Here is a 57671-nt window from a genome sequence, read left to right as displayed (position 1 = left end):
GACGTTGGAGGTGATGGTCAGCACCGACTGGGTGGGGATGGCGTCCCGGTAGAAGGGCTGGGCCTTGATCTTGGACATGATCGTGTGCACCACGGTGGCGGCGATGTCATCGGCGCGGTCATCGTCGTTGCCGTAGATGGGGAACTCGCCCTCGGTGACGTAGTCCACCACCAGGCCGGTCTCGTCGCGCACGGGCGTGACCTTGGCGTACTTGATGGCGCTCAGGGAGTCGGCCACGATCGAGAGCCCCGCGATGCCGCAGCCCATGGTGCGGATGATCTCGGAGTCGTGCAGGGCCATCTCGATGGACTCGTAGGCGTAGCGGTCGTGGCAGTAGTGGATGATGTTGAGGGCCTCGACGTAGGTGGCCACCACCCAGTCGAGCATCTTCTCGTACTTGTCCCAGACCTCGTCGAAGTCCAGCGGGGCGTCGCCCTCGATGCCGGGCAGCCCGGTGACGACCTGCTTGCCGGTCATCTCGTCGCGCCCGCCGTTGATGGCGTAGAGCAGCGCCTTGGCGGAGTTGACGCGGGCGCCGAAGAACTGCATCTGCTTGCCCACCTTCATGGGGGACACGCAGCAGGCGATCGCGGCGTCGTCGCCCCAGTGCTCGCGGATCTGCTCATCGGCCTCGTACTGGATGGAGGAGGTGGTGATGGAGATCAGGGCGCAGAACTCCTTGTAGCCCTGCGGGAGCCGCTCGTCCCAGAAGATGGTGATGTTGGGCTCCGGGGCGGGGCCCAGGTTGCGCAGGGTCTGCAGCAGGCGGAAGGAGGTCTTGGTGACCTGCGAGCGGCCGTCCTCGGAGAATCCCGCATCGGACCAGGTGGCCCAGTAGGGGTCTCCGGAGAAGATCTGGTCGTAGTCGATGGTGCGCAGGAAGCGGGTGATGCGCAGCTTGATGACCATGTGGTCGATGAGCTCCTGGGCGCGCGTCTCATCAATGAGGCCGGCCGCCAGGTCCCGCTCGAAGTAGATGTCCAGGAAGGCCGACAGGCGCCCAATGCTCATGGCGGCGCCGTCCTGGGACTTCACCGAGGCCAGGTAGGCGAAGTAGGTCCACTGGACGGCCTCGTGGGCAGTGCGGGCGGGACCGGAGATGTCGTAGCCGTAGGAGGCGGCCATGACCTTGAGCTTCTTGAGCGCCTTGATCTGCTCGGAGTGCTCCTCGCGGTAGCGGGCCCAGTGCTCGGAGAAGGGCTTGTCGGCCACCTCGTCCTTGGCGATCTGCTTGAGCTCGATGAGCCTGTCCACGCCGTAGAGGGCCACCCGGCGGTAGTCCCCGATGATGCGGCCGCGGCCGTAGGCGTCGGGCAGGCCGGTGATGATGTGGGAGGAGCGGGCCGCACGGATGCGCGGGGTGTAGATGTCGAAGACGGCGTCGTTGTGGGTCTTGCGGTACTGGGTGAAGATCTTCTTGACCTCGGGGTCGACCTCCTTGCCGGCCTCCTTGATGGCGGTCTCCACCATGCGCCAGCCGCCGTTGGGCATCATGGCGCGCTTGAGCGGCGCATCGGTCTGCAGTCCCACGATGACATCGTCGTCCTGGCTGATGTAACCGGGCTTGAAGGCGTCGATATCGGCCGGGGTGTGGGTGTCGACATCGAGGATGCGAACCTTGCGCTCCTCGGCCAGGTAGTCCTTCTCCAGGGTGTCCCACAGCCGCAGGGTCTTGTCCGTGGCCCCGGCGAGGAAGGAGGCATCGCCGTCGTAGGGGCGGTAGTTGCGCTGAATGAAGTCGCGGACGTCGGTGCCCTGCGCCCAGGGACCGGTGACGAAGCCCTCCCAGGCATCTTCTCTGCTGGTGGTCGTGGCAGTTGCAGTGACCTCGGTGGTCATCCTTGGCCCTCCTAGCGTCGGCGGCCCCACGCCGCCCGGTTGCGATCGCCCTTGTGAGGCGAGGCGGCGCCCTGACACGCCGTCGAGACCAGCCTATGCCCAGTGCCCCGGCGTATGGGCCAGGGGTCCCGGACATGCCGGTGTCGTCACTCACAAGGGGCCCACCCATCCACAGCATTGGGGACGTTGGTCCCGACACGTGATCTCCGGTGAGACCCGTGGAAAACTGCTCCTGCCCAGATGGGGCCGACTTGCTCGGGGTGCGCCGGGCCGATCCGGCCATGGGACGGCCGTCCCACCCGGCCGGGCCTGTCGCCGGGATGCGACAGGTGCCGCCACCGCCCCCATCCCCGCCATCATGCCCAAAAGTCCCACTCCACCCCGCGGTGGATCCCGGCGGCGGATCCGATCGGATCCATAGGTGCGCACGACGCACGAGGCGCCGGCCCTGGCGCGGCGCCCGCAGCCGTTCCACCGCCTCTACTGCCGGCGGCGGGCGGCCTCCAGGGCGCTGCGGGCGGCGCGGACGATCCCCGGAGCATCCATGCCGAAGTCGGCCAGCAGCTGCTCGCGCGAGGCGGTCTCCAGGAAGGCCCGGGGCACCCCCAGGCGCCGCACCACCGGAACGGCCGTGGCGGCGGGGTGCTCCCCCTGCTCGTCCCGGGAGTCCTCCAGGGCGTCGCGCAGCTGGGAGCCGATCCCGCCGTCGACCAGGCCGTCCTCGATGACGACCACGGCGCCGGCCGCGGCGGCGGCCCGGGTGAGTGCTGCGGGGATGGGGATGACCCAGTGGGGGTGGAGGACCATGACGCCGGTGCCCTGGCGGCTCAGCTCCCCGGCGGCCTCCAGGGCCGCCCCGGTCATGGGGCCGACGGCGACGATGACCAGCTCCGCCGTCCCCTGCGGCTCCTCCCACAGGACGTCGACGCGCTCGAAGGGGTCGGGGTCGCCCGCGGGGCCCTCCGCGGCCGGCAGGACCCTCAGGGCCTCCACCGGCTCGGGCAGCGCCCCCTTGGGGTAGCGCACCACCGTGGGGCGGTCCTCGACCCCCACGGCCACCTGGAGGGCCCGGCGCAGCGTGGCCTCGTCGCGGGGGGCGGCCAGGCGCAGGCCCGGCACATGGGCCAGGACCGCCATGTCCCACATGCCGTTGTGGCTGGCGCCGTCGGTGCCGGTCAGGCCCGCGCGGTCCAGGACGATCGTGACCCCGGCGCGGTGGAGGGCCACATCCATGAGCACCTGGTCGAAGGCCCGGTTGAGGAAGGTGGCGTAGAGGGCGACCACCGGGTGCAGGCCCGCGAAGGCCATGCCGGCCGAGGCGGTCAGGGCGTGCTGCTCGGCGATGCCCACATCCACGACCCGCTCGGGCATGGCCTCGGCCAGGGGCTGGAGGCCCACGGGGGCCTGCATGGCGGCGGTGATGGCCACGATGCGCTCATCGGCGCGGGCCAGGGAGACGATCTCCTCGGCGAAGACCGAGGTCCACCCGAAGCGCTCGGCGACCACCGGCAGGCCGGTCTCGGGGTGGATGCGGCCCACGGCGTGGAAGCGGTCGCCGTTGTGCTCCTCGGCGGGCGTGTAGCCGCGGCCCTTGGCGGTGATGACGTGGACGATGACCGGCTGGGAGTACTCCCGGGCCCGGGTCAGGGCGAATTCCAGGGCGGTGATGTCGTGCCCGTCGACCGGGCCGGTGTACTTGATGCCCAGGTCCTCGAAGAAGGCCGAGGGCACCAGGACGTCCTTGAGCCCCCGCTTGAGCCCGTGCAGGGCGTCGAAGGCGGCGCGGCCGGGGGCGCCCTGGGCCAGGAGGGTGCGCTTGACCCCGGAGAGCATCCGCTCATAGCCGGGGTTGGTGCGCAGGGCGTCGAGGTGGTGGGCCAGTCCCCCGATGGTGGGGGCGTAGGAGCGCCCGTTGTCGTTGACCACGATGACCAGGCGCTTGTCCTCGCTCACGGCGATGTTGTCCAGGGCCTCCCAGGCCATGCCCCCGGTCATGGCGCCGTCGCCGATGACGGCCACCACGTGGCGGTCGCCGTGGCCCAGCAGGGCATTGGCCCGGGCGATGCCATCGGCCCAGGACAGGGCCGTGGAGGCGTGGGAGTTCTCCACCACGTCGTGCACGGACTCGCTGCGGGCGGGGTAGCCCGACAGCCCGCCGCGCTCGCGCAGGCGGCTGAAGTCCTGGCGGCCGGTGAGCATCTTGTGGACGTAGGCCTGGTGCCCGGTGTCGAAGACGATGGTGTCGCGCGGGGACTCGAAGGTCCGGTGCAGGGCGAGGGTGAGCTCGACCACGCCGAGGTTGGGGCCCAGGTGGCCGCCGGTGCGCGACACGCAGTGGACGAGGTAGTGGCGGATCTGCTCCGCCAGGGCCACCAGCTCCTCGCTGGTCAGTCGCTTGAGGTCCGCCGGGCTGCGCACTGAGCCCAGGAGGTCTGATGAGGATGCAGGGCGGCGTCCGGCGCGCCGGCCGGGGTGTGGGGCTGGTGGCACCGGGGTCCTCTTCTATCTCTCGGCATCTCTCGGCATGGTCCAGATCGCCCAGCAGGGCGGGCTATACGGCCCGGCCGCCGGGGATGGCCCTTCTGCTCCACAGCATAAGGGCAGGACCGGATGTCGAGTGGGTGTCACATTGCTCACGGCAAGGACGTTAGGGTGTGCCTTGGTCGGGACGGACCGGTCCCACCGCCCCACCAGCCCGCCGTCCCGGCGCGCCGGCCGGCCCGCTCCTGGGATCCTGGGAGCGGTCCCCGCCGGGATCCGCGCCTCCCAGGAGGAACCATGAGCACCACCGCCCCCTTCGGCACCTGGCCCTCGCCCATCACTCCGGGGACGATCACCACCAGGACGGTGCGCCTGTCCCAGGTGCGGGTCGACGGCCCGGACACCTACTGGGTGGAGCAGCGCGCCTCCCAGGCCGGCCGCAATGTCCTGCTGCGCCGCGACGGCGACGGGCAGATCGGCGAGGTCCTGCCCCTGACCCCGGCTGATGAGCTGGTCGATGCGCGCACCCGCGTCCACGAGTACGGGGGCCGGGCCTACGCGGTGGACGGGGGGATCATCGTGGTCTCCCATGCCGGGGACGGGCGCCTGTACCGCTACGACGTCGCCCATCGCATGCGCGGCCTGGTGCCGCTGACGATCTACGGGGACGTGCGCCACGGGGACCTGGAGATCGATACGGCCCGGGGCCTGGTCTACGCCGTGCGCGAGGACCACCGGGGCCCGGGCGAGCCCGTCAACTCCCTGGTGGCCATCCCCCTGGACGGCTCGGGGGCGCGCGACGACGAGGCCGTGCGCACCGTCGTCAGCGGCACCGACTTCGTCACCTCCCCCACGATCTCCCCCGATGGCGAGCACCTGGCCTGGATCACCTGGGACCACCCGGGCATGCCCTGGGACAACGCCGCCCTGCACGTGGGCGACCTGCTGCCCGACGGAACCATCGGCGAGCAGGTGGTGCTCGACGGCGGGTCGGGCCACTCGGTGGCCGAGCCGCGCTGGACCGAGGAGTGCGAGCTCGTCCACGGCTCGAACTCCTCGGGGTTCTGGAACCTCTACCGCACCGAGGGCTTCCCGCGCCGCGGCACCAACCGGGAGGGGTGGGCCGCGCAGCTGCGCACCCGCGCCCTGCACCCGGCCCAGGCCACCTTCACCTGCCCGGCCTGGCAGCTGGGGCCGCACTCCTTCGACGTCCTGGACGGCGAGCACCTCATCGCCTCCTGGGCCCGCAACGCGATCTGGCACCTGGGCACCATCAGGCTATCCAACGGCGAGCTGGAGGAGTGGAACGTGGGCTGGCAGCCCATCGGCAATGTGGCCTGCTCGGCGGGCCGGGTGGTCATGCTGGCCTCCAATGAGCTGGCCATGCCCTGCATCGTGGAGGTCAGGAACGGCCAGGTCCAGGTGCTGCGCGGCTCGGGCGAGTTCGAGCCCGAGGCCATCGGCGTGTCCTTCCCCGACCCGGTCTCGTGGACGAGCACCGACGGCGCCACCGCCCACGGCTTCTACTACCCGCCGACCTCGGCCCACCACACCGGGCCCGAGGGCGAGCTGCCCCCACTGATCGTCAATGTCCACGGCGGCCCCACGGCCACCGCGGCACCCGGCTACGACCTGCGCATCCAGTACTGGACCAGCCGCGGCTTCGCCTACCTGGACGTCAACTACCGCGGCTCGATGGGCTACGGCACCGGCTACCGCAGGGCCCTGGAGGGCAACTGGGGCATCCACGACGTCGAGGACTGCATCAGCGGGGCGCGCTTCCTGGCCGAGCGCGGGCTGGTCGATCCGCGGCGCATGGCCATCCGCGGGTCCTCGGCCGGCGGCTTCACGGTGCTGTCGGCCATCACCCGCACCGAGGTCTTCTCCGCGGCGGCCTCCTGCTTCGGCATCGCGGACCTGACCCGACTGCGGGCCACCACCCACAAGTTCGAGTCGCACTACATCGGCCAGCTCATCGGCACCCAGGACCCCCAGGACCCGGTGCTCATCGAGCGCAGCCCCATCACGCACGTGGACTCCATCACCACGCCCCTGCTGCTGGTCCAGGGCTCGGAGGACCCCATCGTCCCGGCCGAGCAGGCCACCCTCATGTACGAGGCCATCCGGGCCAAGGGCGCGCCGGTGGCCCTGGAGGTCTTCCACGGCGAGGGCCACGGCTTCCGCATGGCGGCCAACATCCGCCGGCACTACGAGGCCGAGCTCAGCTTCTACCGCCAGGTCTGGGGCCTGGCCACTCCCCCGCAGGACGAGGGCGCCTCGCTGACCGTGGAGAACCTGGCGGTGGACAGCCCGAGCCTCACTGAGGGCGCCGGCGGCCCGGCCTGAGTGACGCCGCCTGAGCGGTGCGCGGATCACCGGTGGCAAAGGCCTCCCGCGCCGGCCGCTCGGGCGCGCTCAGATCCGGGCGCCGTCGGCCACGCGGCCCGGCGACCCGGCCTCGGCGACCGCCGCCTGCCCGGTGGCCACCACGCCCTCGCCGAAGGTCCAGTCCCCCGCGACGCTGAAGGAGACGGCCTCCCGCAGCGAGGGGGCGCCGTGGGGGAAGCGGGCCTCGAAGTCCTTGATCGTCTTGTAGAAGCGGCTGTCCAGGCTCACCGTGCAGGCGGGCCGGGCCACCTGGGTCAGCAGCCCGGCGTCGTCGAGCTCGTAGGCATCCGAGCGCAGCAGCAGCAGGTCGTTGGTGGTCTTGACCGGCAGGAAGCGGCTGCGCGGCACCTCGATGGCCGTGGCGCCCTCGAAGGCCTCGACGGCGGCACCCATAGCCGTTTCGATCTGCACCACCGGCGTGGAGTCCGGATCGGCGGGATCGACGGTCTTGGTGTTCTTGATCAGGGGCAGGCCCAGGATTCCTCGGCGCTCAACGAGGGTCTCGCGCAGGACCCGGAGGTCGAACCACAGGTTGTTGGTGTGGAAGAAGGGGTGGCGGAACTGGTCGGTGAAGTAGTGCATCTCCTCGGCGGGCGTCTGGGCGGTGTCGCGCAGGATGATCCGGCCATCGCGGGTGCGCACGGCCAGGTGGCCGCCCTTGACATCCGCGGGCGTGCGCCGGCACATCTCGGCGGCGTACGGGGCCCCCGAGGCCGCGAACCAGCCGGCGATCCTGGCCGAGGGGGCCGCACCGAGGTTGTCGGAGTTGGAGGTCATCGCATAGCGGTAGCCCTGCTCGATCAGCGCATCGAGCACCCCCGAGGCCATGAGCGCGGTGTAGATGTCCCCGTGGCCCGGCGGGCACCACTCCAGCTCGGGATCCGCCGGCCACTCCACCGGGCTGAGGTCGTCCTGGCGCAGCTTGGGCTCCTGGTTCTGCAGGAAGTCCAGGGGCAGGCCCGGGACCGCCAGGTCCGGGTAGGCGGCCAGCGCCTCCAGGGTGTCGCGCCGGGTGCGGAAGGAGTTCATGAAGATCAGCGGCAGGCTCACCCCGTGGGCCTCGCGCGCGGCGCGCACCTGTGCGACCAGGAGGTCCAGGAAGCTCCGACCCTCGCGCACCGGCAGGAGCGACTTGGCCCGGTCCATCCCCATCGAGGTGCCCAGGCCGCCGTTGAGCTTGATCAGGACGGTGCGCCCCAGGGCCTCGCGCGCCGCGTCCTGGTCGACCTGGACATCCTCGATGGAGTCGATGGAGGTCAGCGGCTCGATGGTGTCCTCGGGGATGAGGCCTGTGGCCCCCTCCTCCAGCGCACGGTAGTAGTGGCTGAAGACATCGATCGCCTCGGCGGCGACACCCGCCTCACGCATCTTCGCCTGGGCCCGGGACAGTCCGTTCTCGCTCATGGCATGAGGGTATCCGACGACACCCCCGCATGTCCTATCCTGTTCGACTTCGTTCGTTTTTGAGTACTATGATGCATGTCACTTATTGGAACGGTTTCCTGAGTCTTTGTAGCCGTTGCGGCCTCAACGGTCATGGTTGATGATAGTTGCTGTTCCCACGTTGCCCGCCTTTCTGGGAGTCCCACATGCCCGCCCCATACGGCCCCGGTGACCGCTCATCGGAGATCATCGCCCGGCTCGACCTCATGGAGCGCAAGCTCGACTGGATCGCCCGCCGGGTGGCCCAGCGCCCCGCACCCTCCACCCCGCCTGCGTCCACCGCTCCGGCCGCCACGATCCCGTCGCCCGCCTCCCAGGATCCATCCGCCCAGGACTCAGCCGCCAAGGGCCTCGCCGCGCAGGAGGACGCCGCCCAGGGCTGGGCCGCGCCGTCCGAGCCAGAGCAGGTCAAGGGCCCGGAGCCCGAGCAGTCCGAGGGCGAACCGGGCGCGGCGCCCGAGGTCCCACCGGACTCGCCACCCGCGGTGCCCCAGCCGCCGGGGCTGCGGGACCAGGGCGCTCAGGCCCCCGCCGCACAGGGCCCCAGGCCCTACGGGTACATCACGGTGCCGCCGGCAGCCGCCGGGCCCACGCCACCACTCCAGCCCACGCCGCCGGCCCGGCCCGCGGCCAGCGCACCGCTCCTGCCCGCGGCCATGCGCAGCGAGGGCAATCTCGGCCGCTACCTGCTCTCCGCGGCGGCGGCGCTGCTGGTGGTGCTGGCGGCGGTCAGCCTCATCGCCCTGGTGTGGGACTCGATCCCCGATGGGGTCAAGGTCGGCGCCCTGGGGCTGCTCGGCCTGTCCCTGGTGGCCGGGGGCACCCGGCTGGCCGGCTCCCGCCCGCACCTGCGCGTGGCCGCCGCGACGATGACCGGCACCGGCGGCGCCCTGGGCTTCGTGTCCATCATCGGCGCGGCCCTCCTGGCCGTCCTGCCCATGGGCGCGGCCTTCACGCTCATGGCCGCCTGGGGCGCGGCCCTGCTCATCCTCTCGCGCCTGACCGGCCAGGTCTTCACCGCGGTGGTCTCGACCATCGGGGCCCTGGTGACCATCGGCTTCGCCTCCTGGCGGACCTGGTGGGCTCCCGAGCCCCACCTGGGCACCTGGGCCCTGGCCTGCTGCTACGCCGTCGTCCTGGCAGCGATCACCTCGATCCTGGCGCGGCGCGGGCGCCCCATGCGCCCGGCCGCCTGGTACCCCGTGACCTCCCTGGTCGTCCTGGGCGCGACCCTGCTCATGACCCCGGCCGCCGTCCTGGTGGAGGCCTCCTCCCTGGGGGCGATCGCGCTCACGGTCCTGACCGGCGCCGCCCTGCTCCTCCAGCAGCTCGACTCCAGCCGGCTGCTGTGGAGCGCCGGGTACCGCGGCGCAGCGGGCGCCGACTGGGCCGTCGCGGGGATCGTCCTGGGCTTCAGCCTCCTGCGTCTGGTCCACCTCCTCAGCGCCACGCCCCAGGCCGAGTTGCTCACCGCCCTGACCAGTGGCCTCGCCCTGTGCCTGCTGGCAGCGGTCTCCACGCTCATGCTCGACCCGGGGCCCGCGGGCTGGCGCCGCCCATGCGCCCCGGTGCACCTGGTCACGACCCTTCTCCTGGGCATCCTCGCCGCATTTGCGACGCCCGCCCTGGCGCTGCCGGTGGTCCTGGTGGTCGCGCTGGCCTGCGTGCCGGTGCTGCGCGAGCGCTTCACCTCACCGCTCTTGGCGCTCAGCGCACTGGCGGGCCTGCCGCTCCTGCTGACCACGCGCCGCCCCCTGGAGGTCGTGGGCCTCATCGCCGCGCTCGTGGCCATCCATACCCTGACCGCGGTCCTTGAGAGCGCCCCGGGGTGGGAGCATACCCCGCAGGCGCCCGGCACGGCCCCCACCATCCCACCGCCGCTGCGGATCAGCGTGTGGATCATGGCCGCCTCTGCGGCACTCGTCCTGCCCTCGCTGGTCGGCCGCCTCCTGCCCCAGAGCACGGATTCGGTCCTGCCCACGCTGATCTTCGGCGTCATGCTGGCGGCCCTGCTGTGGCTGGGGCTGGCCCATCCGCAGGCCACGGTGCACCGCCTGCTCGCACTGCGCCTGGCGGGGCAGTTCCCCCAGGCCCTTCCCGCCGCGCCCACGCAGGCCCCGCCCCACGCCTGGCTGGGCTGGGTGCTGGGAGCCCTGGGCGTCCTGACCATGCTGTCGGCCGCGACGGTGCTCGTGGACTCCCTGCTCTGGCGGATGCCGCTCATCGCGGTGGCGGCCGCTCTGGCGGTCCTGGCCAACCGCTTCGTGTGGGCCTGGTTCGGCGCCACGGACGCCACCCTGGCCAGTGCCCTGCTCAGCTCCCTGACCCTGTGGAGCTCGGCGCTCATCCTCAGCGGCAGCAGCGTGGAATCGGTGCTCATGACCATCCTCATCCTGCTGACCGGGGCCGTGTGCATCATCCTGGGCTTCCGGCTGCGCGCCACGGTGCTGCGCCACTACGGCCTGGGCCTGGTCCTCATCGCGGTGCTCAAGCTCGCCGCCGTGGACCTGGGCTCGCACAACTCGATCATGCGGGTCCTGGCCCTGGCGGTGGCGGGCCTGGTCTGCTTCGCGCTATCCCTGGCCTACAACCGGGCGGCCGCCGAGGAGCAGGCCTCCCAGCGCCCCTCCAGCTCCCCGGACCCCTCCAGCCCGCAGTGATCGCGGGCCCTGCCGGCACGGGCCTCCCTCAGCCCCGGCTGAGGATCGGGGCCAGGAAGCGGCCCGTGTAGGACTCGGCCACGGAGGCGATCCTCTCCGGGGTGCCGGCGGCCACCACGGTGCCCCCGCCCCTGCCCCCCTCGGGGCCCATGTCGATGACCCAGTCGGAGTTGGCGATGACATCGAGGTTGTGCTCGATGACCACCACGGAGTTGCCCTTGTCCACCAGGCCCTGGAGCACACCGAGCAGCTTGCGGATGTCCTCGAAGTGCAGTCCCGTCGTCGGCTCGTCCAGGACGTAGATGGTCCGGCCGGTGGCCCGGCGCTGGAGCTCGGTGGCGAGCTTGACGCGCTGGGCCTCTCCGCCGGACAGCGTGGTGGCCGACTGCCCCAGGCGGACGTAGCCCAGGCCCACCTCCACCAGGGTGCCCAGGTGGCGTGAGATGACCGAGGAGGCGGAGAAGAACTCGGCGGCCTGGTGGATGGTCATGTCCAGCACGTCGGCCACAGTCCTGTCCTTGTAGCGGATCTCCAGGGTCTCCCGGTTGTAGCGGGCACCGTGGCAGGTCTCGCAGGGCACGTAGACATCGGGCAGGAAGTTCATCTCGATCTTCAGCGTGCCATCGCCCTTGCAGGCCTCGCAGCGCCCGCCCTTGACGTTGAAGGAGAAGCGCCCGGGGCCGTAGCCGCGCACCTTGGACTCGGGCACGGCGGCGAAGATCTTGCGCACGTGGTCCCACACCCCGGTGTAGGTGGCCGGGTTGGAGCGGGGGGTGCGCCCGATGGGCGACTGGTCGACGTGGACGACCTTGTCGAGGTTCTCCACCCCGCGCACGGTCCGGTGCCGCCCGGGGACGCCGCGGGAGCGGTTGAGCCGGTTGGCCAGGACCTGGTAGAGGATCGAGTTGACCAGGGAGGACTTGCCCGAGCCCGACACCCCGGTGACGGTGGTGAAGACTCCCAGCGGGAAGGAGACGGTGACGTCCTTGAGGTTGTTCTCCCGCGCGCCGACGACGGTGACCTCCCGCCCCTTCTCGCGCTTGCGGCGCGTGGCGGGCACCTCGATGCGCCGGCGCCCGGCCAGGTAGTCGCCCGTCATGGAGTCGGGGGCCTGGAGCAGGCCCTCCAGGGTGCCGGAGTGGACGACCCGTCCGCCCAGCTCGCCGGCGCCCGGCCCGATGTCGACGATCCAGTCCGAGGCGCGGATGGTGTCCTCGTCGTGCTCGACGACGATGAGGGTGTTGCCCAGGTCCCGCAGGCGGGCCAGGGTGGCGATGAGGCGCTCGTTGTCCCGCTGGTGCAGGCCGATACTGGGCTCGTCGAGCACGTAGAGCACGCCCACCAGGCCCGAGCCGATCTGGGTGGCCAGGCGGATGCGCTGGGCCTCCCCGCCCGAGAGGGTGGCGGCGCCGCGGGCCAGGCTGAGGTAGTCCAGGCCGACGTCGACCAGGAATCCCAGGCGCGCGCCGATCTCGGCCAGCACGCTGCCGGCGATCTGGCGGGCCTGGCCGCTCAGACTCAGCCCGGCCAGGAAGTCGCGGGCCTCGCTGATGGGCATCTCGCACAGCTCGGCAATGGAGCGCTCCCCCACCCGCACGGCCAGCACCTCGGGCTTGAGCCGGGAACCCTGGCAGGCGGGGCAGGGGACCTGGCGCATGTAGCCCTGGTAGCGCTCCCGGGACCACTCCGACTCGGTCTCGTCATGCTTGCGCATGACGTAGTCCAGGACGCCCTCGAATCCCGAGGAGTAGACGCGCTCGCGCCCCCAGCGGTTGCGGTACTTGACCTTGACCTCGTAGTCCTTGCCCCGCAGGATCGCCTCCTTGGCGCGGGCGGGCAGGGCCCGCCAGGGGGTGTCGACGTCGAAGGACAGCTCCTCGCCCAGGGCGGCGAGCTGGCGGGTGAAGTACTTCTGGTGCCCGGACCACGGGGCGATGGCGCCCTGGGCCAGGGTCAGCTCCTCATCGGGGACGACGAGCTCGGGATCGACCTCCAGGCGGGTGCCGATGCCCGTGCACACCGGGCAGGCCCCGTAGGGGGCGTTGAAGGAGAAGGTGCGCGGCTCGATCTCGTCGAGCTGAAGGGGGTGCTCATTGGGGCAGGCGCGCTTCTCGGAGTAGCGGTGCTCGCGGGAGGGGTCGTCCTGGGGCAGGTCGACCTGCTCGATGATGACCAGCCCCTCGGCCAGGGCCAGGGCGGTCTCCACCGAGTCGGTCAGTCGCTGGCGCATGCCCTCGCGCACGACGAGGCGGTCGACGATGACCTCGATGTCGTGCTTGAGGCGCTTGTTGAGCGTGATCTGCTCATCCAGGCGGCGCGCCTGGCCGTCGACCCGCACCCGGTTGAAGCCGCGCCCCCGCAGCTCATCGAAGAGCTCGAGGTACTCCCCCTTGCGCCCGCGCACCACCGGGGCCAGCACCTGGAAGCGGGTCCCCTCGGGCATGGCCCGCACCTGGTCGACGATCTGCTGGGGGGTCTGGGAGGAGATGACGGCGTCGCAGGTGGGGCAGTGCTGGATACCCGCCCGGGCGTAGAGCAGGCGCAGGTAGTCGTAGACCTCGGTGACGGTGCCCACCGTGGAGCGAGGGTTGCGCGAGGTGGACTTCTGATCGATGGACACCGCGGGGCTCAGCCCCTCGATGAGCTCGACGTCGGGCTTGTCCATCTGCCCCAGGAACTGGCGGGCGTAGGAGGACAGTGACTCCACGTAGCGGCGCTGCCCCTCGGCGAAGATGGTGTCGAAGGCCAGGGAGGATTTTCCCGAGCCGGACAGTCCGGTGAAGACGATCATCCTGTCGCGGGGCAGGTCGAGGTCCACGCCCTTGAGGTTGTGCTCGCGGGCTCCACGGACGATGAGAGAGTCGTTCACGAGGTGAGAGTCTAGGGCCTGAACACCTGTGTACATGTGTTCGACACATCTCATCCGTGGTGGGTGGGCGCCCGCCGCGGCCCCTGCACCCGGCCCTGCGCGTAGGCTGGGCCCATGAGCAGGATCTATGCCGTGGAGTACCACTACGTCACCGACCGTGATGAGGAGATGGCCCAGGTGCGCCCCTCCCACCGCGCCTTCAACGCGGGCCTGGCCCAGGAGGGCCGGCTGCTGGCGGCAGGACCCTACGTGGGCACCCATGACGCCCTCATCGTGGTGCGCGCTGAGGATGAGGCCGACGCTCTGGCCCTGCTGGAGGCCGACCCCTTCCAGCAGCGGGGCCTCATCGCCGAGCGCATCGCCCGGGAGTGGAACCCGGTCATCGGGGTGCTGGCCCCCGCCCAGTAGCGCACCGTTTTTCTGACGCCCCTTGTCCCGCATCACGACGGCGCGGACCATGTGGTCATGACCCCCAGCACCGCTGAGCACCCCGGGCCCACCACCGAGTCGCAGTTCTCCCACCCCTCCTCGCTGGTGGGCCGCCTCCTACTGCGCGGCATGAACCACGGCCATCGCCACCTCCACACCTGGGGCCTGCAGGCCGCCGGGATCCGGGATGCGGACCGGGTGCTCGACATCGGCTGCGGCGGCGGCAAGGCCATCTCCCGCATCCTGCGGCTGACCCGGCGGGAGGTCGCCGGGGTGGACCACTCCCCCGACGCCGTGGCCACGACCCTCCGGGTCAACAGGGCAGCCGCCCGCTCCGGGCGCCTGCGGGCCGTGGAGGGATCGGCGCAGGCGATCCCCTTCCCTGACGCCTTCTTCGACGTCGTCACCGCCTTCGAGACCATCTACTTCTGGCCGGACCTGCCCGCCGGCCTGGCCGAGATCCACCGGGTTCTGCGTCCCGGCGGGCGCCTCCTCATCGCCAATGAGTTCGCCGACCGCCGCATGGCCGGCTCCTGGGCGCAGCGCCTGGGCATGACCGTGCCCGACGGCGAGGAGCTCGCCGACCTCGTCCAGGCCGCGGGCTTCACGCAGGTCGAGGCGGACCACCACCCCCGCAGGGGCTGGCTGCACGTCCTGGCGACCAAGGCCTAGGTGTTCTTCCTCGTGAGGTTGTGAACGCGTTGTGAGGGGGTTTGGCCTGCGATGCCGGTGTGGGGCCGGTCGTTATTGTAGTGGTGGAGCTACTGGCCGTAGGCGTTCTCGCGCTCGGCCTCGCTGGTGTAGGCGCGCGCGTAGGCCCACTCGGCGGCCAGGGTCCGTTGAACCGCTCGACCTTGCCGTTGGTCTGGGGCCGATAGGGGCGGGTCCGCTTGTGCTTGACGCCCTCTCCCAGGGCCTGGGCGAAGGCGCGCGAGCGGTAGCAGGCGCCGTTGTCGGTCATCACCGCGCGCACGGTGATGCCCTGGGAGGCGAAGAACGCGCTGGCGCGCTTCCAGAACCCGGCCGCGGTCTCCTTGCGCTCGTCGTCGAGGATCTCGGAGTAGGCCATCCTGGAGCAGTCGTCGACGGCGTGGTGCAGGTAGCGGTAGCCGCGAGACGGGCTGGCCCCGCCCCGGGCAGCGCGGTCGCGCTCGCGCCCGGCGGCCTTGTCCTGCTGCGAGCCGCGCCCGTGGGCGCGCCACCCGCCCCCGTCGGGGATGCGGCCGAGCTTCTTGACGTCCACGTGGACCAGCTCGCCGGGCAGTTCCTTCTCGTATCTGATCGGGGCCCGGCGGCGCGCGGGCAGCCCGGTGGCCTGGTCGAGGTGGGACAGCGGGGGCATGCGGTAGCGCTCCAGGACCCGCCCGACCGTCGAGCGGGCCAGGCGCAGGTGATAGGCGATCCTGTGCGGCCCCCAACGGCGGGTGACCCTCAGGGCGATGATCCGCCGCTCTGTGCGCCTGGGCAGGCGCGAGGGGCTGCGGCGGGGCCGGCTGGAGCGGTCCTCCATGGGCTGGCCGGCCCTGTAACGGTCGGCCCACCGCTTGGCGGTGGCGGGGCAGACCTGGAATCGCTCGGCCGCCCGGCGCAGCGCCCACCCCTCGTCGACCACGCATCTGGCCAGGCGCCATCGGCCCGTGGGAGTCAAAGGAGCGTTAGCGTGGGTCATGGAGGCCTCCTGGAAGGAACGTGCGAGCAGTGAGTAGCCCACATCCTGCCGGAGGCCTCCGCCTCACCCCCGACGTTCACAACCTCCCAGGGAAGTACACCTAGGGGCACTCCTCGTCACGGGCAGAAACGCGCCACGAACACGCTCCCCCTGCCCCTCTCAGGCCCCGTCGCGGGCCGTCATGCGCCGGCGCACCAGGTGGACGATCTCGATGCCGCCGACGGCGGCTGCCGCGACGATGAGGATCACCCACCAGGTCCCGGGCGTGGGCCAGGCCAGGCGGAAGAAGCCGCGCACGGCCGGGATGAGGACCCCCAGGACGGCGGCTCCCGCCATGGTCAGGACCAGGCCGAGCCTCCAGCCCAGCAGGGGCCGGGCCGTGAGGGTCAGCAGCCACAGGCCCGAGGCCACCAGCACCAGGGTGGCCGCGGTGGTGGCCTGCTGCGGCGGTGCGCCGGTGGCGGCCAGCCAGTTCTGCGCCACCAGGGTCGCCACGGCCGCCACGGCGCCTGCCGGGACCGCCAGGCTGAGCACCCGGGGCAGGAAGCCGGGCCGGTAGCGCCGACTGGAGGGGGCCAGGGCCAGAATGAAGGCGGGGATGCCGATGGTCAGGGAGGAGACGATGGTCAGCTGGCGCGGCAGGAAGGGGTAGGAGATGGCGGTGGCGGCCACGACGACGGCGATGAGCGAGGCGTAGACGGTCTTGGCCAGGAACAGGGAGGCGATGCGCTCGGTGTTGGCCATCACCCTCCTGCCCTGGGCGACGACGCCCGGCAGGGAGGCGAACTCCCCGGTGAGCAGGACCAGTCGTGCCACGGCCTTCGTGGCGGGGGCGCCGTTGCCCATGGCGATGCCCAGGTCGGCGTCCTTGAGGGCCAGGGCGTCGTTGACGCCGTCGCCGGTCATGGCCACCACGTGCCCACTGGCGCGCAGGGCCCGCACGAGGGCCCGCTTCTGCTCGGGGGTGACCCGCCCCAGGACACTGGCGCCCTCCAGGGCCTGGGCGAGGCGCTGGAGCTGCTCGGGAGTGTCCGCCTGCGCGGGCAGCTCGCGCCCGTCGAGTGCCACCAGCGGCCCCCCGTCGGGGGCGCGCACGCCGGCCCGTCGGGCCACGGCGGCCACGGTGGTCGGGTTGTCCCCCGAGATGACCTTGGCCTGGACGCCCTGGTCACGGAAGTAGGCCAGGGTGCGCGGAGCATCGGTCCGCACCTCCTCCACGAGGGTGACCAGCGCGGCGGCCTGGAGCCGGGGAGGCAGAGCGGGCTCGTCCTGCTCGCCCCCCTCCTGCCAGGGGTGGTCGGACACGGCCAGGGCCAGGACCCTCGCGCCCTGGGAGGCCAGCGCCTCGACCCGCTCCAGCACGGCATCCCCGCCGCCGGAGCCCTGGGCGCCCAGGACGATCTCGGGGGCGCCCAGCACCCAGGTGCGCTCCCGGTAGCGCACGGCCGACCACTTGCGGCGCGAGGAGAAGGGCACGGCGGCAGCAGCTCCGCCCTCGGCGCGCGGCGGCCGCGGAAGCCCGGCCAGGCCCTCGGCGATGGCCTGGGCGGTGGGGTTGGGGTCAGGGCCCCCGCTGAGCACCGCCAGGGCGTCGATGGCCTCGTCATCCAGTGGTCCGTCGCTGGACGGGTCGGCACTGGAGGCGTCGGCACTGGGCCCGTGGGGCGCCAGGACGTCGCCCAGGCGGATGCGGCCGGTGGTCAGGGTCCCGGTCTTGTCCAGGCACAGGGTGTCCACGCGGGCCAGGACCTCGACGGCGGGCAGCTCCTGGACCAGGACGTGGCTGCGCGCCAGGCCCAGGGCCGCCGTGGCGAAGTTGACCGAGGTCAGCAGCACCAGGCCCTGGGGCACCATGCCCACGACGCCGGCGATCCCGGCCACCAGGGCCACGCGCCAGGCGCCGGTCTCGGCCGCATGGGCCACGCCGCCGGCCTGGCGCATCTGGGACCACACCAGCAGCAGGGCCACCGGGACGATGACCCAGGCGATCCAGTGCAGGACCCGGTTGGTGCCGGCCTGGAGCTCGCTGACCACCAGGGAGTACTTGCGGGCCTCGCGGGCCAGGCGGTGGGCGTAGGCCTGGGCGCCGACGGCGGTGGTGCGGAACAGGCCGGTGCCGGCGGTCACGGTGGTGCCCGACAGCACCCGGTCCCCGGGGGCGGGCCGCACCGGCCGGGACTCCCCGGTGAGGATGGACTCGTCGATCTCCAGGCCGTCGGTGGACAGCAGCTCGCCGTCGGCGGGGACCTGGTGGCCCGCGCTCAGGCGCACGACGTCGTCGAGGACCACCCGGGCCAGGCCCACCTCCTGCTCCCGGCCCTCGCGCAGGACGACGGCGTGGGGCGCCTCCAGGACGGCCAGGCGGTCCAGGGCCCTCTTGGCGCGGATCTCGGCAAGGGTGCCCGTGGCGGTGTTGAGCAGCAGCACGAAGCCGAACAGGGCGTCCGGCCAGTGCCCGACGAGCAGGACGAGCACGAGGGCGCAGCCCAGGATGCCGTTGAAGATGGTCAGGACATTGGCCCGCAGGATCTGCGCGGCGCTGCGGGAGGTCTTCTCCTGGTAGGCATTGGTCTGGCCCCACCGCACGCGCTCCTCCACCTGGGCGCGGGTCAGCCCGGTGGGAGCCTGGGGCCGGGCGGTGGCATCTGGCGTGGTCACGGTCGAGAGCCTACTGGGCGGCTCCGGGCGCCTTCTGCACCCCGCGGCCGATCAGGCGGAGACCTCCTTCGCCCGGGCGTCGGAGCGGGACTTGATGACCGAGGCGAGGACGGTGATGAGGATGACCACGACGATGAACCCGAGCGAGGCGCCGATGGAGGGCTCGGGGATGACCTCCCAGTGCTCGCCGCCGTTGATGAAGCGCAGCTCGTTCTCGTGCAGGGCGTGGTTGATGAGCTTGAAGCCGATGAAGCCCAGGATGGCCGCCAGCCCGTAGTGGAGGTAGACGAGGCGGTCGAGCAGCCCGTCGATGAGGAAGTAGAGCTGGCGCAGGCCCAGCAGGGAGAAGGCGTTGGCGGCGAAAACGAGGTAGGGCTCGCGGGTCAGGGAGTAGATCGCCGGGATGGAGTCCACGGCGAACATGACGTCGGCAGTGCCGATGGCGATGATGCACAGCATCATGGGGGTGATCATGGTGCGCCCGGCATGACGGTGGACCAGCTTGCCGCCCACGAAGCCGTCGGTGATGGGCACGACCCGGGAGATGAAGCGCACGAAGGGGCTGGGCTCGTACTCCTGGTCGTGGTCACTGGGCTCCTCCACGCCCTCGCGGGCCTGGGAGATGGCCGTCCACAGCAGCCACGCGCCGAAGATGTAGAACACCCAGGAGAAGTTCTCGATGAGGGCGGCGCCGGCCAGGATGAAGACCAGGCGCAGCACCAGGGCGATGATGATGCCCGCCAGCAGCACCTCCTGCTGGTACTTCCGGGGCACGCGGAAGGCCGAGATCATGATGACGAAGACGAAGAGGTTGTCCACGCTCAGGGCCTTCTCGGTGATGTAGCCCGCGAAGTACTCCTGCCCGTAGACCGGCCCCCAGACCGCCCAGACGATGCCGCCGAAGACCACGGCCATGGCGATGTAGGCCACCGACCACCAGGCGGCCTCCTTCATGGTGGGCTCGTGGGGGGTGCGCACATGACCGACGATGTCGATCGTGATCATGGTCAGGATGATCGCCGCCAGGGCGATCCATCCAAGAGCGTGGACATCCACTAGGTGTACCTCCGGTACAGGTCGGGTACCGGAGGTCTCCTCCCGCCGCGCCGATCGGGGCATGGCACCCCGGCCGCGGGCCTGTGGCGCCGGGGGTCAGGGCCGCTGCCCCGTCCGCCGTGATGACGACGCCACCGTTGTGGGAGTACTCCCCTCCGCATGGTCAGTGCTTGTGAGTCTAACGTCCCGACCATGGGCTGGTCTCGGAGGTACCGCCTCCCGGGATGTGGAGTGCGCGACCCCGCACGGCGCGGCGGGCCCGGCCCCCGCGCTGCGCAGGGGGCGGGCCCGCCGTGACTCCGGGCCGGTTTCTCAGTCCCAGTTTCCGAGGGTGGCGACCATGACGGCCTTGATGGTGTGCATGCGGTTCTCGGCCTGGTCGAAGGCCACGTTGTGCTCGGACTCGAAGACCTCGTCGGTGACCTCCAGCCCCTCCATGCCGGTCTTGTCGTAGATGTCCTGGCCCACCGTGGTGGCCCGGTCGTGGAAGGCCGGCAGGCAGTGCAGGAACTTCACACCCGGGTTGCCCGTGGCCTTGAGCATCTCAGCGTTGACCTGGTAGGGCCGCAGCAGCGCGATGCGCTCATCCCAGACCTCCTTGGGCTCACCCATGGAGACCCACACATCGGTGTACAAGAAGTCCACCCCCGCCACACCGGCGGCCACATCATCCGTAATGAGGATCCGTGCCCCGCTGTCCTGGGCCAGGCGCTGGGCCTGGGCCACCACCTCAGCACTGGTCTGCAACTCGGCGGGGGCCACCATGCGCACATCCATGCCCATCAGCGCCCCGGCGATCAGCAGGGAGTTGGCCACGTTATTGCGCGCATCCCCCAGATAGGCAAAGGAGATCTCCCCGATCGCCTTGCCCCCCGCATGCTCGAGCATCGTGAGCTGATCGGCCAGCATCTGGGTGGGATGCCACTCATCGGTCAGACCGTTCCACACCGGCACCCCCGACAGCTCGGCCAGCTGCTCGACATGAGCCTGCTCCTTACCACGGAACTCGATCCCGTCATAGAACCGGCCCAGCACCCGAGCAGTATCAGCCACCGACTCCTTATGACCCATCTGCGAGCCCGAAGGATCCAGATACGTCACCTGCGCACCCTGATCATAGGCCGCCACCTCGAAGGAGCACCGCGTGCGCGTCGAGGTCTTCTCAAAGATCAACGCGATGTTCTTACCCTCCAACCGCTTGACCTCACGCCCCTCCTTCTTCGCGGCCTTCAACTCCGCCGCCAACTCCAGCAGACCACCCCACTCCTGCGCAGAGAAATCCAACTCCTTCAAAAAACTACGACCAGACAGCTCGTGGCTCATGACGATGACTCCTTCGTTCTCGTGATCGGTGAATCGACTGATCGGCGGATCAGTAGGCGGGGTCCCGGTCGATGGGGCAGGTCATGCAGTGGCCGCCGCCGCGACCGCGCCCCAGCTCGGAGGAGGGGATCTCCAGGACCTCGATACCCGCATCGCGCAGGTTGGCGTTGATCGAGTAGTTGCGATCGTAGGCCACGACCACTCCCGGGGACAGCGCCACGACATTGTTGCCATCGTTCCACTGCTCGCACTCCGCGCCGTAGCGGCCGGCGGTGGAGCGCACCGCGTGGAGCTGGACGCCCAGTGCCTGGGAGACGGTGCCCAGGAAGTCATCGCCGTCGTAGTCGACCCTGATGCCCCCGCGCTCGGCCTCATCGGGGCGCAGGGAGAAGGCGTCCATCGCCTTGACCACCGGCTCGTAGATGTTGACCACCTCCTGGGAGCAGAAGGTGAAGACGGTGTCCAGGTGCATGGCGGCCCGCTCCTTGGGCATCCGGGCGGCGATGACCCGCTCGGCCGAGCCGGCCTCGAACAGGGACTTGGCGATCTGGCTGACGGCCTGGAAGGTGGAGCGCTCCCCCATGCCGACCAGGACCACGCCCTTGCCCACGGGCATGATGTCGCCGCCCTCGATGAAGGTGTGCCCCATGTCCTTGCCCACCGTGTCCAGCCAGGTGTGGTGGCTGTAGCTGAACATGGGGTGGTACCTGTAGATGGCCGTCAGCAGCAGGACCTCCCGGCGCCGGGCGCCCCAGTACATGCGGGACAGCTCCACGCCGTCGTAGATCCACGCGGAGTTGTCGCGGGTGAACAGGGTGTTGGGCAGGGGGGCGATGAGCATCTCGGGGTCGTCGCTGTTGACGTGGAAGGGCGCGATGCCGGTGCCCAGCACGTCGGAGGGGACCTCGTCGGAGACCAGTCCGCCGATGAGCAGCTCAGTCAGCTCGGCCGAGGGCATCTCATCCATCCAGGCGCGCAGGTCCTCGGCCACGCCCACCCCCATGGTGGCGTGGTTGACGCGGCGGTCCAGGATGAAGGCCCGGCCCTCGGGGATGCTCAGGACCTCGGAGAGCAGGTCGCGCAGCTCCAGGACCTCCACGCCGCGCTCGCGCATGATGCTGACGAAGGTGTCGTGGTCGCGCTGGGCCTTGGGCACGTCCAGGACGTCGTCGAAGAGCAGGTCGTGGCAGTTCGATGGGGTGAGGAACTCGTGGGCCCGGCCGGGGCGGCAGACCATGACACGGCGCAGCGTGCCGACCTCCGACCAGACTCCGTGCTTGCTGGTGGTCTCTTCCGTGGTGGACATGTGAACCTCTCTGTTCGATGGTGATGCGAGATCCCTACAGGGACAGGGTCCCCTGGGACAGGCCGTAGACGGCGTAGGCGGCCATGGCGACCAGGACCGCCACCAGGCCCCATTCCAGGGGCTTGAGGAGGGGGCGCGCCTGCTGCTCGCTGCGCGCCCTGAGGAAGAAGGGCAGGCCGAGGAGGTAGAAGATCGAGGTGTAGAGCAGGTAGACCAGGCCGGCGGCGTAGAGCAGCCACAGGCCGTAGACGGTGCCCAGCACGCCGATGGCCATGTCGGTCCAGGGGACCGGCCGGCCGCTGCTGCGCGCCTGGAGGCAGGCGATGACCTGGTAGAGCGCCGAGAGCAGGTAGGGCAGCAGGATGAGCGAGGAGGCCAGGAGGATGAGCGCGGTGTAGGTCGAGGCGTTGAAGTAGGTCCAGATGAGGAAGAGCTGGACCAGGAGCATCGTCAGCCACAGGGCCGCGGCGGGCACCTCCTTGGCGTTCTCCTTGCCGAAGACGCGGGGCATGAGCCCCTCGGTGGCGGGGACGCGGATGATCTCGGCGCACATGAGGAACCAGGACAGCAGCGCTCCCACCAGGGAGATGACCAGTCCCAGGGCGATGAACTTCGCGCCCCAGGGGCCCACGGCGGCCTCCAGGACGCCGGCGAGCGAGGGATCGCTCAGCTGCGCCAGCTCGGGGCGCGCGACGATGCCGTAGGACAGGATGTTGACGGCCAGCAGGAGCGCGAGCACCGAGACGAATCCGATGATCGTAGCCCGGCCGACGTCGGTGCGGGACCTGGCGCGCTCGGAGAAGACCGAGGCCCCCTCCACGCCGATGAATACCCATACGGTCACCAGCATCATGGACTTGACCTGGTGGATGACTCCGCCCAGGGAGGAGTCGCCCGTGCCCCAGAAGTCGGCCGTGAACAGCTCCAGCTTGAAGGAGAAGATGCCGATGACGATGAAGACGATGAGGGGCAGGACCTTGCCGATGGTCACCAGGGCGTTGACCACGGCCGCCTCACGGATCCCCCTGAGGATGAGGACGTGGAAGAGCCACATCACCAAGGAGGCGATGATAATCGCCTGGGCCGTATTGCCATTGCCGAATCCGGGCAGGAAGACCCCCAGGGAGGCCATGAGGAGGACCAGGTATCCGACGTTCCCGATCCATGCGGACATCCAGTACCCCCAGGCCGAGGAGAATCCGACCAGGTCACCGAATCCCGCACGGGCGTAGCCGTAGATGCCCGCATCGATCTCCGGCTTGGTCACGGCCAGGCGCTGGAAGACGAAGGCGAGCATGAGCATGCCCAGGCCGGTGACGATCCATCCGACGATGAGGGGACCGGGCGCCGCAGCGCTGGCCATCTGGTGGGGAAGGCCGAAGATCCCTCCCCCGATCATCGAGCCGATGACCAGGGCGACGAGCGCCGCCAGAGGCACCTTTCGACTCGTGGACCGCTCCGCCGCTGTGGCAGTGCCGGCTCCGGCATCAATGGGGTCACTCATACGGCCGCTCCCTTGTGGCTAGCAGGATGATATCGCATTCAGTATCCCTGCACCTGGAGGAAAAAGCAAAGATCCCGGGCATCCGCCCGAAAATGAATAGTTAACCCCAGTAATGAATAGATGCAGTAATTATCCCGAGCGGGAATCGCAATGACAGCACCCCCTTGGGAAGTTCCCGGTCATTGTCTCGGGTCCCATGCATCACGGACCGGGCCCCTGCATCGCCGGTGCCGCTCCTGGATGCCACCGCATCAGCCGGCTGGGACCTAGGTCCGCTTTTCCCGGCCGCACCGGGACCGGCCGATCCGGCATCGGAGTGCTGTGGGTTCGCCTCCCGCCACGAGCGCCACCGGGCCCGACCGTCTCACTGGGCGGCGCGCATGCCCCGCAGCTCCTTCTTCAGATCCTGGATCTCATCGCGCAGGCGGGCCGCCAGCTCGAAGTGGAGGTCCTCGGCCGCGGCGTGCATCTGCTGGGTGAGCTCGTTGATGAGCTCGACCAGCTCGCCCTGGGCGGCGCCGGCCAGCCTCTCGCGGACCGTGGACTCCGCCGCCCGGCGGCGGCCCGCCCGCACGGCGGCGTCCTCGTGCCCGCGGTAGCCACCGGCCAGGAGCTCGGCGGTGTCGATGTCCTCGCGCGCGAGCATGTCGGTGACATCGGCGATCCTCTTGCGCAACGGCTGGGGGTCGATGCCGTGCTCGGTGTTGTAGGCCAGCTGCTTGGTGCGCCGGCGCTCGGTCTCCTCAATGGCCTCGGCCATGGCCGCGGTGACCTGGTCGGCGTACATGTGCACCTCGCCGGACACATTGCGGGCGGCGCGCCCGATGGTCTGGATGAGGGAGCGGGTCGAGCGCAGGAAGCCCTCCTTGTCCGCGTCCAGGATGGAGACCAGGGAGACCTCTGGAAGGTCCAGGCCCTCGCGCAGCAGGTTGATGCCCACCAGGACGTCGAAGCGCCCCAGGCGCAGCTCGCGCAGCAGCTCCACGCGCCGCAGGGTATCGACGTCGGAGTGCAGGTACTCCACCCGCACACCGCGCTCGGCCAGGTAGGTGGTCAGGTCCTCGGCCATGCGCTTGGTCAGTGTGGTCACCAGGATGCGCTCGTCCCTGTCCACCCGCAGGCGCACCTGCTCGAGCAGGTCGTCGATCTGCCCCTGGGTGGGCTTGACCACGACTTTGGGGTCCACCAGCCCGGTGGGCCGGATGATCTGCTCCACCACGCCGTCGGCCAGCTGGGTCTCATAGTCCCCGGGCGTGGCCGACAGGTAGATGGTCTGCCCGATGCGGTCGTTGAACTCCGCGAAGGTCAGGGGCCGGTTGTCCAGGGCGCTGGGCAGGCGGAAGCCGTGGTCGACCAGGGTGCGCTTGCGCGAGGCGTCGCCCTCGAACATGGCGCCGATCTGGGGGACGGTCACATGGGACTCGTCGATGACCAGTAGGAAGTCCTCGGGGAAGTAGTCCAGCAGGGTGTTGGGCGGGGTGCCGGGCTCGCGCCCGTCGATGTGCAGGGAGTAGTTCTCCACCCCCGAGCAGGCCCCGATCTGCTGGAGCATCTCCAGGTCGTAGGTGGTGCGCATGCGCAGGCGCTGGGCCTCCAGGAGCCGCCCGTCGCGTTCCAGGACCGCCAGGCGCTCGGCCAGCTCGGCCTCGATGCCCTCGATGGCGCGGGCCATGCGCTCGGGCCCGGCCACGTAGTGGGAGGCGGGGAAGACGAAGACCTGCTCGGCCGAGGCGATGACCTCCCCGGTGACCGGATGGAGGGTGGCCAGCGCCTCGATCTCATCGCCGAAGAACTCGATGCGGATGGCGAGCTCCTCGTACATGGGGATGATCTCCACCGTGTCCCCCCGCACGCGGAAGGTGCCGCGGGTGAAGTCGGTGTCGTTGCGGGTGTACTGCATGGACACGAAGCGCCGCAGCAGGTCGTCGCGGTCGATGACCTGGCCCACCTCCAGGGGGGTCATGCGGTCGACGTACTCCTGGGGGGTGCCCAGGCCGTAGATGCAGGAGACCGAGGAGACCACCACGACGTCGCGGCGGGTGAGCAGCGAGTTGGTGGCGCTGTGGCGCAGGCGCTCGACCTCGTCATTGATGGAGGAGTCCTTCTCGATGAAGGTGTCCGTCTGGGGCACGTAGGCCTCGGGCTGGTAGTAGTCGTAGTAGGAGACGAAGTACTCCACGGCGTTGTTGGGCAGCAGCTCGCGGAACTCCGCGGCCATCTGGGCAGCCAGGGTCTTGTTGGGCTCCAGGATGAGGGTGGGGCGCTGGACCTGCTCGACCAGCCAGGCCGTGGTGGCCGATTTGCCCGTGCCGGTGGCGCCGAGCAGGACGATGTCCCTCTCCCCCGCCCTCAGGCGCTCGGCGAGCTCGGCGATGGCGGCGGGCTGATCCCCACTGGGCCGATAGGGACTGATGACCTCGAAGGGCTTGGCGGCTCGCTGGAGCTCGGTCACGGGGCGCATGGCCCCAGGCTACGCGCCCGGCACGCAGCCTCCCCGTTGCCGCCCCGCAACGACATTGATACGAGGAGCCCCTGATTTGTTGCCCTATATATATGTCTTTTCATTAGGCTGGTGGTCGCGCGCGACGTCCCACCCCTCTCGGAGCTGAACAGGAGCACTCATGGCCTTCATCCTCGCCGTATCCGCCACGATCCTCGGGGCGATCGGACCCAGCCGCACCCCCGCGCGCAAGGCCTGCTGAGCCCCCTACGGGGCCAGGCGCTCCCGCCACAGATGCGCCACGGCCCGGGACAGGTCCTCCAGGCTCCCGGAGTTGGCGATGACGACGTCGGCCACGGCCCGGCGCTCGGCGTCGGTGGCCTGAGAGGCGATCCGGGCCATGGCCTGCTCGGCCTCCAGGCCGCGCTCGGCCAGGCGCTCAATACGCGCCTCCAGATCCGCCTCGACCACGACGACCAGATCGAACATGTCCTGCATCTGGCCCTCGACCAGCAGGGGCACGTCGTAGACGGCGACCTGGCCGGCGGGCACGGCGTCGATGCGCGCCCAGGCCTCGGCGGCGATGAGCGGCAGGAGGATCTCCTCCAGGCGCGCCCGGCGCAGCTCGTCGGCGAAGACGATCCGTCCCAGGGCCGAGCGGTCCAGGGCCCCCTCGGGGGTGAGGATCTCCTGGCCGAACTCGGCGACGACGGCGGCCAGGCCCTGGCTGCCGGGCTCGACGACCTCGCGGGCGACGTCGTCGGCCACGATGATGGTGGCCCCGTGATCGGCGAGCAGGCCTGCGACGGTCGATTTACCCGAACCGATCCCCCCGGTCAGACCGACGCGCAGGGCGCGCCCGGCGGGGCGGCTGGTGGTCAGTGCTGAGTGGCTCATACCACTATGATGCCCGCCTCGAGGGCGAATGTGGTGCCGCTCCGCTCCTGGCTCAGCGCGAGTCCCGCGACGGGCGGGCTCTCATTGGGCTTCAGTGAGCTTGAGCCCGACCACGCAGCCCACCAGCACCATGAGCAGGGCGATGCGCACGAGGGACACGGCCTCGGCACCGGTGGCCATGGCCCAGACGACGGTTGTGGCCGCGCCCACGGCAGTCCACACGGCGTAGCCCGTGCCCACCGGGATCTCGCGCAGCGCATAGGCCAGCCCGCTCATCGAGACCAGGAGGCAGGCGGCGAAGACCAGTGCGGGCCACAGGCGCGTCAGCCCCTCGGAGCGGGCCAGGGCGGTGGCCCAGACGGCCTCGAACAGGCCCGAGGCGATCAGGATGATCCAGGGCATGGCAGGAACCTAGCAGACGCCGGCCCGGACGGCGCCCGGATCCGGCCCGGGGCTAGGCCAGGTGCCGCGGCCCGCGCGCGGGCACCGCCTTATCCCGCCCGGCATCCTGAGCCGTCACCGGTGCGCCGCCGCCTCGGCGCCTCCCGCCCCGGCCCCGCCCGTAGGGGGCGATGCGCTCCTCGATGGAGGCGATGGCCCCGGCCACCCCGCGCGGCGGGTGGGCGCTGCGCGAGAGCTGCGCGGAGGCGCGGGAGAGCACTTCCCGGACGATGGAGGCCCGGGAGTGGTCCTGCTCGACGCCCTGGGTCAGGACGGCGGCGAGCTCGACGAGCACCCGTGCGCTCAGGCCGGGGTCCCCCACCGCCTCGGTGAGGATGGAGCAGCGCTCCCCCGGGCGCCCGGGGGGCCAGGCCTCCAGCTGCTCCAGGCACGCCTGCCAGGCCTGCTCGGCGGTGGTCCGGTCGCCGCGGGCCTGCGCCGCGTGGGAGGCCAGCGCCAGGGCGGCGCATGCGCTCTCGACCCAGCCCTGGCTCTCGCACAGGGCGGCGGTGTCCAGGTTCTCCCTCTCCGCGCGCTCGTTGGCTCCCAGGACTGCCAGGAGCCGGGCGAAGGCCAGGCGCAGGTCGACGACGAGCTCCAGGTCGGCGTCGTCGGAGACCTCCGCCAGGGAGGCGCTGACCGTCTCGGCAGTGGACATGGCCCGCTCGCGCACCGAGTCCATGCCGTAGCCGCGGGCCAGGGTCAGCAGTTCGCGCACCTGCGCCAGCAGGGCCGGCCGGTTGCGCAGCTGCGCCGGATCCGGTGGCACGGGACCCGTGACGGTGCCGTAGGAGCGGGCGGCCAACCGCGAGGCCTCCGCCGCCATCTGGGTCTCCACGCGGTGGGACACCCCGTTGTTGCCGTTGCGATGATCGAAGCGCACCGCCAGGGCACGCACGAAGGCAGTGGCCTGGTCGTAGGAGCGGGCCACCGTGTCCCAGGCGGTGAGGGTGAGCTCCCCCCAGGGGGTGCGCCAGTCCAGGGCGACGCCCAGGGCGTTGCGCCCGTAGTCGGCCCGGATCGCCTCTCGCAGCACCAGGGACAGGCCGACCGCGGTGCTCATCAGGCTCCAGGCGCTGGCCTGGGCCGCGCCGTCCAGCGCCGTGTGCCGCAGCACGGCCAGGGCGCGCTGCCACTGGGAGGACATGCCCAGGTACTCCAGCTGATCGCCCAGGGCACGCAGGCGCTCGGCGGTGGGCAGGTCCAGGGCGGTCAGGGAGGCCAGGGCGTCCTCGGCCTCCACGCGCCGCCCCTGGGCCAGGTAGGGCAGCAGCGAGGCGCCCAGGGTGCGCGCCGCCCCCACCGGATCGGCCTCGGGGCGTGTGGCCAGGGCGGTGGCGGTGCGGATGACGCCGGAGTAGTCGTCGTGCATCCGGGCGGCGGCCAGCACCGCGCCGGTGTCGGGCTGCTCGAAGGAGAAGAGCCTGGCCACGCGCAGCTGCTCGATGGCGTCATTGCGCAGCCCCAGGCTCACCAGCAGCTCCACGCGCGCGTAGTGCAGGGGCAGCGCCGACTCGCCGTGGGCGCTGCGCAGCGCCTCGCAGGTCTCCGCGATGGCCTCGATCTGCTCAGTGGTGGTGTCGGGGTCCTGCCCCAGCTGGGTGATCCACGCCCGATCCACGGCGGCCAGGAGGCGGGCGGCCTGCGCGGGGGCCCGGTCCACGCCGGCGCCGGCCTGGCGCACGGAGAGCAGGGCATCGCGCAGGGCGATGACACTGGGGCGGGAGGGGGACCGGGGATCCATGTCCTCCAGGGCGTCGACCAGATCGTCCCAGCTCATCATGCCCAGTCCTCCTGCCGTGCGGGTGCGGCGCATGCGCCGGGGGAAGCCTCACACACGCGGACCGCCACCGCGATGGGGAGGAGGAACCAGGTAGTACCCAGGCGCACACGAGCCGGGAGGGCTCCATCCGCGGTCCGCGGGTGGAGCCCTCCCGGCTCGTTGATGAGCGTCAACTGATACAGGGGCTCAGTTGCCGGTCAGCTTCTCGCGCAGAGCGGCCAGGGCCTCGTCGGAGGCCAGGGTGCCCGAGGCCTCTGCCGGGGCCGAGGAGTAGGACGAGGAGCCGGCCGGGGCGGCCGCGCCGGTGTCCTGCTCCTCCTCGAAGGCCTTGGCGACCTGGGCCTTGTGGGCCTCCCAGCGGGCGTGGGCCGCCGCGTACTCGGCCTCCCAGGCCTCGCGCTGGGCGTCGTAGCCCTCGAGCCACTCGTTGGTCTCCGGGTCGAAGCCCTCGGGGTACTTGTAGTTGCCCTCCTCGTCGTACTCGGCCGCCATCCCGTACAGGGAGGGGTCGAAGTCCTCGGAGGCGGGGTCCACGCCCTCGTTGGCCTGCTTGAGCGACAGGGAGATGCGACGGCGCTCCAGGTCGATGTCGATGACCTTGACGAAGACCTCGTCACCGACCTTGGCCACCTGCTCGGGCACCTCGACGTGGCGCTGGGCGAGCTCGGAGATGTGGACCAGGCCCTCGATGCCGTCCTCGACGCGCACGAAGGCGCCGAAGGGGACGAGCTTGGTGACCTTGCCGGGCACGACCTGGCCGATGGCGTGGGTGCGTGCGAAGGCCTGCCACGGGTCCTCCTGGGTGGCCTTGAGCGACAGGGAGACGCGCTCGCGGTCGAAGTCGACGTCGAGGACCTCGACGGTGACCTCGGTACCGACCTCGACGACCTCGGAGGGGTGGTCGATGTGCTTCCAGGACAGCTCGGAGACGTGGACCAGGCCGTCCACGCCACCCAGGTCCACGAAGGCACCGAAGTTGACGATGGAGGAGACCACGCCGGAGCGGACCTGGCCCTTCTGGAGGGTCTGGAGGAAGTTGGTGCGGACCTCGGACTGGGTCTGCTCCAGCCAGGCGCGGCGGGAGAGCACCACGTTGTTGCGGTTCTTGTCCAGCTCGATGATCTTGGCCTCGAGCTCGCGGCCCACGTAGGGCTGGAGGTCGCGCACGCGGCGCATCTCGACCAGGGAGGCGGGCAGGAAGCCGCGCAGGCCGATGTCGAGGATGAGGCCGCCCTTGACGACCTCGATGACGGAGCCGGTGACGACGCCGTCCTCCTCCTTGATGCGCTCGATGGTGCCCCAGGCGCGCTCGTACTGGGCGCGCTTCTTGCTCAGGAGCAGGCGTCCCTCCTTGTCCTCCTTCTGCAGGACGAGGGCCTCGATCTCGTCGCCGACCGAGACGATCTCGTCGGGGTCGACGTCGTGCTTGATGGACAGCTCTCGGGAGAGGATGACACCCTCGGTCTTGTAGCCGATGTCGAGGAGGACCTCGTCGCGGTCGACCTTGACAACAGTGCCCTCGACGATGTCACCGTCGTCGAAGTACTTGATGGTCTCGTCGACGGCGGCGAGGATCTCCTCGGTCGAGCCGATGTCGTTGACGGCGACCGGGGCGGGGCTGGGTGTGGTGGTGGTCATTGAGTGGGTGCTCCGAATGCGGATAGGTGGTTCGGGTCGATAGATACCGCGCATCCCACTGCTACGGGAACCGGCCCGGACCAGACCCCGCGCAGCAGGGCGTCATTCCGCTGACATCATGTCTGATGAACAGGTTCATAGACAATCCTTCACGCGCGAGACGCCCAGGGACGCACGAGTGAACCCTAGCAGCATGTGACGAATCCGTGACTGCGCTATCCGCGCCCCAAGTGCCGCCATGGAGGTGTCATCGCTCACACATGCGGGATCCGCACTACCACCACACCCTCCCAAACCACCCAGAACCATACATAATAAACCCTCTCACCCTTAATGAAACACCTGGTTCAGGATTTTTTCAACGGCAACGTGGGCGGCGGGGCCCCGACGTCCTCCACCCTCCCGGCCGAAGGTCACAATTGCGCTGACTCAGTGGGCGGCTTCTCGCCAGGTGAGACCGGAGCCGGTGGCGACCTCCAGGGGCACGGAGAGCTCGGCGGCGGCGCCCATCCGCTCCACCAGGAGGCGGCGCACGGCCTCGGACTCACCGGGCGCCACCTCGACCATGAGCTCGTCATGGATCTGGAGCAGGATGCGGCTGCCCAGGCCCTGCTCGGCCAGGGCCGCCTCGACCTCGACCATGGCCTTCTTGACGATGTCGGCGGCGCTGCCCTGGATGGGGGCGTTGAGGGCGGCGCGCTCGGCCATCTCGCGGCGCTGGCGCTGGTCGCTGGTCAGGTCGGGCAGGTAGCGGCGGCGTCCGAGCATCGTCTGGGTGTAGCCGTCACGGCGGGCCTGCTCGACGACGGACTCCAGGTAGTCGTGGACACGCCCGAAGCGGGCGAAGTAGGCGTCCCGCAGCGCGGAGGCCTCGGCGTTGTCGATGCCCAGCTGACGGGCCAGCCCGTAGGTGGACAGCCCGTAGGCCAGGCCGTAGCTCATGGCCTTGACGTGGCTGCGCTGCTCGGCGGTGACCTGCTCGACCTCGATGCCGTGGACCAGGGCCGCGGCGTAGCGGTGGAGGTCCTCCCCGCTGCGGAAGGCCTCGATGAGGGCCTCGTCCCCCGACAGGTGCGCCATGATGCGCATCTCGATCTGGGAGTAGTCGGCGGTCATGAGGCACTCGTAGCCCTGCCCGACGGTGAAGGCCTCGCGGATGCGCATCCCCTCCTCGGTGCGGGCGGGGATGTTCTGCAGGTTGGGGTCGGTGGAGGACAGCCGGCCGGTGGCGGCGATGGTCTGCTGGAAGGTGGTGTGGATGCGCCCGTCGGGCTGGATGGCCTTGCGCAGGCCCTCCACGGTCTGCCGCAGCTTGATGGCGTCGCGGTGCTCCAGCAGGTGGGCCAGGAAGGGGTGGCCGGTCTTGGCATGCAGGCCGGCCAGCGCCTCGGCGTCGGTGGTGTAGCCGGTCTTGGTCCTGCGGGTCTTGGGCATCCTCAGCTCGTCGAACAGGACGGTCTGGAGCTGCTTGGGGCTGGACAGGTTGAGCTCGTGCCCGGCGGCGGCGAAGGCGCCCTGCGCAGCATGGGTGACGCGGGCGTCGAGCTCGGTGGCCCGGGTGGCCAGCACGGCGTCGTCGACGGCGATGCCGGCGTCCTCCATCACCGCCAGGGTGGCGGCCACGGGCATCTCCAGGTCGGTGAACAGGGCGGTGGCCCGCCGCTGCTCCATCTGGACCTCCAGCACCTCCTGGAGGGGCAGGAGGACGGCGGCGCGGCGCGCGGAGGCCAGGGCCTGCCCGGCGGCCCCCGAGGACAGGGAGTCCAGGTCCAGGGCCTGCTGGGAGCCGGTCTCCTGCGCGGCGCCGTCGGCCAGGCCCGCCAGGTCGATGTCGAGCCAGCGCTGCGCCAGGGTATCCACGTCGTAGGAGCGCTGCTCGGGCCGGCACAGGTAGCCCGCCAGGCAGGGGTCGGCGATGACGCCGTCGAGGCTCAGGCCCCGGGCCTTCAGGGCGTGCCAGGCCCCCTTGGCGTCGGCCACGATCTTGGGGCGCTCGACGTCGGCGAGCAGGGCCTCGAGCACGGCCTCGTCCTGGACGCTGAGCTCGGCGGTGTCGATGGCCACGGCGCTGGCGCCATCGGAGATGGAGACGATCTGGGCGTCGGCCTGGACCGGCCGCAGGGCGCCCACGACGTCGATGCCCAGCGGGGCGGGGCGGGACCCGGGGCCCGGCGCGGGCAGGTGCTCCTGGAGCCAGGCGCCCAGGCCCCCGGGCTCCAGGTCATGGCCCAGGACGCCCACCTCCAGCCCGAGGAGCCGGCCCATGGGCCCCTCGTCGTCGTCGGCCTGCGCCGCCGCGCCCTCCTGCTGGGCGAAGCTGAGGATCCGCTGGGAGCGCTGGTGCAGGGTGCGGAACTCCAGGGTCTCGAAGACCCGTGCCAGACCGGCCCTGTCGGCGCCCTCCAGGCGCAGGTCGCCGATGCTCAGGCCCAGGTCGAGGTCGGTGACCAGGCGGTTGAGCCGGCGGTTGCGCAGGACGTCGTCGAGGTGGTCGCGCAGGGACTGGCCGGCCTTGCCCTTGATGTCCTCGGCGTGGGCGATGACGCCCTCCAGGCCGTCGTAGAGGCCGATCCACTTGGCCGCCGTCTTGGGCCCCACCCCGGGCACGCCCGGCAGGTTGTCGCTGGTCTCCCCCACCAGGGCGGCCAGGTCCGGGTAGCGCTCGGGGGTGACGCCGTAGCGCTCCTCGACCTCCTGGGGGGTCATGCGCCGCAGGGTCGAGACGCCCTTGACCGGGTAGAGCACGGTGCAGCGCTCGGTGACGGTCTGGAAGGAGTCGCGGTCCCCCGAGCACACGAGGACCTCCAGGCCCTCGTCCTGGGCCGAGGCCGCCAGGGTGGCCAGGATGTCGTCGGCCTCATACCCGGGGGCGGTGATGGTGCGCACCCCCATGGCCCCGAGGACCTCCTCGATGAGCTCGACCTGCCCGATGAAGGGCTGGGGGGTCTCCTCGCGCGTGCCCTTGTACTCGGCGTACTCCTCGGTGCGGAAGGTCCCCCCGGGCAGGTCGAAGGCCACGGCCGCATGCGTGGGGGCCTCGCCCTCCAGCAGGGACAGGAACATGGAGGTGAAGCCGTGGACGGCGTTGGTGGCCTGGCCCGTGGAGGTGGTGAAGTTGTCCACCGGCAGGGCGTAGAAGGCGCGGAAGGCCATGGAGTGGCCGTCGATGAGCAGGAGCCTGGCGGGGTCCTGGCTCCCGGGTCGGTGCGGGCTGGTCGCGTTGGTGCTCACCATGACAGCCTAGGCCCATGAGCAACACGCAGCCCGACAGCCCCACCGCGCCCCCGAGTCCCGCGACCGGCTCGGGTGACGCCTCCTGCGACGGCGCCTCCTCCACTAGCCCCTCGCCCAACGGCGCCTCCAGCGGCACCGGCGCTGCGGAGCGGCCCACGGTTGTCGGCCCCCTGGGGCCGGTGGGCCAGACGCTGGCCGCCCTGTCGGCGTCGAGCTCGGCGCCGGTGGCCTTCCCGGATCCGGGGCGCCGCCCCTATCCCGATCCGCGTCCCGCCGGATCGGCGATCTCGGCCTTCAGCGCCGTGCACGCCGGCCTGGAGGAGGACGAGGAGGGCACGCTCATGGAGACCCTGCGCATGGAGGTGGTCCAGCGCGATGCCGATCTCACGCAGGTGCGGATGCCGGTGGATGGGGCCCGCCAGGTGGTGGGGATCCTCCACGGCGGGGCGACGGCGGCGCTCATCGAGACCGCGGCCTCGGTCGCGGCGCGGGAGGCTGCGCCGACCGGCTCGGTGCCGGTGGGGGCGGAGCTGACGGTCTCGCATCTGCGGCCGGCTGAGGAGGGATGGGTGACGGCGGTGGCCACCCCCATTCACCGGGGGCGGCGCACCGCCGTCTACGAGGTCAGTGTGAGCGACGAGAAGGGCAGGCACATCGCCCGCGGGACGTTGCGCAGCCTGTTCACCTGAGGACTGCCCGCCGGGGATCGCGGGGGCGGGGGTCAGTCGTCCTTGCTGTTGGCTGCGGCGCCGACCTGCTCGATGACTGCATCGGCGACCTCGCGCATGGTCAGGCGCCGGTTCATCGAGGTCTTCTGAAGCCAGCGGAAGGCCTCGGGCTCGCTCAGGCCCATGCGCTCCATGAGCAGTCCCTTGGCGCGGTCGACCCGCTTGCGCGTCTCGAAGCGCTCGGTGAGATCGCTGATCTCGTTCTCCAGGGACAGGATCTCCTCGTGCCGCGACAGGGCGATCTCCAGGGCGGGGATGAGGTCGGCCGGGGTGAAGGGCTTGACGACGTAGGCCATGGCCCCCGCGGCGCTGGCGCGCTCGACCAGGTCGGTCTGCGAGAAGGCGGTCAGCATGACCACCGCGCAGGAGTGCTTGTCCAGAATGCGCTCGGCGGCGGTGATGCCGTCGGTGACCGGCATCTTGACATCCATGACGCACAGATCGGGCTGGTGCTCCTGGGCCAGGCGGATGGCCTCCTCACCATCGGAGGCCTCGGCGACGACGTCGTAGCCCGCGTCTGTCAGGGTCTCCACGATGTCAAGGCGGATGAGGGTCTCGTCCTCGGCGACGAGGACCCTGCGGGATCGGGTGGTGCTGGACTCGTTGCTCACACCATAGATCCTAGTATGCTTCGGCTCGTGGCGCCGCTCGAGAGCGGACGCGCCGCCTCCGTAGCCCAATTGGCAGAGGCATCCGACTCAAAATCGGAGTGTTGTGGGTTCGAGTCCCACCGGAGGTACCCCGGGCCCCACGATCCCCTCCGGATCGAACTGTCCCCCCCATTCGGCCGAGGTGCCCACCGGATGGGAGTGCAGCCTTGACGCAGCGCTTTCGGACTCGGGACCAGGGGTGCGCGCTCGTTGCATATCCTCAGGCCCCGGACCAGCCAACGGCCCCGGCCTTTCCGCACGATCCTGTCAGCCCTCCTCGCCGGGCCGTGCTGAAGATGTGCAGCACGGGGTCAGTCGACGTGAACGGTGGGTGCCTCTCCGCGCTGCAGCCCGTCATGATCGCGGCCCCCGAAGTGGACGCCGAGGACCTCGATCCGGTTGTCGCAGACGGCGAAGGCGATGACGACGCGATTCCTGAACCCCACAGTGCGCAGATGGGGCCGGATGTCGTCGCGGAGTCGCCCGGTCAGGGGGAACTCGGCCAGGGCCTCGCAGCGGTCCATGATGGCCGACAGGTAGGCCTCGGCCAGGTCGGAGGAGCCGGACTCCTCGGCGATCCGCCGGTAGAGCCCGGTCATGTGGCGCAGCGCCCACGGCGAGAAGACGACGTCGGGGTTCACGGCCGGGGCCGTGCCTGGTGATGGGCGTGAGCCTCGGCCAGATGGGCGCGCACGCCCTGGACGTCCCACGCCAGGCAGGGGTGGTCGCGCAACTCGTCGTAGGCCTCCCCCACCTCCTCGTGCAGCCAGGTCTCAGCGGCCTCCTCGCGGAGGAACAGGTCGATGAGGCCGTCGCGCACGACCTCGCTCTCGCTGTCATAGGCGCCCGAGACCACCCGCTCGGCCAGCGCCACCGCCACCTCTTCGGGCAGGGTGATGCTCAGCTCCTTCAACTCATGGGACACGACCAGATCTCCTCAACTGCTCATGTGCACTGCGATCACAGCCGCCTGCGCTCAGGCCTTGTAGTCGACCGTCTCCCCCACGGTGTGGATGCGGATGGAGTTGGTCGAACCGGGGGTGCCCGGGGGCATGCCCGCCACGATGACGACGGTGTCCCCGGCCTGCGCCAGGTGCTTGTCCTGGAGGATCTCATCGACCTGGGCGACCATGTCGTCGGTGTGCTGGACCGCGGGGACCCTGTAGGTGTTGACCCCCCAGGAGACCGCGAGCTGGTTGCGGGTGGAGTCCAGGGGCGTGAAGGCCAGCAGCGGGATCGGGGAGCGCAGGCGGGACAGGCGCCGGGCGGTGTCACCGGACTGGGTGAAGGTGACCAGGTAGGTGATGTCGAGCTGCTCGCCCATCTCGGCGGCGGCGCGGGTCAGGGCGCCGCCGCGGGTCTGCGGGTAGGAGCCGAGCTCGGCGATGCGCTCCCCGCCGTTCTCCTCCACGTTCTCGATGATGCGGGCCATGGTGCGCACGGCCTCGATCGGGTAGGCGCCCACGGAGGTCTCACCGGAGAGCATGACGGCGTCGGCGCCGTCGAGGATGGCGTTGGCGCAGTCCGAGGCCTCGGCGCGGGTGGGCCGGGGGTTCTGGATCATGGACTCCAGGACCTGGGTGGCCACGATGACCGGCTTGGCCTGACGGCGGGCCAGCTCGATGGCCCGCTTCTGCACCAGCGGCACCGCCTCCAGGGGCATCTCGACGCCCAGGTCGCCGCGGGCCACCATGATGCCGTCGAAGGCCGAGACGATGTCGAAGAGGTTCTCCACCGCCTGGGGCTTCTCGATCTTGGCGATGACGGGGATGCGCACCCCGACCTCGTCCATGATCTCGTGGACGTCCTTGATGTCGTCGGCGTTGCGCACGAAGGACAGGGCGATGAAGTCGGCACCGACCTCCAGGGCCCAGCGCAGGTCCACGCGGTCCTTCTCCGACAGGGCCGGCACCGAGACCGCCACGCCCGGCAGGTTGATGCCCTTGTTGTTCGACACGAAGCCGGGGACCTCGACCCGGGTGACCACATCGGTGTCGGTCACCGCGACGACGCGCACCGCCACGTTGCCGTCGTCGATGAGCAGGCGGTCGCCCGGGCGGCAGTCCCCGGGCAGGCCCTTGAAGGTGGTCGAGCAGCGCTTGACCGTGCCCAGCACGTCATCGGTGGTGATGGTGAACTCATCGCCCTTGTTGAGCATGACCTTCTGGTCGTTGACGAACTTGCCCAGGCGGATCTTGGGGCCCTGGAGGTCGACCAGGACGGCGATGGCCCGGCCGGAGGCCTCGGCGGCGGCGCGCACCCGCCCGATGACCTCCTCGTGGTCCTCCACCCGCCCGTGCGAGCGGTTGATACGCGCGACATTCATGCCCGCGTCCACCAGGGCTTGCACCTGCTCGGGCGAGTCGGTGGCGGGTCCGAGGGTGCATACGATCTTGGCTCTGCGCATGGGTCAAGCCTAAGGGACGCGCATGCGCTTGGCCGAGCAGGTGCCCGATACTCGCACGAGTTGGGACTATCGTCACCGTTCCCGGCCGTCAGTGACCTGGGAGTCCTCCTCGCCGTCCTGGCTCTCCTCCTCGCCGTCCTCACGGTCTCCGACGCCCCGATCCCCAGTGCTCTCCTGCTCCGCGGCGGGCCGGGTGGTATCGGCGATGGCGTCGTCGAGCCTGCGGGGCACCCCGCGGGAGGCCAGGACCAGGCCCACGGCCCCCACCGCGAAGATGATCACCGAGGTCCACACGTTCAGGCGCAGGCCCGCGATGGTCTCGGCCTCGTCGATGCGCAGTGCCTCGATCCACACCCGCCCCGCGGTGTAGACCATGAGGTAGGCCCACAGGAGCCTGCCCCCGGTGACGCCGTCGCGGGCCAGGAGCCGGCGCCCCAGCCACACCAGGAAGGCCGCACCGGCGAGGTTCCACAGGGCCTCGTAGAGGAAGGTCGGGTGGAACAGCGTGCCGGACGGATACCCCGGGGGCAGGTGGGCGGCGTCGATCTCCAGCCCCCAGGGCAGGGTGGTGGGCGCGCCGAAGAGCTCCTGGTTGAACCAGTTGCCCAGGCGGCCGATGGCCTGGGCCACCAGGAGGGCGGGGGCCACGGCGTCGGCCAGGGGCGCCAGGCGCAGGCCGCGGCGCCTCATGAGCCAGGCACCGGCGGCGACCCCGGCGGCGATGCCGCCCCAGATGCCCAGCCCGCCCCTCCAGATCTGGGGGATGAGGGCCAGGTCCCCGCCCGGGCCGACGTAGGCGTCCGGGGAGGACAGGACGTGGTAGATGCGGGCGCCGAGGATCCCCGCCGGGACCGCCAGGAGGGCCACGTCCAGGACGGTGTCCCTGTCCCCGCCGCGGGCCTCGTAGCGCCTGCCCGACCACCACACGGCCACGAAGACGCCCGCGAGGATGCACAGGGCGTAGGCCCTCAGCGGGAAGGGGCCGATGTACCACACCCCGGTCGAGGGACTGGGCAGGGAGGCGGGCGCAGCGGCGGCCGCGATCATGGCAGGGGCACTGGTGAGCACTCAGGGGGCCTCTCGGTGGGTGGCGTGGAGCAGGGAGGGGTGGGCGCCGGCGGCGACCAGCTCGGCGACGAACTGCTGGGGGTCGGTGGAGCGGATGACGGCCTCCCCCACCAGGACGACGTCGGCGCCGCAGCGGGCGAAGTCCATGACGTCGTGGGGGCCCCGGACTCCCCCGGCGACGATCCTGATGACCTCGGCGGGCAGGACCTCCGCGACCTGCTCGAAGCGGGCGCGGTCGACCGCCAGGGTGTCGGGGTCGCGGGCGCTGATGGCCACGATCCGCCCGCCGGACTCGATGGTGGTCAGCGCCTCGCGCCGGGTGCGCACCTTGACCACCGCGCACATCCCCAGGGAGTGGACCCGGTCGATGAGGCCCTGGAGGACCAGCGGCTCCAGGCGCGCGTCGAGCATGAGCAGGTCGGCGCCGTGGGCGCGGGCCTCATGGACCTGGTAGGGGGTGACGACCAGGTCGTTGGCCAGGACGGGCACCTCCACCGCGGCCCTCACGTCATCGAGGTCCTCCAGGGAGCCGTGAGCCCCGCGCGGGCCGGTGACCACCGAGACGCAGGCCGCTCCCCCGGCGGCGTAGAAGCGGGCCAGGACCCCCGGCGCGCCGCATCCGCTGAGGTCGGCGAAGGTGGCCGTGGAGCGCTTGACCTCGGCGATGACGCTGACGGTGCACCCCGGTGCGCGCAGCACCTGGCGCGCCTCCCTGGCCCCGGGGGCCAGGCGTGCCATCTCCTTGATCCGGCGCAGGGGGACGCGACTGGCGCGCTGGTCGGCGGCCGCGCGCGCCTGGGCGGCGATCTGCTCGAAACGCCCGGTCTGGTCGATGGCCACCGCGCACCTCCTTCCACAGATCCGCCGGAGCAGGTGGGCCTGGACGGCGATGGGCACCATCGTCGTCGGCCCGGGGCTCGCGAGGCAAATCCGCCCCCGGGCCGCCTCCTCAGGCCGGCGTCCCGCCGGCGGGGCGGGCGCCGACGACGGCGCCCAGGTCCCCGCCCTCCAGGAAGCAGGTGCGCCGACCGGTGTGGCAGGCCGCCCCCACCTGATCGACCTCGATGAGCAGGGCATCGCCGTCGCAGTCCAGGTGGACGGCCTTGACGTACTGGGCGTGCCCCGAGGTGTCGCCCTTGCGCCAGTACTCGCCGCGGGAGCGGGACCAGAAGGTCACCCGCCCCTGGCTCAGGGTGCGGGCCAGGGCCTCGTCGTCCATCCAGCCGACCATGAGCACCTCGCGGGTGTCGTGCTGCTGGATGACGGCGCACACCAGGCCGGCCGGATCGCGCTTGAGGCGCTGGGCGATCGAGGGGCTCAGGGCACCTGCGGGGCTGCCGCCCGGGGCCTGGGTGTCAGGGGCCTGGGTGTCAGGGGCCTGGGAGGTGGTCACCGCGGCAGTGTCTCACGGCGTCGATTCCAGGCCATGGATGAAGGCGCCGAAGATGGCGATCAGGATGATGATCACCAGGACTCCCAGGACGATGAGCACCGCCGAGATGATGACACCGGCCAGGGCCACGCCCCTGTTGGTCGCCCTGCCCTCGCGCGCCGCACCCAGGCCGAGGATCCCCAGCACGAGGGAGATCACCAGGGCGACGCCTCCCAGGGGGAAGGCGAACAAGGAGATCACCAACGAGCTCAGGGACAAGACCAGGGAGGTGATCCCCGCCCAGTTCATCTCATCGGGCCGGGGGTGCGCCCCCGGCGGGTAGGCGCCCGCGTAGTAGCCGGGGTGGGCGCCCGGCGGATGGCCGTACGGCGCGGGGTACCCGGGCAGATCGGGCGCCCCCGCCGGCGGGTGGCTCCCGACGGCGGCGTAGGGGCCGTCGTGGCCGCCTCCCGCCGCCCCGGGCTGCTGCAGGTGATGCTCCCAGGGCGAGCCGCCGGTCGGCCCTGAGGGCGGGTAGGGATCCTCGGTCATCGGGCAGTCCTCTCCATCATCACGCCCCTCCATTGCCATGCTGTCACGGTGCCGGCTCACCCCGGGGGCCCCAGGAGGGGACCCATATGCACCCACATCCCCGGTAGGTTCCTCACCACGAAGAAGATGCCCGTGGATACCAGGAGGCCGGTGGCCTCCCAGCCGGTGAGGAAGGCTCCCTGCGCTCCCCGGATCCTGCGCAGGAGCCAGCGCAGGACCACCAGGAGGGCGACGAGCTCGATGGCCAGGGCGAAGGGGTTGTAACCCAGGGCTGTGGGCAGGTCCCCGTGGATGAGGGCGGCGGTGGCCCGCGTCCCCCCGCACAGGGGGCACCACAGCCCGGTGCTGCGGTGCATGAGGCACAGCTCCGGGACCACGGAGAAGGTGCGGGGGAAGAGGACCCCTCCCCCGATCACCGCCACCACGGGCAGGCTCAGCAGCGTGGCGGCGCCCAGCCATAGACGAGAGGAGCGGCAACGGCGCACCTGTGGATGGGCGGCGGCATGGACCACGAGTGTATCCATTCAGGAACTCAGAGAACTATTCAATGCGCCCAGAATCCACAGAATGATCAGTAGCACCCAAGAAGCCCCGGCAATGACAATACCGGCGATCGACAGCCCCTTATTGTCAGCCTCCCCATTATTGACCGCCTGAATGCCGAGGATGCCGAAGATCACCGCGATGACACCCGGGATACCCCAGCAGCACACGCTGAAGATCCCCAGCACCAGGGAGGTGATGCCCATCCAGTTCTTCTCGGTGGGATTGGGCATGTATCCGCCGTAGGGCGCCCCGTAGCCGGCCTGGCCCGGATAGGGCTGCTGGGCGGCGGGATTGTACATCTGCTGATCCGGGTAGGGCTGGCCCGGATAGGCCTGCCCGGCATTGGGGCTGGAGGCGTAAGGGTCCTGGCCGTTGGGGTCGTACGGTCCGGGCTGGCCGGGGTAGGTGCTCATGGGGATCCTGATCTGATGAGGTGGGCGCTGCCGAGGGGCGCCCTGACATGGTACAGGTCACAGGAGGACCGTAACCGATCGGAGGATACCGAAGCCGTCGGGCCGAGGCAAAGGGGAGGACTGCCCACCGCCGCCCGGGGCGGCCATGCCCCGTGGCCCGCCCTCAGCGCACCGGGTGCCCGGCGCGGCGCAGGGCCTCCTTGGCCTGGCCCACGGTCATGGTCCCGTAGTGGAAGACCGAGGCGGCCAGGACGGCGTCGGCGCCGTGGTCGGCGGCCCGGGCGAAGTCCTCGGGCCGTCCCGCCCCTCCTGAGGCGATGAGGGGCACGCCCACCTCGCGCCGCACCGCGTCGATCATCTCAGTGTCGAAGCCGCCGGTGACGCCGTCGGCGTCCATGGAGTTGAGCAGGATCTCGCCCGCCCCCAACTCGGTGGCCCGCACCGCCCAGGCCACGGCGTCGATACCGGTGGAGCGCCGTCCCCCATGGGTGGTGACCTCGTAGCCGGACTCGGTGCTCACGCCCTCGGGGCAGCGCCGGGCGTCGACCGAGAGCACGAGCACCTGACTGCCGAAGCGCCGGGCGATCTCTCCGATGAGCTCGGGGCGGGCGATGGCGGCGGTGTTGACCCCGACCTTGTCGGCCCCGGCCCCCAGGAGCCGGTCGACGTCCTGGGCGCTGCGCACCCCGCCGCCGACGGTCAGGGGCACGAAGACCTGCTCGGCGGTGCGCGAGACCACCTCCATCATGGTCGAGCGGCCCTCGCTGGAGGCCGAGACGTCCAGGAAGGTGATCTCGTCGGCCCCCTGCTCGTCGTAGCGGGCGGCCAGCTCCACGGGGTCGCCGGCGTCCCGCAGCCCCTGGAAGTTCACTCCCTTGACCACGCGCCCGTCCTTGACGTCCAGGCAGGGGATGACGCGGATGGCCAGGCTCATGGCCTCTCCTCTCCGGAAGCGGCAGTGGCCTCGGGCGTGGCCTCGGGCAGGGCTGCGGGCGTGGCGGTGGGGGCGGCCGTTGGGGGCGCGGTCGGTGTGGCCGTGGGGGCGGCGGGCTCGGTGGCCGGGACGGTGGCCGGGGCGTCGTCGCGCGAGGCGATGGCCAGCACGTCGATGACCACGGCCACCGCGTCCTCCCCCCGCGCCTGATCGGCGGGCAGGGCCAGGACCACCCGTGAGCCCACGGGCACATCGACCAGCAGCTGGGAGACCCCGGCCAGGGTGTTCCTCATGTCGATGGAGCGCGGCAGAACGGTGGTGCCGTAGGCGGAGGTGCCCGAGACCTGGCCGGTGGACCAGTTGACGATGGAGTAGCGGGCGATGAGCAGGTCGTCCCTGCCCACCTGCGGCCCCTGGCCCTGGACGAGGGTGGTGATACTGGAGGTGGTGGGTGCGGAGAGCCCCTGGACTGAGATCTGGGCCGCGCCGTCCTTGTCGATGGTCACCGCCGGCATGCCGCTGGTGGGCTCGCGCTCCTCCCCGGTGGCCACGGTGGGAAGGATGTCGATCACGGTGATCTCGGTGGTCAGCTCCCCGTCCTCCTCGTGGGGGGCGCGCAGCACCACCCGGGAGCCCTCGGTCTTGCCCTCGATGGCCTTGTCGAGCTCCTCGCCCAGGGCGTCATCGAGCATGACCGTGCGCAGGGAGGCCCCTGTCTCGGTGCCGGTGGTGTTGCGCCCGTCGAGCCCGGAGAAGGTGGAGATCGACAGCAGGACGGCGTCGCCCTGGCTCACGGTGCGGCCGGTGCCCTCCACCAGGAGGTCCTCGTGCAGGGAGGTGGCCGGGGTCAGGGCCCCCTTGAGGGAGACCACGGGCACCACGCCCGGCCTCCCGGCGACCTCGACGACGGACTCCAGGGGGTCGTCGCCCGACAGGACCGTCTCCAGGGCCTGGGCGCTGGCCTGCCCCTGCTCGCCGCGCAGTCCGAGGTTCTTCACGGCCAGCGGCCCGAGCACCATGACCAGGACGACGACGCCGGCCAGGGCGATGGCCAGCAGGCCCCGGGGCCGCCTGCCCAGGGCCGCCCCGATGGCCTTCTGGGGGCCGGTGGCCGCGGCGGGCTCCAGGGCCTGCGGTTCCTGCGGGGCCTGCGCCTCCTCCTGGGGCCCGGAGCCCCGGGGCATCCGGTCCCGGGGGGCCGGCTCCGGGGATGCCGGCACCGGGGACGGCGCGGCGGGCCCAGCAGTGACAGGAACGGGCTGGGCAACTGGAGTGGGCCGGCCGGCCGGAGCGGGCCGGGCCTCGGGAACCGGGCGGGCGGCCGGAGCGGGCTGAGCCGCCGGTGGCGCGGCAGGCCGGGCGGGCGCAACCGGCTTCCAGGCCACGGCCCCACCAGCCGCCGAGGCAGGTGCAGCGCCGACCGCTGAGGCGGGTGTCGCGCCCGACCGGGCCTGGGGTGCGGGCCGGCCCTGGGCGCGGGCCTGCGCGGCGGGCTTGCGGACCGCGGGCATGTCTGTCGCCGAGGGCTTCCAGGTGGCGCTGGCCGACTGCGATGCGGGCTGCTGAGCCCGCCCCGGGCCCTGAGCCTGCTGCTGGAGCGGCACCTGGCCGGTGCTGGCGCGCTGGGCCTCCTCCTGGGCGCGCTCCAGGGCGCGCCGCTGACGACGGGTCAACGGCGGGCCGTCGGCCCCCGGGGGCGTGCTCGGTGTGCTGCTCATCGGATGCATCTTCTCATCATGCTGGCCGCATCCCGGCACCGGGGTCGAGACCCCGGTCATCCATGGCCGCCAGGAGCGCATCGACACGCTCATCAACAGCCCGGAAGGGGTCGGTCAGGCTGACGGGGCGGCAGACGCCGTCGTCCAGCCTCAGGCTCACCCAGTCCACACTGAGGTCCAGGCGCAGGTCCTCGGCACGGGCCACGGCCGCGCCCCGCAGGCGGGCGCGCGTGGTGGCGGGCGGCCGGGTCACCGCCGCCCGGCAGGCCTCCTGGTCGATGTAGCGGCGCAGCAGCCCCGCCCGCTCCAGGCGGGGCCGCAGCCCCTCCCCACTGGTGACGTCGTGGTAGGCCAGAGCGAGTCGGGCCACCCGCGGATCATCGAGCCGGGCGCCGGTGCGCTGGGTGTAGCGGGTGAGCAGCTGGAGCTTGGCCGCCCAGTCCAGCTCCGCGGCCACGGCCTCATACCGGCCCGAGCGCACCGCCTCCAGGCCCCGGCCCCACAGGTCGAGGACCTGGCGCTGCAGGTCGGTGGGGTCGAGCTCGGCCTGGACGTGGGCGGTGACCCGCTCCAGGTGCTCGTGCTGCAGGTCGACCGGAGTGATGGTTCTCCCATCGGCCAGCTCCAGGGCCACAGCGGCCCTCAGGTCGCTGCTGACCTCCCGGATGGCGCGCATGGGCTCGGCCAGGGCCAGGTCGGACAGGTCACCGCCGGACTCCAGGTAGTCCAGCAGCAGATCCATGGCCCCGGCCTTGAGCAGGGTGGAGCCCTGGGCGATGCTGGAGTCCCCGACGATGATGTGCATCCGCCGGTAGCGCTCGGCGTCGGCGTGCGGCTCATCGCGGGTGTTGATCATGGGGCGGGCCCGGGTGGTAGCCGCCGAGAGCGCCTCCCAGGTCTGATCGGCGCGCTGGGAGAAGCAGTAGCGCGCCCGCCCGCGCGCATCGGGGGCGATGTGCCCGGCCCCCACGAGGATCTGGCGGGTGACCAGGTGGGGCACCAGGGTCTGGGCGTCCTGCCAGAAGCTCCCCGAGCGGCGCACCAGGTAGTTCTCGTGGCAGCCGAAGCCGTTGCCCTCGGCGTCCAGGTTGTTCTTCAGCAGGTGGATGCGCCCGGTCACGCCCCTGTCCTCCAGGCGCGCATTGGCCTGGTCGGCCAGGTCGGCCATGATGAGGTCGCCGGCGCGGTCCTGGGCCAGCAGGTCCTCCAGGCGGTCGCACTCGGCGGTGGCGTACTCGGGGTGGGAGCCGACGTCGAGGTAGAGGCGCCCCCCGGAGCGGGTGAAGACATTGGAGGAGCGCCCGCGCTGGATGATGGGGTCGAACAGGGCCCGGGCGGCCTGGTCGGCGTCCATGGGCGGCGGGCCTGCCGTGCCCGAGGCGCAGGTGATGCCGTACTCGGTCTCGATCCCGATAATGCGGCGTGCCGTGGGGCGTGAGCCGCTCATCCTCACTGGCCGCCCTTCTGGACGAATCCTTGGACGAAGGCCGCCGCATTGGTCTCGATGACGGAGTCGATCTCGTCGAGGATCTCATCCACGCCGGTGACCTGCACCTGGGCGCCCGTGACGGCGTCGTCCTGGGGGGCCTCGGGGCCACCGGCGGCCTGGATGCGTCCCTGCCCTGCGGTCTGCGGCGTCACGGGTGTCATGGTGCTGTCCTCCTGGGCTGTGCCTGGGGCCTCGATCAGTCCTGTGGGGGCAAGTCTCCCCCAGGCTGCGCCGCTCGACCAATCGCCTCGATCATGGCGGCGGTCTCATCGTCGCTGAGGGCCACCGCCCCGGGAAGCTCCAGGCGCAGGAGGCTGGGACGGCCGGGCGGGTCCAGGACCAGGGAGGTCCAGGAGGCCGCCACGACGGCGGGCTGGTGGGCCACGGCGGCGCCACGGACCGCGGCCCTGGTGCCCCGGGGCGGGGTATCGGCCGCGGCCTCGACCTCATCGGGGTTGACCAGGCGGTGGATGCGGCCGGCGGCGTCGAGCTTGTCCACCACCGACCTGCCCTCCCGCAGGTCGGCCCACTGGATGTCCAGGGCCGCCAGGCGGGGGTCGTCCCAGCCCGTGCCCGAGCGGGCCCGCATGGCCTCGCACAGCTCGAGCTTGGCCACCCACTCCACCAGGGCGGGGGCCGGGCCGCTGCGCCGGGCCGCCCACTGCTCCAGGGCGTCCAGGCACTGGCGCCACACCGACAGGGCCGCATCCGCCTGATCCGCTGCGTGCTCGGCGACCCCACCAGCGCCATCGGCGCCCCCGCAGCCCTGGCGCACCACCTCCTCGACGGCCGCCAGGCAGGCCCGCTGGATCTCCAGGGCCGTCATGGGGCCGCTGCGGGTGGCCAGGTGGTGGGTCAGCGCCGTGTCATGGGAGACCGCCCAGCACTCCTCCACCGCATCCCCGCACAATTCCAGGCCCTCCAGGGCGCCCAGGCCCCGCCCCAGGCGATGGGAGTGCTCCAGGAGCCACAGCATGAGGCTGGTGGAGGCGACCTTGAGGTAGATGGGCACATCGAAGCGGTTGGCGTCGCCGTTGATGACATGCAGGCGGCGGAAGCGGCCGGCGTCGGCATGGGGCTCATCCCGGGTGTTGATGATGGGCCGGTTGAAGGTGGTCTGCAGCCCGATGGCGGACTCGATGTAGTCGGCGCGCTGGCTGATCTGGAAGCCGGGCTCCTGGCTGCGCTGCCCCAGGCCCACGCGCCCGGCGCCCACCATGACGGGGCGGGTGACCAGGAAGGGGGTCAGGCCCGCGGCCAGGGAGGCGAAGGGCACCGAGCGCTCCACCAGGTAGTTCTCGTGGGAGCCGTAGGAGGCGCCCTTGCCATCGACATTGTTCTTGTACAGCACGATCTCCTGACCGGGAAGGTCCCGGAGATGGGCGGCCATGGCGCGCCTGGCGATGACCTCCCCGGCCCGGTCCCACACCAGGGCGTCGCGGGGGGTGAGCACCTCGGGCGAGGAGTACTCGGGGTGGGCGTGATCGACGTAGAGGCGCGCCCCGTTGGGCAGCACCGCGGTGGTGGCCCGGGGCAGGTTCGCCTCCTCGGCGCTGGGGCGGGGGCGGTCCCCCCAGGGCGGGGCGGCGCTCGGCGCGGGGCGCTCGGGGTCGTCGGTGAGCTGGCTGGGGTCGGCGTCGGCGCGATCCAGGCGGCCTCCGCGCATGTCCGCCAGCGGGTCCTCCCCCTCATAGTCCCAGCGCACCGCCGGAGCGCTCCGGCCATCGGGCCCTACCAGGCCCGCTCGTGAGCGCACCGCATAGGCCTGGACGATCTGGGAGGCCATGACCATGGGGTTGGCGGGGGCGGAGGGGATGCCAGGGCTGTTGGGGCCGCCCCCGGCCCCGGGCTGGCCCAGCACCCCGTACTCGGTCTCCAGGCCCACGGGGCGCCGCACCGGCCCCAGCGCACTGCCGCTCATCGCCGCACCTGCGTCCCACCGGGCCGCCGGCCCTGGGTCCCCGTGGGCCGCGGGCCCAGGCGCCGCACGCTGCGCACCACCCCGCGCCTGCCGCCCAGGACGCGCGTCCAGCCCTCGGGGGTGTTGGCCCCGGTGACCTCCTCACTGCGACGGGCCTCGGCGGTCACCGCCTCCAGGACCCGGGCCGTGCTCAGGCCGCCACTGCCCCCGGCCAGCTCGTCCTTGATGGAGGCGGTCTTGGCCCTGGCCACCACGGCGGCGAGCATCGCCCCACTGACCAGGTCCGACAGGTGCAGGGTCTCGATGGTCCCGTCGACGTAGACGACCTCCAGGACGGCGGTCCCGGCGGTCTTGGCGTACAGGGCGTCGATAGCGGCGCGCCGCAGGGCCGCGGCCGTGGCCGCCCGGTCCCCCTTGCGTGCCGCCAGCTCGGCGGGATCCAGGGGGAGCTCGGCGGTCAGGTGCTTGGCCAGGATCTCCTCAGCCCCCACGGCGTCGGGGCGCTCGATGCGGATCTTCAGATCCAGGCGCCCGGGCCGCAGGACCGCGGGGTCGATCATGTCCTCCCGGTTGGAGGCCCCGATGATGAGCACATTGCGCAGGGCCTCCACGCCGTCGATCTCGGCCAGCACCTGGGGCACGATCGTGGTCTCCACATCATTGGACACCCCGGTGCCCCGAGTGCGGAACAGGGCCTCCATCTCGTCGAAGAACACCACCACGGGCCGGTCCTCGGCGGCGGCCTTGCGGGCCTGCTCGAAGATCGCCCGGATCTGGCGCTCGGTCTCCCCCACGAACTTGCTCAGCAGCTCGGGCCCCTTGATGTTGAGGAAGGCGGGGCTGCGCGAGCTCCCATGAGTGGTCGAGGCCAGGGAGGTGGCCACGGCCTTGGCGATGAGCGTCTTGCCGCATCCGGGGGGCCCGTAGAGCAGCAGGCCCTTGGGCGGGCGCAGCCCGTAGGAGCGGTAGAGGCCGGGGTGCTTGAAGGGCAGCTCCAGGGCGTCGCGGATCTCCTGGATCTGGGCGCCCAGGCCACCGATGTCCTCCCAGGAGACATCCGGGGTCTCGGTGACCACCAGCTGCTCGACACTCGTGCGCTCGACCACCGCCGTGACCACGTCGGCCCGCAGGTCGGCGGCCAGGGTGTCACCGGGCTTGAGACCGGCGGCATCCAGGTGGGAGGCCAGGGTCAGGACCCGCTCGGAACCCGAGGCGCTGGTGGCCAGCACCCGGGTGGGGCCCAGGACCTCATCGAGGGTGACCGTCTCACCGGTCTGGGGCGGCGGGAGGGTGTCGACCACGAGGAGCTGGTCGTTGACGGCCACGGTCCTGCCCACCTGGAGGTCCTCCTGGGGCACGCTGGGGTGGACCCCCAGGTGCATGTGGCGCCCCGAGAGGTTGACCCCCACCTCGCGGGGCCTGTGGTCATCCTCCGATTCGCGGCCCCGCCCCGCCCCGCCCCGCGGCGCACTGGCGGTCGGCAGGCTGGTGAGCAGGCCGAGGGTCACCGGCGGCAGGGTGACCTCGTCGAGCTGGGCGCCGAGCTCGGCGATGCGCTCGCGGGCGCTGGTCAGGGCGGCGACGAGGCGCTCGTTCTTGGCGCTCAGGCTCACGGCCTCGGCGCGGGCCTCGCGCAGCTGGTGGCTGGCGAAGTCCTGGTCGCCGCGGCCCCGGCTCCGGGCTGCCTCGGCCGGGCTGCGGTGGTCGCTGGCGTCAGTCATGGCTGCCTCCGCTCTGGGCTGGCTGCGGGGTCCCGGGCAGGACGGGGGTGGCGTCGTCGGGCTGCTTGGCGCGGGTGTCGCGCAGGACGCGGCGGACCTTCTTGTCGGTGCTGGTGCGCTCCTTGACATCCTCGGGCAGCCAGTAGCCGCCCTCGTCGTAGGCGCCGCGGGCAGGCGGCCGCTTGCGCGTCAGGGGCTGGGAGCCCGGGGCCAGACGGCGGGCGGACAGGAGGAAGCCGGTGTGGGCGACCATGCGGTGGTCGGGGCGCACCGCCAGGCCGTCGACGTTCCAGGTGCGCACCATGGACTCCCAGGACTCGGGCTCGGTGAACAGGCCGCTGTGGCGCAGGGCCTCCACGGTGCGGGAGAGCTGGGTGACGGTGGCCACGTAGGCCAGGTACACCCCGCCGGGGGCCAGGGCGCGGGCACCGGCCTCGACGTTCTCCCAGGGGGCGAGCATGTCCAGCACGATGCGGTCGATGCTGGCCGGCTCCACGCAGGCCTCCACGACGTCGGCGAAGTCCCCGGTGCGCAGCTCCCAGGCGGGGTGGTGGCCGCCGAACCAGGAGTCGACGTTGGAGGCGGCGATATGGGCGAAGTCCTCGCGCCGCTCGATGGAGATCAGGCGCCCGCTGTGGCCGATGGCCGAGAGCAGGTTCATGGTCAGCGCCCCCGAGCCCACTCCCGCCTCCAGGACGCGGGCGCCGGGGAAGATGTCGCCCAGGGCGATGATCTGGCCGGAGTCCTTGGCGTAGACCACCTGGGCGCCGCGCGGCATGGACAGCACGTAGTCGGCCAGCAGGGGGCGCAGCAGGAGGAGCTCGTGACCGGTGTCGGTGGTGATGACGCTGCCCTCCGCCAGCCCCACGACGTCGCGGTGGTAGAAGGAGCCGCGCACGGACTGGAAGTAGCCGCGCTCATCCAGGACGAAGGTGCTCTTGCGGCCCTTGGAGTCGGTGACCTGGAGGCGCTCGCCGTAGCGGAAGGGGCCACGGCGCCCCGCCTGGCCCAGGACGTCCTGGGTGGCGGTGCGTGGAAGGGGCTGGTGGGCTGAGGGCAGCGCGTCCTGGGGGCTGGGCGCGCTGGGACTGCTAGACGTCATCAGGTGGAGTCTATGGCCTCCCGGGGAATTGGCCAGGCCCCAGGCGCGCCGGGCGAGGGCGGGGGCGGTTCGGGCCACGGCCGACGGCGTCGCGCCCCGTCCGCCCAGAACCCGCCTGCCCAGACTCCAGCCCAGAATGCGAGTGCGGGGTGCAGAAAGCGAGTGCAGGGTCATCGCATTCTGCACCCCGCACTCGCATCCTGTCCCGCTACCCGCGCGGTGCGGCGAGCATCGAGCCCTCGGGCAGGCCATCGTCGAGCCCCCTGCCGGGCCAGAGCATGCCGGCGGCGGGCACTGCCGCTGTCACGGTGCCGGCCGGGAAGACCGATTCAATGCGCTGGGCCAGGGCCAGGAGGTCGTAGAACTCCTCGTAGGTGATGCGCATGACGGTCCAGCCCTGAGCCTGGATCGCGTCCTGGCGCCGCTTCTCCTCCCAGAGGTCCTGCGGCGACTCGTACTTGACCTGGCCATCGACCTCGATGACGATGCCCTGCTCCGGCCAGCACAGATCCACCCAGTACTGCCCCCTCCGCGTCTCGATCAGGTACTGGGGGCGGGGCGGTGTCAGTCCCAGCGCCAGGGACAGCCAGCGAGCCGCACTCTCCCCCGGGGAGTCGGCCATCGGGGTGGCCGCGGCCAGGACGGCTCGGGCCTGCGATATCCCTCGACGACGGGGGTGACGATCGAAAAGCCCCTCCCAGACCCTGCGGGCCATGGCCTCGGTCCGCTCATGCACCCAGGGGCGGCGGCGCTGGGGGCGGCACACCAGTCGCAGCGCGGCGTCGGCGATGACCAGCGCATTGTGGGCGGGCTCATCGCAGGCGCAGTCGAAGGCGGTGCGCAGCGCACTGGTGACGGCCATCCCATTGACCACGGCGATCTCCTCGCCGGTGAGGTCCAGTTGGCGGCGCCACAAGGAGACCTGCCGGCACAGGCGGCCCGGGCCGGGAAGCGGGCGGGGCGGGCCGCTGGAGGGGACGCCGATCAGCGGCAGCGGGGTGCGGACCTGCCGGGGCCTGGAGGGCACGGCGACGTAGACATCCGGCTCCCGGCTCATCATGGGCAGTCCCAGGATGAGGGCGGCCGAAGTGTGGCTCAGGCAGCGCATGGAGCGCTGGGTGGCCTGGGCGGTGATCGCCCGAGCCAGGCAGAGCGTGTACTGGTGCTGCCAGCGGGAGGCCTCCTCGTGGGGCACCCACAGGATGCCGGGGGCCAGGCGCAGGCCCGGGCCGGGTCGGCTGGCGCGTGCTCCCACGGAGACGAGCCGTTGCGCCCGCACGCCGCGCCCGGTGCGCACCAGGCGCGGCAGGAGGCTGCGATCCAGGGGGTGGTGAATATCGGCGCTGATCCCGCCGAGGGCTGCTGATGCGCGGGTGCTCGTCTCCATGGGCCAACGTTGCGCCCGCATCACTCGGGCTGCCAGTGCAGCCCTCCAGCGCTGTGGACAGCGCTTGCAGCACGCCTGATGTGGATCCCGGGTCGCCGCACAGGAATGCGGATTGCGAGTGCGGGGTGCAGAATGCGATGACCCTGCACTCGCTTTCTGCACCCCGCACTCGCATTCTGGGCTGGAGTCTGGGCAGGCGGGTTCTGGGCAGGCGGGTTCTGGGCGGACGAGGCGCGCCGCCGTCGGCGGGGCCGGCTCAGACCTCGGGCAGGTGGTGCTGCGCGGCGCCCCGTCCCGCCAGGGTGAAGGCGCACCAGGCTCCGGTGATGCCCACGAGCATGACCACCACCATGGGGGTGGCGCTGGCGCCGCCCCCGGAGCTGGCCAGTGGGGCGGAGGACCCCATGGCCGCCGCCTGGACCAGGCCCATGAAGGCGCTGGCGGTCCCGGCGATGTGCCGGGCCTCGGACAGGGCCAGGGCGCTGGCGTTGCCGAAGACGAAGCCCTGGGCGGCCATGGTCGTGACGAAGCCCGCGCACAGGGGGATGAGGGCCAGGTCGAGCACCAGCACGCTGAGGGTCACCACGGTGATGCCGAGGGCCGACAGGCTCAGGCCGGCCCCGATGAGCCGGCGCGGCGGGAGGCGCCCCACCAGGCGGGAGCTGAGGATGGCCATGAGCATGCTGGAGCCCGCGGTGCAGGCGAAGAACACCGAGTACTCCATGGGGCTCAGGCCCTTGATCTGCTGCAGGACGAAGGAGGAGGCCGAGACGTAGGCGAACATGGCGAAGCCGGAGAAGGCGGAGGTGAGCATGTAGCCCATGAAGCGCCGTCGGGCGACCAGATCCAGGAGGCCCTGGGCGAAGCGGCGCAGTCCCCCGCCCCGGCGCTCCTGGGCGGGCAGGGTCTCGGGGATGAGGAGGGCCGCCATGGCCATCATGAGCACGCCGAAGCCGGCCAGGCACCAGAAGATGGCCCGCCAGCCGGCCACGGACAGGACCGCTCCCCCGGCCACTGGGGCGATCATGGGGGCCAGGGCCCCCAGGGCCATGAGGATGGACATGATGCGGGCCAGCTGGTCCCCGCGGGCGACGTCGACCAGGACCGCCCGCCCCACGACGGCGGCCGCGCCACCGCCCAGGCCCTGGAGGACCCGCCCGGCCATGAGCACGCCGATGCCTGGGGCCAGGGCGCAGACGATGCCTCCCAGGGTGCAGGTCAGGCCGCCCAGGATCATGGGCGCCCGCCTGCCCCACCGATCCGAACCGGTGCCGCCGATGAGCTGGCCCAGGCCCATGCCGACGAAGAAGGCGGTCAGGGTCAGGCCCACCGAGGTGGAGGTGGTGGCCAGGTCGCGGGTGACGCGGGGGAAGGCCGGGGAGTACATGTCCGTGGCGAAGGGCGGCACGGCGCTCTGGATGGCCAGGGCCGCGATGAGCCCGATGGTGATGGTGGCGCCTGCGGTATCGCGGGTACCGTGCTCTGCGGCCATGGGGAGTCCTCTCGACGTCGGGCATTGGGGCAGCGCAACGCTACTCCCACCGCGCCTGATCGGCTCCCCCAGCGGCGCGGGGAGTCAGCGCGCCCCGGTGGGCACGGCGCCCCGCATCCGCCCGGCCTCGATGAGGACCAGCCAGCGCGAGACGGCGCGGGCCCGGCTCATGGCATCGGCGGCGGCCGGGCCGGTCATCTCACTGGTGAGGGCGGCGGACGGCAGGACGGTGCACACCTGACCGGCGGTGATGGCCGCGCCCTGGCCGGTGTCCCCGCCGGCGCCCTCATGCAGGTCCAGCTGGTCCAGGCCCGCCCGGTCGATGGTGCCCAGCAGCTGGTCGCCGTCGCGGACCAGGACGAGGGCGGCGCCGTCGTCGAGGATCTCGCGCACCTGGCCGATGGGGGTGTGGGAGGGTGCGGTGGCCACGGGGCGGGCGAGCGTGCGCAGGTCGAGGCGCTGGGCGGCCCGGGCACCGCGGCCCAGGCCCAGGACCCGCCAACTGGTGGAGCCGATGGTCCAGGCGACCATGGCCATGATGACGAGGCTGAAGGCGCCGGGCCTGTGCCCGGCCAGGAGGGGGCGGCCCACCCACCACCACACGATGAGGGCGACGACGCCGATACCGCCCCAGGCGGCGGCCTTGAGCCCCAGCAGTCGGTTGCCGGTGGCCTGCTCGATGAGGGAGGACAGGGCGTGGCCGCCGTCCAGGGGAAGGCCGGGCAGGGCGTTGAAGATAGCCAGGGCGAGGTTGACCCAGGTCAGGGCCCAGGTGGCCACGTAGACGGGGATGGGCAGGTCGGCGGCGTCCTGGAGGGCCCGGCCGCCCGCCCACAGCGCCAGGTTGGTGGCGGGGCCGGCCAGGGAGACCGCCGCGCTCCTCCAGGGGCGCCAGGTGGCGGGGGCGCCCCCGAAGGTGGTCAGCCCGCCCCACAGGTAGAGCTCGTAGCGGGTGGGCCTGCGCCCCAGGAGGGTGCCGACGGCGCCGTGGGCGAGCTCGTGGAGGAGCACCGAGGCCGCCACGCCCAGGACGGTGACCAGGACGACACCCAGGATGGTCGCGATGCCGAAGGGCCCCAGCACCTGGGAGACCAGGGGGTACCAGCTGGCCGCGATGATGAGTCCCAGCAGCGCGGAGGTGGGGGCCACGACGATGGGCGCGCCGCCGAGACGGCCCAGGACCCACTCCCCACGGGCGGTCGGTGAGGAGGCGGCAGCGGCAGGGGTGGACGGCAGTGACGGCATGCGCGCGAGCCTACTGGGCCTGCCTGGGCGCGATAGGACGCGGCAGGGCCCGGTGCCGGCGGAGGCACCGGATGTACAGCGCCGAGCCGCGTCGTGCACAGTGGCCACCATGATGCTCCGACGCACCCGCAGGCCATCCCCTCACCCGACCAGGCCCTGGTCAAGACCCTCTTCCACGCCCTGGCTGCTCATCGGCCTGTACGCGGTCGCGGTCGCCATCTACGCCGTCATGCTCACGGTGACCATCCCCCACCTCCATGGCCTGGCGGGCGGCCGGCACATCCCGGACCTCATGCCCGCGGGGCTGGGGCACGCCCAGGCGGTCGACCTCCTGTCCGCCCTGGGCGAGGAGGGGCGCCGCTTCTACCTCACAGTGCAGCTCCCCCTGGACATGGTCTACCCGCTGGCCTCCGCTCTGGCGATCAGCCTGAGCCTGCGCGCACTCGCCGGGCACCTGCCCGGGGCGGCCGGGCGCCCGGCCCTGAGGAGGACAGTGACGTGGATCCCCCTCATCGGCGCCCTGTGCGACTGGGGCGAGAACACCTGCACCGCCCTCATGATCCGCTCCTTCCCACAGGTCCCCACGGCCCTGCCCCAGATCGGCGGCATGTTCTCCCTGGGCAAGAGCGTCTTCGTCTCCCTCGGGGTCCTGCTCCTGCTGCTCGCATGCGTCCTCGCCCTCCTGGCGCGCCTGTCCGGCCGGGGCCGTCGCGGCAGGCCCGGGACCACGCCCGCCGCATAGAACCGGCCCGCCCCCTCCCTCCCCCGGCGGCGGATCGGCGCAGGCTCCCCCACCCATCCGCAGCCCGCCGCGCCTCGCCGTGCTCCACAGCGCGACCTGCGCACGGTCGATCGCACCGCCCTGTGGACAGGGGCGCGGCACAGCGCCCTCGCAGTGCCGCCCACCGGTAGCGTCGCCCCCATGAATGACACGCCCGCCTCCCCAGACCTGAGCTCGGCAGGCCTGGACTCCGCCAAGGCCTCGATCCCCGCGGTGGGGGCCCGCCCCGGCAGTGCGCCGCGCCCCACCGGCCCGGGGCCCCGGGGAGGGCGCGGCCCGGGGCGGCGGGCCGCCCTGTCGCCCTCACGGGCCAAGGACTTCATGCAGTGCCCGCTCATGTTCCGCCTGCGCACCGTGGACCGCCTGCCCGAGCCCGGCTCCCTGGCCACCCACAAGGGGACCGTCGTGCACGCCGTTCTGGAGCGCCTCTACGACCTGCCCGCACCCCGGCGCAGCCGCGAGGCCGCCCTGGAGCTGCTGCCCGGGCAGTGGGAGGCCCACCGGGATAAGAGCCCGGAGGTCATGGAGCTCTTCGAGGGCGGCCCGGCCCAGGTGGAGTCCTGGCTGGAGGAGGCCCGCACCCTCATCGGCACCTACTTCTCCCTGGAGAACCCCACGCGCCTGGAGCCGGCCGAGCGCGAGCTCTTCGTCCAGACCGAGACCTCCGACGGACTGCTCCTGCGCGGCTTCGTCGACCGCCTGGACGTGGCCCCCGACGGGGCCATGCGCGTGGTGGACTACAAGACCGGCCGCAGCCCGCACCCGCGCTACATGCAGGACGCCCTGTTCCAGATGCGCTTCTACGCCCTGGTGCTCTGGCGCCTGCGGGGCCGTGCCCCCGCGCGCCTCCAGCTCATCTACCTCAAGGACGGGCGCACCCTCACCCACGACCCGCGCACCCCCGAGCTGGAGTCCGCCGAGGCCAGGATCTCGCGCATCTGGGATGAGATCGAGGACTGCGCGCGCGCCGGGGACTTCCGCCCCCGCCGCTCCCGCCTGTGCGACTGGTGCGCCTTCCAGGCCCAGTGCCCGCTCTTCGGCGGCCAGGCTCCCCCGCTGCCCGACGACGGCGTCGCCCAGCTCCTCACCGCCCGCCGGCAGGTGGCCTGATGCCTGTGGCCTGAGACCTCCTGCACAGTCCCCACCCCACCAGAGGAATATCGTTATACGATAATGGCATGGTGTCTGAGGAGCAGATCGCGCAGTGGGTCGCCGAGGCGGAGGCCGGCTACGACGTCGAGGAGATGAAGAGGCGCGGGCGGGGTCGCCCGGGCCGCGGAGCGCAGCCCATGCAGGTCATTGCGGTCCGATTGACCACCGAGGAGATCGCCGCCCTGGACGCTGCTGCCGACCGTGAGCAGATCTCGCGCTCCGAGGTGATCCGCCGAGCGCTCACCGACTTCGCCGCATGAGAGTTCATCACACTGCCCTCAAGCATGGGATCGCTGCACAGGACGTGACCCATGCCGCCTACTAGGCGCAGTGGATCGAGCCACTGGAAGACAAGGGCTGGCCTCACCGAGAACTGCGGCTCGGGTTCGACCGCCATGCGCGCCTCCTTGAGACCGTGGTCCTCGTCTTCGAGGGAGGAGAAGAACTGATCATCCACGCCATGCCCGCTCGCAAGCAGTTCTGGGGCCTGCTCCCCTAGGGTGCTGCGGAGCTTCTCACCGCCCGGCGGCCTGAGCGCCGGCGGGGACCGGGGCCAGCAGGTCACGTTCGGGAAACGGCTGCCGACCCACTACGGTTAGCCCCATGGAGCACAGGAGACTCGGCCGCACCGGACTGCGCGTGTCCTCGGTGGGCCTGGGCACCATGACCTGGGGCCGGGACACAGACGAGCTGGAGGCCAAGGAGCAGCTCGACATCCTCCTGGACGCCGGGGGCACCCTGGTGGACACGGCCGCCTCCTACAGCGAGGGCGCCAGTGAGGAGGTCATCGGCACCCTGCTGCGCGAGCACGTCCACCGCCATGACATCGTGCTGGTCTCCAAGGCCGGGGTGCGCACCTGGCGCACCGGCGAGCGGCCCAGCGTGGCCGACGCCTCGCGCGGCACCCTCCTGGACACCCTGGACATGAGCCTGCA

General features: G+C 71.6%; 44 protein-coding genes, 1 tRNA gene and 1 pseudogene (2 of these 46 cut by a window edge). 10 read left to right on the top strand and 36 right to left on the bottom strand.

Annotation, left to right across the window (positions count from 1 at the left end; genetic code table 11):
• On the bottom strand, window positions 1–1839 hold the 5' portion of the coding sequence (locus tag MANAM107_RS11525) for a pyruvate formate lyase family protein (RefSeq protein ID WP_223908597.1). 276 nt of this gene lie to the left of the window's left edge; the window shows 1839 of its 2115 coding nt (coding positions 1–1839); its start codon is at window positions 1837–1839; the stop codon falls past the left edge of the window.
• Between the two features lie 480 nt (window positions 1840–2319).
• Complete coding sequence (dxs, locus tag MANAM107_RS11520) at window positions 2320–4257, bottom strand: 1-deoxy-D-xylulose-5-phosphate synthase (RefSeq protein WP_263421900.1); 1938 nt, start codon at window positions 4255–4257, stop codon at window positions 2320–2322.
• A 360-nt stretch (window positions 4258–4617) separates the two neighbouring features.
• Between dxs and MANAM107_RS11515 the strand changes: the two genes are divergently transcribed.
• On the top strand, window positions 4618–6666 hold the full coding sequence (locus tag MANAM107_RS11515) for an alpha/beta hydrolase family protein (protein ID WP_223908582.1): 2049 nt from the start codon (window positions 4618–4620) through the stop codon (window positions 6664–6666).
• Window positions 6667–6735: 69 nt separating this feature from the next.
• Here the strand turns inward: MANAM107_RS11515 and MANAM107_RS11510 are convergent, their stop codons facing one another.
• Entirely contained in the window at window positions 6736–8112 is a 1377-nt protein-coding gene (locus tag MANAM107_RS11510) for a UTP--glucose-1-phosphate uridylyltransferase (protein WP_223908580.1), read from the bottom strand.
• 185 nt (window positions 8113–8297) lie between these two features.
• Between MANAM107_RS11510 and MANAM107_RS11505 the strand changes: the two genes are divergently transcribed.
• Window positions 8298–10811, top strand: a complete 2514-nt coding sequence (locus tag MANAM107_RS11505; RefSeq protein WP_223908578.1) for a DUF2339 domain-containing protein — start codon at window positions 8298–8300, stop codon at window positions 10809–10811.
• Between the two features lie 28 nt (window positions 10812–10839).
• On the opposite strand, the gene uvrA is transcribed toward MANAM107_RS11505, so the two are convergent.
• Window positions 10840–13680 carry an excinuclease ABC subunit UvrA gene (uvrA, locus tag MANAM107_RS11500; RefSeq protein WP_223908575.1) on the bottom strand — a complete coding sequence of 947 codons (2841 nt, stop codon included), beginning with the start codon at window positions 13678–13680 and terminating at the stop codon, window positions 10840–10842.
• Window positions 13681–13794: 114 nt separating this feature from the next.
• Between uvrA and MANAM107_RS11495 the strand changes: the two genes are divergently transcribed.
• Both MANAM107_RS11495 and MANAM107_RS11490 read left to right on the top strand, forming a co-directional pair.
• Window positions 13795–14088: a YciI family protein gene (locus tag MANAM107_RS11495; RefSeq protein WP_223908573.1), complete on the top strand. Its 294-nt coding sequence runs from the start codon at window positions 13795–13797 to the stop codon at window positions 14086–14088.
• Between the two features lie 57 nt (window positions 14089–14145).
• Complete coding sequence (locus MANAM107_RS11490) at window positions 14146–14781, top strand: class I SAM-dependent methyltransferase (RefSeq protein ID WP_223908571.1); 636 nt, start codon at window positions 14146–14148, stop codon at window positions 14779–14781.
• On the opposite strand, the pseudogene MANAM107_RS11485 reads toward MANAM107_RS11490, so the two are convergent.
• From MANAM107_RS11485 to polA, 12 genes and pseudogenes are all read right to left on the bottom strand, one after another.
• Window positions 14778–15778 (bottom strand): annotated as a pseudogene (locus tag MANAM107_RS11485) (IS481 family transposase). The gene MANAM107_RS11490 and the pseudogene MANAM107_RS11485 overlap by 4 nt on opposite strands.
• A 159-nt stretch (window positions 15779–15937) precedes the next feature.
• The gene (locus MANAM107_RS11480) at window positions 15938–18436 is read right to left on the bottom strand and encodes an HAD-IC family P-type ATPase (RefSeq protein ID WP_223908564.1); all 2499 of its coding nucleotides are present in this window, start codon (window positions 18434–18436) and stop codon (window positions 15938–15940) included.
• Window positions 18437–18487: 51 nt separating this feature from the next.
• On the bottom strand, window positions 18488–19492 hold the full coding sequence (locus MANAM107_RS11475; protein WP_223908563.1) for a TerC family protein: 1005 nt from the start codon (window positions 19490–19492) through the stop codon (window positions 18488–18490).
• A gap of 312 nt (window positions 19493–19804) precedes the next feature.
• A complete protein-coding gene (gene argF / locus MANAM107_RS11470) occupies window positions 19805–20815 on the bottom strand; it encodes an ornithine carbamoyltransferase (protein ID WP_223908559.1) in 1011 nt (336 codons plus the stop codon).
• A 49-nt stretch (window positions 20816–20864) separates the two neighbouring features.
• The gene (locus MANAM107_RS11465; protein ID WP_179899376.1) at window positions 20865–22121 is read right to left on the bottom strand and encodes an arginine deiminase; all 1257 of its coding nucleotides are present in this window, start codon (window positions 22119–22121) and stop codon (window positions 20865–20867) included.
• A 34-nt stretch (window positions 22122–22155) separates the two neighbouring features.
• Window positions 22156–23625 (bottom strand): arginine-ornithine antiporter, encoded by a 1470-nt coding sequence (gene arcD, locus MANAM107_RS11460; protein ID WP_223908557.1) that lies wholly within the window; start codon window positions 23623–23625, stop codon window positions 22156–22158.
• Between the two features lie 364 nt (window positions 23626–23989).
• Window positions 23990–26086, bottom strand: a complete 2097-nt coding sequence (uvrB, locus tag MANAM107_RS11455) for an excinuclease ABC subunit UvrB (RefSeq protein ID WP_223908555.1) — start codon at window positions 26084–26086, stop codon at window positions 23990–23992.
• 246 nt (window positions 26087–26332) lie between these two features.
• The gene (gene coaE / locus MANAM107_RS11450; RefSeq protein ID WP_223908553.1) at window positions 26333–26962 is read right to left on the bottom strand and encodes a dephospho-CoA kinase; all 630 of its coding nucleotides are present in this window, start codon (window positions 26960–26962) and stop codon (window positions 26333–26335) included.
• 81 nt (window positions 26963–27043) lie between these two features.
• On the bottom strand, window positions 27044–27364 hold the full coding sequence (locus MANAM107_RS11445) for a DMT family transporter (protein WP_179899380.1): 321 nt from the start codon (window positions 27362–27364) through the stop codon (window positions 27044–27046).
• A gap of 52 nt (window positions 27365–27416) precedes the next feature.
• A complete protein-coding gene (locus tag MANAM107_RS11440) occupies window positions 27417–29186 on the bottom strand; it encodes a hypothetical protein (protein WP_223908551.1) in 1770 nt (589 codons plus the stop codon).
• A gap of 186 nt (window positions 29187–29372) precedes the next feature.
• Complete coding sequence (gene rpsA / locus MANAM107_RS11435) at window positions 29373–30824, bottom strand: 30S ribosomal protein S1 (RefSeq protein ID WP_179900343.1); 1452 nt, start codon at window positions 30822–30824, stop codon at window positions 29373–29375.
• A 429-nt stretch (window positions 30825–31253) separates the two neighbouring features.
• Entirely contained in the window at window positions 31254–34058 is a 2805-nt protein-coding gene (gene polA, locus MANAM107_RS11430) for a DNA polymerase I (RefSeq protein ID WP_223908548.1), read from the bottom strand.
• 14 nt (window positions 34059–34072) lie between these two features.
• Between polA and MANAM107_RS11425 the strand changes: the two genes are divergently transcribed.
• Window positions 34073–34747, top strand: a complete 675-nt coding sequence (locus MANAM107_RS11425) for a PaaI family thioesterase (protein WP_223908545.1) — start codon at window positions 34073–34075, stop codon at window positions 34745–34747.
• 32 nt (window positions 34748–34779) lie between these two features.
• Here MANAM107_RS11425 and MANAM107_RS11420 read toward each other — a convergent pair whose 3' ends face one another.
• The gene (locus MANAM107_RS11420) at window positions 34780–35397 is read right to left on the bottom strand and encodes an ANTAR domain-containing response regulator (RefSeq protein WP_223908542.1); all 618 of its coding nucleotides are present in this window, start codon (window positions 35395–35397) and stop codon (window positions 34780–34782) included.
• Window positions 35398–35451: 54 nt separating this feature from the next.
• On the opposite strand from MANAM107_RS11420, the gene MANAM107_RS11415 reads away from it, so the two are divergent.
• Window positions 35452–35525 (top strand) — tRNA-Leu (locus MANAM107_RS11415).
• A gap of 222 nt (window positions 35526–35747) precedes the next feature.
• On the opposite strand, the gene MANAM107_RS11410 is transcribed toward MANAM107_RS11415, so the two are convergent.
• From MANAM107_RS11410 to MANAM107_RS11320, 19 genes are all read right to left on the bottom strand, one after another.
• Window positions 35748–36077, bottom strand: coding sequence for a type II toxin-antitoxin system RelE/ParE family toxin (locus MANAM107_RS11410; protein ID WP_223908540.1), 330 nt, complete (start codon window positions 36075–36077; stop codon window positions 35748–35750).
• Complete coding sequence (locus MANAM107_RS11405; RefSeq protein WP_223908532.1) at window positions 36074–36361, bottom strand: ribbon-helix-helix domain-containing protein; 288 nt, start codon at window positions 36359–36361, stop codon at window positions 36074–36076. The genes MANAM107_RS11410 and MANAM107_RS11405 overlap by 4 nt, the downstream gene beginning before the upstream one ends.
• Before the next feature lie 51 nt (window positions 36362–36412).
• Window positions 36413–37843, bottom strand: a complete 1431-nt coding sequence (gene pyk, locus MANAM107_RS11400; protein WP_179900348.1) for a pyruvate kinase — start codon at window positions 37841–37843, stop codon at window positions 36413–36415.
• A gap of 72 nt (window positions 37844–37915) precedes the next feature.
• Window positions 37916–38890, bottom strand: a complete 975-nt coding sequence (gene lgt, locus MANAM107_RS11395) for a prolipoprotein diacylglyceryl transferase (protein ID WP_223913146.1) — start codon at window positions 38888–38890, stop codon at window positions 37916–37918.
• A gap of 21 nt (window positions 38891–38911) precedes the next feature.
• Window positions 38912–39751, bottom strand: coding sequence for an indole-3-glycerol phosphate synthase TrpC (locus tag MANAM107_RS11390; protein WP_373314053.1), 840 nt, complete (start codon window positions 39749–39751; stop codon window positions 38912–38914).
• A 109-nt stretch (window positions 39752–39860) separates the two neighbouring features.
• Entirely contained in the window at window positions 39861–40232 is a 372-nt protein-coding gene (gene hisI / locus MANAM107_RS11385; RefSeq protein ID WP_223913141.1) for a phosphoribosyl-AMP cyclohydrolase, read from the bottom strand.
• Between the two features lie 84 nt (window positions 40233–40316).
• On the bottom strand, window positions 40317–40835 hold the full coding sequence (locus MANAM107_RS11380) for a DUF4190 domain-containing protein (protein ID WP_223908529.1): 519 nt from the start codon (window positions 40833–40835) through the stop codon (window positions 40317–40319).
• Between the two features lie 56 nt (window positions 40836–40891).
• Window positions 40892–41359: a DUF2752 domain-containing protein gene (locus MANAM107_RS11375; RefSeq protein WP_223908527.1), complete on the bottom strand. Its 468-nt coding sequence runs from the start codon at window positions 41357–41359 to the stop codon at window positions 40892–40894.
• Window positions 41360–41794 carry a DUF4190 domain-containing protein gene (locus MANAM107_RS11370; protein ID WP_223908525.1) on the bottom strand — a complete coding sequence of 145 codons (435 nt, stop codon included), beginning with the start codon at window positions 41792–41794 and terminating at the stop codon, window positions 41360–41362. It abuts the gene before it with no gap.
• Window positions 41795–41957: 163 nt separating this feature from the next.
• Window positions 41958–42728, bottom strand: coding sequence for an imidazole glycerol phosphate synthase subunit HisF (hisF, locus tag MANAM107_RS11365; protein WP_223908523.1), 771 nt, complete (start codon window positions 42726–42728; stop codon window positions 41958–41960).
• A complete protein-coding gene (locus MANAM107_RS11360) occupies window positions 42725–44446 on the bottom strand; it encodes a hypothetical protein (RefSeq protein ID WP_223908520.1) in 1722 nt (573 codons plus the stop codon). The genes hisF and MANAM107_RS11360 overlap by 4 nt, the downstream gene beginning before the upstream one ends.
• Window positions 44447–44462: 16 nt before the next feature.
• On the bottom strand, window positions 44463–45893 hold the full coding sequence (pafA, locus tag MANAM107_RS11355) for a Pup--protein ligase (RefSeq protein ID WP_223908517.1): 1431 nt from the start codon (window positions 45891–45893) through the stop codon (window positions 44463–44465).
• A gap of 2 nt (window positions 45894–45895) precedes the next feature.
• Complete coding sequence (locus tag MANAM107_RS11350) at window positions 45896–46096, bottom strand: ubiquitin-like protein Pup (RefSeq protein WP_179901538.1); 201 nt, start codon at window positions 46094–46096, stop codon at window positions 45896–45898.
• A gap of 35 nt (window positions 46097–46131) precedes the next feature.
• The gene (locus MANAM107_RS11345) at window positions 46132–47856 is read right to left on the bottom strand and encodes a proteasome accessory factor PafA2 family protein (protein ID WP_223908513.1); all 1725 of its coding nucleotides are present in this window, start codon (window positions 47854–47856) and stop codon (window positions 46132–46134) included.
• Window positions 47853–49577 (bottom strand): proteasome ATPase, encoded by a 1725-nt coding sequence (arc, locus tag MANAM107_RS11340; protein ID WP_223908510.1) that lies wholly within the window; start codon window positions 49575–49577, stop codon window positions 47853–47855. The genes MANAM107_RS11345 and arc overlap by 4 nt, the downstream gene beginning before the upstream one ends.
• A complete protein-coding gene (locus MANAM107_RS11335; RefSeq protein ID WP_223908507.1) occupies window positions 49570–50679 on the bottom strand; it encodes a tRNA (adenine-N1)-methyltransferase in 1110 nt (369 codons plus the stop codon). The genes arc and MANAM107_RS11335 overlap by 8 nt, the downstream gene beginning before the upstream one ends.
• Before the next feature lie 208 nt (window positions 50680–50887).
• On the bottom strand, window positions 50888–52066 hold the full coding sequence (locus MANAM107_RS11330; RefSeq protein ID WP_223908504.1) for a DUF559 domain-containing protein: 1179 nt from the start codon (window positions 52064–52066) through the stop codon (window positions 50888–50890).
• A gap of 256 nt (window positions 52067–52322) precedes the next feature.
• Window positions 52323–53558 carry a multidrug effflux MFS transporter gene (locus MANAM107_RS11325; RefSeq protein WP_223908501.1) on the bottom strand — a complete coding sequence of 412 codons (1236 nt, stop codon included), beginning with the start codon at window positions 53556–53558 and terminating at the stop codon, window positions 52323–52325.
• Between the two features lie 84 nt (window positions 53559–53642).
• Window positions 53643–54803, bottom strand: coding sequence for a site-2 protease family protein (locus tag MANAM107_RS11320; protein WP_223908499.1), 1161 nt, complete (start codon window positions 54801–54803; stop codon window positions 53643–53645).
• A gap of 109 nt (window positions 54804–54912) precedes the next feature.
• Here MANAM107_RS11320 and MANAM107_RS11315 point away from each other — a divergent pair, with 109 nt between their 5' ends.
• The 4 genes from MANAM107_RS11315 to MANAM107_RS11300 all read left to right on the top strand — a co-directional run.
• Window positions 54913–55545 carry a hypothetical protein gene (locus MANAM107_RS11315; RefSeq protein ID WP_223908497.1) on the top strand — a complete coding sequence of 211 codons (633 nt, stop codon included), beginning with the start codon at window positions 54913–54915 and terminating at the stop codon, window positions 55543–55545.
• 180 nt (window positions 55546–55725) lie between these two features.
• Complete coding sequence (locus MANAM107_RS11310; RefSeq protein WP_223908495.1) at window positions 55726–56694, top strand: RecB family exonuclease; 969 nt, start codon at window positions 55726–55728, stop codon at window positions 56692–56694.
• Between the two features lie 68 nt (window positions 56695–56762).
• Window positions 56763–56996 carry a ribbon-helix-helix protein, CopG family gene (locus MANAM107_RS11305; protein WP_223908493.1) on the top strand — a complete coding sequence of 78 codons (234 nt, stop codon included), beginning with the start codon at window positions 56763–56765 and terminating at the stop codon, window positions 56994–56996.
• A gap of 343 nt (window positions 56997–57339) precedes the next feature.
• Window positions 57340–57671, top strand: partial view of an aldo/keto reductase gene (locus tag MANAM107_RS11300; RefSeq protein WP_223908490.1) — the beginning only. Its footprint extends 649 nt past the window's final position; 332 of the gene's 981 nt are visible here — the first part of the coding sequence; the start codon lies at window positions 57340–57342; the stop codon falls past the right edge of the window.

The organism is Actinomyces capricornis, assembly GCF_019974135.1.
Lineage (GTDB): Bacteria > Actinomycetota > Actinomycetes > Actinomycetales > Actinomycetaceae > Actinomyces > Actinomyces capricornis.
The sequence above is the reverse complement of the archived record's forward strand: the minus strand, read 5'-3'. Positions and strand labels throughout refer to the sequence as shown.

Excerpts from the sequence above, each read along its gene's own strand:
- MANAM107_RS11515 (WP_223908582.1), top strand. The coding sequence starts at position 4,618 with ATGAGCACCACCGCCCCCTTCGGCACCTGGCCCTCGCCCATCACTCCG.
- MANAM107_RS11510 (WP_223908580.1), bottom strand. The coding sequence starts at position 8,112 with ATGAGCGAGAACGGACTGTCCCGGGCCCAGGCGAAGATGCGTGAGGCG.
- MANAM107_RS11505 (WP_223908578.1), top strand. The coding sequence starts at position 8,298 with ATGCCCGCCCCATACGGCCCCGGTGACCGCTCATCGGAGATCATCGCC.
- MANAM107_RS11495 (WP_223908573.1), top strand. The coding sequence starts at position 13,795 with ATGAGCAGGATCTATGCCGTGGAGTACCACTACGTCACCGACCGTGAT.
- MANAM107_RS11490 (WP_223908571.1), top strand. The coding sequence starts at position 14,146 with ATGACCCCCAGCACCGCTGAGCACCCCGGGCCCACCACCGAGTCGCAG.
- argF (WP_223908559.1), bottom strand. The coding sequence starts at position 20,815 with ATGAGCCACGAGCTGTCTGGTCGTAGTTTTTTGAAGGAGTTGGATTTC.
- MANAM107_RS11465 (WP_179899376.1), bottom strand. The coding sequence starts at position 22,121 with ATGTCCACCACGGAAGAGACCACCAGCAAGCACGGAGTCTGGTCGGAG.
- arcD (WP_223908557.1), bottom strand. The coding sequence starts at position 23,625 with ATGAGTGACCCCATTGATGCCGGAGCCGGCACTGCCACAGCGGCGGAG.
- uvrB (WP_223908555.1), bottom strand. The coding sequence starts at position 26,086 with ATGCGCCCCGTGACCGAGCTCCAGCGAGCCGCCAAGCCCTTCGAGGTC.
- coaE (WP_223908553.1), bottom strand. The coding sequence starts at position 26,962 with ATGAGCCACTCAGCACTGACCACCAGCCGCCCCGCCGGGCGCGCCCTG.
- MANAM107_RS11445 (WP_179899380.1), bottom strand. The coding sequence starts at position 27,364 with ATGCCCTGGATCATCCTGATCGCCTCGGGCCTGTTCGAGGCCGTCTGG.
- MANAM107_RS11440 (WP_223908551.1), bottom strand. The coding sequence starts at position 29,186 with ATGATGAGCTGGGACGATCTGGTCGACGCCCTGGAGGACATGGATCCC.
- rpsA (WP_179900343.1), bottom strand. The coding sequence starts at position 30,824 with ATGACCACCACCACACCCAGCCCCGCCCCGGTCGCCGTCAACGACATC.
- polA (WP_223908548.1), bottom strand. The coding sequence starts at position 34,058 with ATGGTGAGCACCAACGCGACCAGCCCGCACCGACCCGGGAGCCAGGAC.
- MANAM107_RS11425 (WP_223908545.1), top strand. The coding sequence starts at position 34,073 with ATGAGCAACACGCAGCCCGACAGCCCCACCGCGCCCCCGAGTCCCGCG.
- pyk (WP_179900348.1), bottom strand. The coding sequence starts at position 37,843 with ATGCGCAGAGCCAAGATCGTATGCACCCTCGGACCCGCCACCGACTCG.
- lgt (WP_223913146.1), bottom strand. The coding sequence starts at position 38,890 with ATGATCGCGGCCGCCGCTGCGCCCGCCTCCCTGCCCAGTCCCTCGACC.
- MANAM107_RS11380 (WP_223908529.1), bottom strand. The coding sequence starts at position 40,835 with ATGACCGAGGATCCCTACCCGCCCTCAGGGCCGACCGGCGGCTCGCCC.
- MANAM107_RS11375 (WP_223908527.1), bottom strand. The coding sequence starts at position 41,359 with ATGGATACACTCGTGGTCCATGCCGCCGCCCATCCACAGGTGCGCCGT.
- MANAM107_RS11370 (WP_223908525.1), bottom strand. The coding sequence starts at position 41,794 with ATGAGCACCTACCCCGGCCAGCCCGGACCGTACGACCCCAACGGCCAG.
- hisF (WP_223908523.1), bottom strand. The coding sequence starts at position 42,728 with ATGAGCCTGGCCATCCGCGTCATCCCCTGCCTGGACGTCAAGGACGGG.
- MANAM107_RS11360 (WP_223908520.1), bottom strand. The coding sequence starts at position 44,446 with ATGAGCAGCACACCGAGCACGCCCCCGGGGGCCGACGGCCCGCCGTTG.
- pafA (WP_223908517.1), bottom strand. The coding sequence starts at position 45,893 with ATGAGCGGCTCACGCCCCACGGCACGCCGCATTATCGGGATCGAGACC.
- MANAM107_RS11350 (WP_179901538.1), bottom strand. The coding sequence starts at position 46,096 with ATGACACCCGTGACGCCGCAGACCGCAGGGCAGGGACGCATCCAGGCC.
- MANAM107_RS11345 (WP_223908513.1), bottom strand. The coding sequence starts at position 47,856 with ATGAGCGGCAGTGCGCTGGGGCCGGTGCGGCGCCCCGTGGGCCTGGAG.
- arc (WP_223908510.1), bottom strand. The coding sequence starts at position 49,577 with ATGACTGACGCCAGCGACCACCGCAGCCCGGCCGAGGCAGCCCGGAGC.
- MANAM107_RS11335 (WP_223908507.1), bottom strand. The coding sequence starts at position 50,679 with ATGACGTCTAGCAGTCCCAGCGCGCCCAGCCCCCAGGACGCGCTGCCC.
- MANAM107_RS11330 (WP_223908504.1), bottom strand. The coding sequence starts at position 52,066 with ATGGAGACGAGCACCCGCGCATCAGCAGCCCTCGGCGGGATCAGCGCC.
- MANAM107_RS11325 (WP_223908501.1), bottom strand. The coding sequence starts at position 53,558 with ATGGCCGCAGAGCACGGTACCCGCGATACCGCAGGCGCCACCATCACC.
- MANAM107_RS11320 (WP_223908499.1), bottom strand. The coding sequence starts at position 54,803 with ATGCCGTCACTGCCGTCCACCCCTGCCGCTGCCGCCTCCTCACCGACC.
- MANAM107_RS11315 (WP_223908497.1), top strand. The coding sequence starts at position 54,913 with ATGATGCTCCGACGCACCCGCAGGCCATCCCCTCACCCGACCAGGCCC.
- MANAM107_RS11310 (WP_223908495.1), top strand. The coding sequence starts at position 55,726 with ATGAATGACACGCCCGCCTCCCCAGACCTGAGCTCGGCAGGCCTGGAC.
- MANAM107_RS11305 (WP_223908493.1), top strand. The coding sequence starts at position 56,763 with ATGGTGTCTGAGGAGCAGATCGCGCAGTGGGTCGCCGAGGCGGAGGCC.